Annotated in this window: 51 protein-coding genes (2 of these 51 cut by a window edge); 13 read left to right on the plus strand and 38 right to left on the minus strand. The window is 51.9% G+C overall.

The features are described from left to right. The 8 genes from IEY46_RS36355 to leuC form a co-directional block, all read right to left on the minus strand. Positions 1-2517 carry the 5' portion of a dynamin family protein gene (locus IEY46_RS36355; RefSeq protein WP_229750244.1) on the minus strand. 1323 nt of this gene lie to the left of the window's left edge, so 2517 of the gene's 3840 nt are visible here — the first part of the coding sequence; its start codon is at positions 2515-2517; its stop codon lies beyond the left edge, outside the window. Between the two features lie 56 nt (positions 2518-2573). Continuing rightward, positions 2574-2840 carry an NAD/NADP transhydrogenase alpha subunit gene (locus IEY46_RS11355; RefSeq protein ID WP_188992135.1) on the minus strand — a complete coding sequence of 89 codons (267 nt, stop codon included), beginning with the start codon at positions 2838-2840 and terminating at the stop codon, positions 2574-2576. Between the two features lie 26 nt (positions 2841-2866). After that, the gene (nth, locus tag IEY46_RS11360) at positions 2867-3520 is read right to left on the minus strand and encodes an endonuclease III (protein WP_188993730.1); all 654 of its coding nucleotides are present in this window, start codon (positions 3518-3520) and stop codon (positions 2867-2869) included. Positions 3521-3761: 241 nt separating this feature from the next. After that, a complete protein-coding gene (locus IEY46_RS11365) occupies positions 3762-6464 on the minus strand; it encodes an S-layer homology domain-containing protein (RefSeq protein ID WP_188992136.1) in 2703 nt (900 codons plus the stop codon). A 21-nt stretch (positions 6465-6485) separates the two neighbouring features. Beyond that, on the minus strand, positions 6486-7034 hold the full coding sequence (locus IEY46_RS11370) for a GerMN domain-containing protein (protein WP_188992137.1): 549 nt from the start codon (positions 7032-7034) through the stop codon (positions 6486-6488). Positions 7035-7044: 10 nt separating this feature from the next. Continuing rightward, positions 7045-8529, minus strand: a complete 1485-nt coding sequence (locus IEY46_RS11375; protein ID WP_188992138.1) for an N-acetylmuramoyl-L-alanine amidase — start codon at positions 8527-8529, stop codon at positions 7045-7047. Between the two features lie 245 nt (positions 8530-8774). After that, positions 8775-9368 (minus strand): 3-isopropylmalate dehydratase small subunit, encoded by a 594-nt coding sequence (gene leuD / locus IEY46_RS11380; protein ID WP_188992139.1) that lies wholly within the window; start codon positions 9366-9368, stop codon positions 8775-8777. A gap of 34 nt (positions 9369-9402) precedes the next feature. Further along, the gene (gene leuC, locus IEY46_RS11385) at positions 9403-10824 is read right to left on the minus strand and encodes a 3-isopropylmalate dehydratase large subunit (RefSeq protein WP_188992140.1); all 1422 of its coding nucleotides are present in this window, start codon (positions 10822-10824) and stop codon (positions 9403-9405) included. A 160-nt stretch (positions 10825-10984) separates the two neighbouring features. Between leuC and IEY46_RS11390 the strand changes: the two genes are divergently transcribed. After that, the gene (locus IEY46_RS11390) at positions 10985-11887 is read left to right on the plus strand and encodes a LysR family transcriptional regulator (protein ID WP_188992141.1); all 903 of its coding nucleotides are present in this window, start codon (positions 10985-10987) and stop codon (positions 11885-11887) included. 4 nt (positions 11888-11891) lie between these two features. Here IEY46_RS11390 and IEY46_RS11395 read toward each other — a convergent pair whose 3' ends face one another. Continuing rightward, complete coding sequence (locus IEY46_RS11395; protein ID WP_188993732.1) at positions 11892-12692, minus strand: carbon-nitrogen family hydrolase; 801 nt, start codon at positions 12690-12692, stop codon at positions 11892-11894. 129 nt (positions 12693-12821) lie between these two features. On the opposite strand from IEY46_RS11395, the gene IEY46_RS11400 reads away from it, so the two are divergent. The 9 genes from IEY46_RS11400 to IEY46_RS11440 all read left to right on the plus strand — a co-directional run bounded on the left by IEY46_RS11400 (position 12822) and on the right by IEY46_RS11440 (position 22398). Then, on the plus strand, positions 12822-13271 hold the full coding sequence (locus tag IEY46_RS11400; protein WP_188992142.1) for a hypothetical protein: 450 nt from the start codon (positions 12822-12824) through the stop codon (positions 13269-13271). A 129-nt stretch (positions 13272-13400) separates the two neighbouring features. Continuing rightward, positions 13401-14591 carry a pyridoxal phosphate-dependent aminotransferase gene (locus tag IEY46_RS11405; protein ID WP_188992143.1) on the plus strand — a complete coding sequence of 397 codons (1191 nt, stop codon included), beginning with the start codon at positions 13401-13403 and terminating at the stop codon, positions 14589-14591. Between the two features lie 430 nt (positions 14592-15021). After that, positions 15022-16137 carry a glutamate 5-kinase gene (gene proB, locus IEY46_RS11410; RefSeq protein WP_188992144.1) on the plus strand — a complete coding sequence of 372 codons (1116 nt, stop codon included), beginning with the start codon at positions 15022-15024 and terminating at the stop codon, positions 16135-16137. 297 nt (positions 16138-16434) lie between these two features. Next, positions 16435-17682 carry a glutamate-5-semialdehyde dehydrogenase gene (locus tag IEY46_RS11415; protein ID WP_188992145.1) on the plus strand — a complete coding sequence of 416 codons (1248 nt, stop codon included), beginning with the start codon at positions 16435-16437 and terminating at the stop codon, positions 17680-17682. An 18-nt stretch (positions 17683-17700) separates the two neighbouring features. Then, positions 17701-18582 (plus strand): pyrroline-5-carboxylate reductase, encoded by an 882-nt coding sequence (gene proC, locus IEY46_RS11420; RefSeq protein WP_188992146.1) that lies wholly within the window; start codon positions 17701-17703, stop codon positions 18580-18582. Then, on the plus strand, positions 18579-19811 hold the full coding sequence (locus tag IEY46_RS11425) for a 2,3-diketo-5-methylthiopentyl-1-phosphate enolase (protein ID WP_188992147.1): 1233 nt from the start codon (positions 18579-18581) through the stop codon (positions 19809-19811). Before proC ends, IEY46_RS11425 begins: the two co-directional genes overlap by 4 nt. Then, positions 19808-20500 carry a 2-hydroxy-3-keto-5-methylthiopentenyl-1-phosphate phosphatase gene (locus IEY46_RS11430; RefSeq protein ID WP_188992148.1) on the plus strand — a complete coding sequence of 231 codons (693 nt, stop codon included), beginning with the start codon at positions 19808-19810 and terminating at the stop codon, positions 20498-20500. Before IEY46_RS11425 ends, IEY46_RS11430 begins: the two co-directional genes overlap by 4 nt. A gap of 1 nt (position 20501) precedes the next feature. Next, the gene (gene mtnB / locus IEY46_RS11435; protein WP_188992149.1) at positions 20502-21158 is read left to right on the plus strand and encodes a methylthioribulose 1-phosphate dehydratase; all 657 of its coding nucleotides are present in this window, start codon (positions 20502-20504) and stop codon (positions 21156-21158) included. Positions 21159-21261: 103 nt separating this feature from the next. After that, complete coding sequence (locus IEY46_RS11440; RefSeq protein WP_188992150.1) at positions 21262-22398, plus strand: MerR family transcriptional regulator; 1137 nt, start codon at positions 21262-21264, stop codon at positions 22396-22398. 70 nt (positions 22399-22468) lie between these two features. Here the strand turns inward: IEY46_RS11440 and IEY46_RS11445 are convergent, their stop codons facing one another. Next, a complete protein-coding gene (locus IEY46_RS11445; RefSeq protein WP_229750245.1) occupies positions 22469-23794 on the minus strand; it encodes a DUF2515 family protein in 1326 nt (441 codons plus the stop codon). Between the two features lie 171 nt (positions 23795-23965). Here IEY46_RS11445 and IEY46_RS11450 point away from each other — a divergent pair, with 171 nt between their 5' ends. Next, positions 23966-24646 carry an SOS response-associated peptidase gene (locus IEY46_RS11450; RefSeq protein WP_188992152.1) on the plus strand — a complete coding sequence of 227 codons (681 nt, stop codon included), beginning with the start codon at positions 23966-23968 and terminating at the stop codon, positions 24644-24646. 180 nt (positions 24647-24826) lie between these two features. Here the strand turns inward: IEY46_RS11450 and IEY46_RS11455 are convergent, their stop codons facing one another. From IEY46_RS11455 to IEY46_RS11475, 5 genes are all read right to left on the minus strand, one after another. After that, positions 24827-25114, minus strand: coding sequence for a stage VI sporulation protein F (locus tag IEY46_RS11455; RefSeq protein ID WP_188992153.1), 288 nt, complete (start codon positions 25112-25114; stop codon positions 24827-24829). A 75-nt stretch (positions 25115-25189) separates the two neighbouring features. Then, entirely contained in the window at positions 25190-27238 is a 2049-nt protein-coding gene (gene recG / locus IEY46_RS11460) for an ATP-dependent DNA helicase RecG (RefSeq protein ID WP_188993734.1), read from the minus strand. 9 nt (positions 27239-27247) lie between these two features. Beyond that, positions 27248-28102 (minus strand): DegV family protein, encoded by an 855-nt coding sequence (gene fakB, locus IEY46_RS11465; RefSeq protein WP_188992154.1) that lies wholly within the window; start codon positions 28100-28102, stop codon positions 27248-27250. A gap of 13 nt (positions 28103-28115) precedes the next feature. Then, positions 28116-29924, minus strand: a complete 1809-nt coding sequence (gene fakA, locus IEY46_RS11470; RefSeq protein WP_229750246.1) for a DAK2 domain-containing protein — start codon at positions 29922-29924, stop codon at positions 28116-28118. Positions 29925-29939: 15 nt separating this feature from the next. Further along, positions 29940-30299, minus strand: coding sequence for an Asp23/Gls24 family envelope stress response protein (locus tag IEY46_RS11475; RefSeq protein ID WP_188992155.1), 360 nt, complete (start codon positions 30297-30299; stop codon positions 29940-29942). A 285-nt stretch (positions 30300-30584) separates the two neighbouring features. On the opposite strand from IEY46_RS11475, the gene rpmB reads away from it, so the two are divergent. Then, positions 30585-30773, plus strand: a complete 189-nt coding sequence (rpmB, locus tag IEY46_RS11480) for a 50S ribosomal protein L28 (protein WP_188992156.1) — start codon at positions 30585-30587, stop codon at positions 30771-30773. A 288-nt stretch (positions 30774-31061) separates the two neighbouring features. On the opposite strand, the gene spoVM is transcribed toward rpmB, so the two are convergent. From spoVM to IEY46_RS11570, 18 genes are all read right to left on the minus strand, one after another. Further along, entirely contained in the window at positions 31062-31142 is an 81-nt protein-coding gene (gene spoVM / locus IEY46_RS11485; RefSeq protein WP_010345573.1) for a stage V sporulation protein SpoVM, read from the minus strand. A gap of 362 nt (positions 31143-31504) precedes the next feature. Further along, entirely contained in the window at positions 31505-31771 is a 267-nt protein-coding gene (locus IEY46_RS11490; RefSeq protein ID WP_188992157.1) for a hypothetical protein, read from the minus strand. Positions 31772-31785: 14 nt separating this feature from the next. Then, positions 31786-32430, minus strand: a complete 645-nt coding sequence (rpe, locus tag IEY46_RS11495; RefSeq protein ID WP_188992158.1) for a ribulose-phosphate 3-epimerase — start codon at positions 32428-32430, stop codon at positions 31786-31788. Between the two features lie 2 nt (positions 32431-32432). Next, positions 32433-33392 (minus strand): ribosome small subunit-dependent GTPase A, encoded by a 960-nt coding sequence (gene rsgA / locus IEY46_RS11500; RefSeq protein ID WP_229750247.1) that lies wholly within the window; start codon positions 33390-33392, stop codon positions 32433-32435. Continuing rightward, positions 33349-35490 carry a Stk1 family PASTA domain-containing Ser/Thr kinase gene (gene pknB, locus IEY46_RS11505; RefSeq protein WP_188992160.1) on the minus strand — a complete coding sequence of 714 codons (2142 nt, stop codon included), beginning with the start codon at positions 35488-35490 and terminating at the stop codon, positions 33349-33351. The genes rsgA and pknB overlap by 44 nt, the downstream gene beginning before the upstream one ends. Positions 35491-35495: 5 nt before the next feature. After that, positions 35496-36251: a Stp1/IreP family PP2C-type Ser/Thr phosphatase gene (locus IEY46_RS11510; protein WP_188992161.1), complete on the minus strand. Its 756-nt coding sequence runs from the start codon at positions 36249-36251 to the stop codon at positions 35496-35498. A gap of 4 nt (positions 36252-36255) precedes the next feature. Further along, positions 36256-37302 (minus strand): dual-specificity RNA methyltransferase RlmN, encoded by a 1047-nt coding sequence (rlmN, locus tag IEY46_RS11515; RefSeq protein ID WP_188992162.1) that lies wholly within the window; start codon positions 37300-37302, stop codon positions 36256-36258. A 258-nt stretch (positions 37303-37560) separates the two neighbouring features. Next, positions 37561-39066, minus strand: coding sequence for a 16S rRNA (cytosine(967)-C(5))-methyltransferase RsmB (gene rsmB / locus IEY46_RS11520; RefSeq protein WP_188993737.1), 1506 nt, complete (start codon positions 39064-39066; stop codon positions 37561-37563). A gap of 50 nt (positions 39067-39116) precedes the next feature. Continuing rightward, positions 39117-40064: a methionyl-tRNA formyltransferase gene (gene fmt / locus IEY46_RS11525; protein WP_188992163.1), complete on the minus strand. Its 948-nt coding sequence runs from the start codon at positions 40062-40064 to the stop codon at positions 39117-39119. A 6-nt stretch (positions 40065-40070) separates the two neighbouring features. After that, the gene (def, locus tag IEY46_RS11530) at positions 40071-40556 is read right to left on the minus strand and encodes a peptide deformylase (RefSeq protein WP_188992164.1); all 486 of its coding nucleotides are present in this window, start codon (positions 40554-40556) and stop codon (positions 40071-40073) included. A 152-nt stretch (positions 40557-40708) separates the two neighbouring features. Beyond that, positions 40709-43285: a primosomal protein N' gene (gene priA, locus IEY46_RS11535; RefSeq protein ID WP_188992165.1), complete on the minus strand. Its 2577-nt coding sequence runs from the start codon at positions 43283-43285 to the stop codon at positions 40709-40711. Continuing rightward, a complete protein-coding gene (gene coaBC, locus IEY46_RS11540; RefSeq protein WP_188992166.1) occupies positions 43282-44493 on the minus strand; it encodes a bifunctional phosphopantothenoylcysteine decarboxylase/phosphopantothenate--cysteine ligase CoaBC in 1212 nt (403 codons plus the stop codon). The genes priA and coaBC overlap by 4 nt, the downstream gene beginning before the upstream one ends. 219 nt (positions 44494-44712) lie before the next feature. Continuing rightward, positions 44713-44919 carry a DNA-directed RNA polymerase subunit omega gene (rpoZ, locus tag IEY46_RS11545; RefSeq protein ID WP_188992167.1) on the minus strand — a complete coding sequence of 69 codons (207 nt, stop codon included), beginning with the start codon at positions 44917-44919 and terminating at the stop codon, positions 44713-44715. A gap of 19 nt (positions 44920-44938) precedes the next feature. Continuing rightward, positions 44939-45556, minus strand: coding sequence for a guanylate kinase (gene gmk / locus IEY46_RS11550; RefSeq protein ID WP_188992168.1), 618 nt, complete (start codon positions 45554-45556; stop codon positions 44939-44941). A gap of 14 nt (positions 45557-45570) precedes the next feature. Then, positions 45571-45831, minus strand: coding sequence for an extracellular matrix/biofilm regulator RemA (gene remA, locus IEY46_RS11555; RefSeq protein WP_020615370.1), 261 nt, complete (start codon positions 45829-45831; stop codon positions 45571-45573). 357 nt (positions 45832-46188) lie between these two features. Then, on the minus strand, positions 46189-48069 hold the full coding sequence (locus IEY46_RS11560; protein WP_188992169.1) for a bifunctional homocysteine S-methyltransferase/methylenetetrahydrofolate reductase: 1881 nt from the start codon (positions 48067-48069) through the stop codon (positions 46189-46191). Positions 48070-48094: 25 nt separating this feature from the next. Next, positions 48095-48925: a diaminopimelate epimerase gene (gene dapF, locus IEY46_RS11565; protein ID WP_188992170.1), complete on the minus strand. Its 831-nt coding sequence runs from the start codon at positions 48923-48925 to the stop codon at positions 48095-48097. Between the two features lie 701 nt (positions 48926-49626). Next, positions 49627-52416 (minus strand): calcium-translocating P-type ATPase, SERCA-type, encoded by a 2790-nt coding sequence (locus IEY46_RS11570; protein ID WP_188992171.1) that lies wholly within the window; start codon positions 52414-52416, stop codon positions 49627-49629. A gap of 156 nt (positions 52417-52572) precedes the next feature. Here IEY46_RS11570 and IEY46_RS11575 point away from each other — a divergent pair, with 156 nt between their 5' ends. Further along, positions 52573-54381, plus strand: coding sequence for an Rqc2 family fibronectin-binding protein (locus IEY46_RS11575; protein ID WP_188992172.1), 1809 nt, complete (start codon positions 52573-52575; stop codon positions 54379-54381). A gap of 68 nt (positions 54382-54449) precedes the next feature. On the opposite strand, the gene IEY46_RS11580 is transcribed toward IEY46_RS11575, so the two are convergent. The 5 genes from IEY46_RS11580 to IEY46_RS11600 all read right to left on the minus strand — a co-directional run. Further along, positions 54450-55304 carry a PHP domain-containing protein gene (locus IEY46_RS11580; RefSeq protein WP_188992173.1) on the minus strand — a complete coding sequence of 285 codons (855 nt, stop codon included), beginning with the start codon at positions 55302-55304 and terminating at the stop codon, positions 54450-54452. Next, positions 55295-56206: a selenium metabolism-associated LysR family transcriptional regulator gene (locus tag IEY46_RS11585; protein ID WP_188992174.1), complete on the minus strand. Its 912-nt coding sequence runs from the start codon at positions 56204-56206 to the stop codon at positions 55295-55297. The genes IEY46_RS11580 and IEY46_RS11585 overlap by 10 nt, the downstream gene beginning before the upstream one ends. Before the next feature lie 149 nt (positions 56207-56355). After that, positions 56356-56793, minus strand: a complete 438-nt coding sequence (locus tag IEY46_RS11590) for a hypothetical protein (RefSeq protein WP_188992175.1) — start codon at positions 56791-56793, stop codon at positions 56356-56358. 178 nt (positions 56794-56971) lie between these two features. After that, positions 56972-57235, minus strand: coding sequence for a YlbG family protein (locus IEY46_RS11595; protein ID WP_188992176.1), 264 nt, complete (start codon positions 57233-57235; stop codon positions 56972-56974). Between the two features lie 23 nt (positions 57236-57258). After that, a protein-coding gene (locus IEY46_RS11600; protein ID WP_308422791.1) for a YlbF/YmcA family competence regulator crosses the window boundary here: on the minus strand, positions 57259-57671 show its 3' portion. It continues 100 nt past the right edge of the window; 413 of the gene's 513 nt are visible here — the last part of the coding sequence; its start codon lies beyond the right edge, outside the window — the gene reads right to left on this strand; the stop codon is at positions 57259-57261.

Below are 57671 nucleotides of genomic sequence, written 5' to 3' on the forward strand. Positions count from 1 at the left end.
AAAGCAGGACTTCATTTCCTCCGCTACATAACGGCGGTACATTTCGCCATCCACATGAAGCTCGCCGCCTAGCAGAGCCTCATGCTCCTGCCACCCCTGCTGCGCAGCCTTCAGGAAGCTGTAATGAGGCCGGCCACCTGCATGAACGCCATCCGGTGTCAAACGGGCGATACTGTCCAACAGCTGAGCCGGATTCATCCGTTCAGCAGGCTCTCCAAGCAAGGACAGGGAATAACGAAGATCGTCCAGCATCGCTTCACGCGTTTTCAGCAGGACGCTGGCAGTGCCGTGAACCTTCTCTCCGGTTGGAGGCACGATACAGTTCACAGCAGCAGTTGTCGGATTCGGCGATACCGGCAGAACCGCATCGCCAAGCAAAGCATTCGCAAGAGAGGATTTCCCTGCGCTGAACGCCCCGAACAAAGCAATTGTGAAACGGCTCCCTTGCAAGCGGTCCGCCTTGTCACGCATAGCTTGCACCGCAGAAGCAAAATCCCCGTTCGCTTCCAGGAGATCAGCGGCCTTGTAGAGCCGCTCTGCCGCTTTGCGTTGCGGCGCTAATGCGCCCCCTCCAATATCGGAAGACGTCGCGGAATGCGGCATGTCTGAGGCTGCTCCTGTCATTTCTAATGCGTCCGAAGTCCGGGAGGTATGATGGCCTCGCTGTGAATGACCTGCTTCGCCTGTGCCGTCAAACGCATCATCAGGCCCGGTTGACTTGGCATCGGGCTCGGAACCATGAAGGGATCCGGGCGGATTCCCTGTCCGGGCTTGGTCTGGAGAAGCCCCGTTCCGAATAGCTCCCCCGCCAGTCCCGACGCTTGTAACCGCGCGAGGCGCTGGCTCAAACAGGCTCTCCTTCATTTCAGGCGGCTTCGCGGTCCGCGGCACTGGAAGTGCCGGACGCACCGGTGCAGGCGGCAGCATGGCAGCCAGACGCGCCTGGTGCGCTGCCGCGCGCTCTGCGATGGCCGATAGCTCTTCAAGAGCAGCGGCCTGAACGGCGAGCATGCCCAGACGTTCGCGTACAGGAGCAGAGGCTGCTTCGCCTGCCGCTTCTGCGTGCCGTGCAAGAATATCGATCCAGCCCATCGCCCGCTTGCGGTAGATGCCTTTCACATCTGCTGCAAGCTCACGGCAGTAGTTTATGGTGTATTCGCTGCCGAACACGGCGCCGGTATTCACATGGTTCAGAAGCCACTCGGCTTCGACAGGCCCGGTTATCGCTGCTATCAACTGCTGCTCCATTTCTTCTCCGCGCCAGCCGATACCGTCCGCTGCTTTGCGGAGCATATCCAGCAGATGCCATTCGATTCCCGCCTTTACCAGCGACTCGAAATCCGCTTTAAAGGCCTCCAGACGCTTCTCCTGCTCCGCGGCTGTCTTCCCGCCGGAGAAGAGCAGACCCATCTTGAAGCCCGGCTTGCGACTCTCCAGAAACGACTGCGCCAAATCGCGAGTTGGGGCAGGGGTTACATTCGCATTATCAAGCAGTCGCTGCATATCCAGACGCAGACGGGTGCGAAGTCCTTCCGCTTCCTGCTCGATCCCGTTCAACGTGCCCTTTAATGCCGATAATTCCTCCGCAACATGTTCCGCTCCATCTTCGCCGCCGGCAGCTGAAATTAATCGTTCCCGCTGCGGCTCAGCAAGCTCATCCAGAACTTTGCCGTGCGCCCGAATCAAATGACGCGCAGAGGCATCCACGCTGCAAAGAGCAAGCGGCCCGCGCAGCTGCGCCAAATTCGCCAGCAGTTCCTCAAGCTTAACCCACTCCGAATGGGGGTGACCAGGCTCGCGCAGCGACAAATAGACGACCCCGCTTGGCTCTAAATGCCAATTGGCGAACGCCTGGTCCACACTCCGGCGGTAAGCTTCAAAGCTCAGCTCGCTGTCCCGATGTTTATCGATTTGGTTCACGATCAGATATAACGGTTTGCCCCAATCCTTAAGCTGCTTGGCGAAGGAAAAGTTAATTTCCGATTGCACGTGATTGTAGTCCATAACGTAAAAAACGACGTCCGCCAGATGCAGCGCCGATTCGGTCGCCATCCGGTGCGCGTCATCAGTGGAGTCGATACCGGGCGTGTCCAGAAGCACCGTGTGATCGCCAAGCCGCGGAATCGGGTAAGTCAAGGCGATGGATTGTACCCCTTCCCCATCCTTGCAATAATCATCAAGCTGATCGAGAGGAACAGCCAGCGTTTCTTCACGGCCTCCCTTAGTGCGTGTAAGCGTTGCTTTAGGATCGCCGTTTTCAATCGTTACAACATTGGCACTGGTGGGAATTGGACTTGAGGGCAGCAGCTCCGCCCCGCAAAGTCTGTTAACCAGTGTTGACTTGCCTGCGGAGAAATGTCCGCAGAATGCGACTGCAAGCCGCCCGGCATTTAATTTGCCGCGCAGCTCCAGCAGCCGCTCCGCATTCCGTTTGTCGCCGGCTTCGTCCATAAGAGGCCCGATTTGCTTAAGCGCGGCTTCAAGCGGATGAACAGCAGTTGCAATAGATGGATTCATTTCTCTCTCTCCCATTTTCCATAACCATACCTGTATCGCTATGTCGGTGGTTTACTTTATGCGGATTGCTCGGATGGCAGGCAGATCTCGAACACTTCGCCATGCTGAAGTATCGTCACGCTGCGCTCTCTTTCTTTCATCACAACAACCTCAGGTTTAACCCGCATACGTTCAATATATTGATCCGGTACGTCTCCTGCTCCACTAACCGTAACGCCTTCAATAATAACTTCTTCATTTTCTTCCGGAGGGGCTTCCATAATTTGCTCATAAATATCGGAAAACAAAGCAAAATCTTTCGTGTACACGGAAATGCATTTCATGTTTGGATCATCCTCTTCTCTCAAAATTAATTAGCTTTCGCTTTCCGATCGGCATTCATCTTCATACGCTGCCTGCCTTCCTTGCACAGATCCAGCAGCGGGCAAACAGGGCATTGCGGATTTTGCGCTTTGCAATGGTATCTTCCGAAAAAAATTAGCCGATGATGCGTATCGGTCCATAGCTCCCGCGGCACAAGCTTCATCAACTTCTTCTCTACCTCGAGGACATTGTCGTCCACTTTGGCGATGCCGAGCCGTTTGGAAACCCGCTCCACATGCGTGTCCACTGCGATCGCCGGAACTCCAAATGCATTGGAGACGACCACATTTGCCGTCTTGCGTCCGACACCAGGCAGTTTGGTCAAATCCTCATGCCGATGGGGGATCTCGCCGCCGAATTCGTCCAGCAGCATCCGGCAAAGCTTCTGAATATGGGAAGCCTTGTTTCGATACAATCCGATTCGGCGGATATCCTGTTCAAGCTCATCAAGCGGAACTGACAGATAATCGGCAGGTGTCTCATATTTCTTGAATAGGTCGGCTGTTACTTTGTTAACCGTTTCATCCGTGCATTGCGCCGAAAGCAGAACGGCGATCGTCAATTCAAACGGATTACGGTGATTCAGCTCACAGTGAGCGTTCGGAAACATCTCGCCTATTACACGCAAGATATAGGCCATCTTATCCTTAGCTTTCAACTGTCTCTCTCCCCTATTTGGGCTTTCGAATCAAAGTGTAGCGAAAAATGTCACAATAAGCAACCGTAAACGGGCGCTTATAGCCTCTTTTTCATGAGATTTTCATAAAATTATTTTATTTTGCCGTAATTCTATGAGATGAAAAGGTGCTGACTTGGAAAATTTTTAAAGAAAGCAGAAAAAAAGCACCGGCATGAAAAACCCAGTGCTCTTCCCGTAGTAACTAACCTTTCCTTACAATCTCCAAAAGTTCACCCTGGTTGATGTAAAGGGTAATGCTGTCGCCTTCTTTTAAATCTGTCAAAGAAATTGCCGTATCGCCTTGCCATACTTTCGTCATGGACGTCACCTTGTAGGTGAAATTAGTGTCTGCAAGACTGGAACGTTTGACCGAAAGCAAGCTTGTGGCGCTGTCGAATTTCCAGAATGTTTTGGCTATGCCGCTGTTCACGGTTATCAGCGTCTGATCCGTGGCATCCTTGCGGACTTCAACCCTGTCTCCTGCCTGCAAGACGGCAGCTGAAGTACCCGAAACACCATTCTTTACTACCATTATGGCTGAGCCGAGCGGAATATCGATGGAGCCCCCTCCAGTATTGGCGACTGTGACTTTGTCAGCCGCAATAGCCGCAACTCGTCCTGTTGTAACCGCTACTTTCTTAAAGGATGTGGGCTGATTGCCAACAAAAGTGATATTGCCCACTTGTCCTGCCGCCAACGCGTTAATCGTGACAAGCTCTTCTTTTTCATTATAGATAGACCAGTCGCTTGCCGCCCAATCCGCAGTGGACTGATCGGAGTTTTTGAGCTGAATCTTCTTGCTGTTGACATCAACCGAAACCACTTCCACTTGTTTCGTGGTATGCAATTGAAGGTTTACCGCTTTGTCCTGGCTAGCATTCAACAAGACGGTAACCGTATCCCCCGGCTTCACGTCAGAGATCGTCATGGTTTTTCCCAGCGCATCAACAGCCAGCGAATCAAATCCGATTGTGAAGCTGGAACCGCCAGCCATCATCAGGTTCAACTGTCTGGAAGTCTGATTGATCGAAACGACAGATCCCGTGTATTTATAAACAAATTGCACGGAAACGGCTTTGTCGTCCGTATAACCGATGGTAATCTTACGGTCTTTAATCAGCAAGGGAGCTGCATTGAACAGATTAATAACTGCTCCGTTCATTTCGATTTTTGTATCGTCCGTCAAATATACCGGAATTAATTTGCTGCCATTCTTGACTACCAGCGCTTTAAGCTCCGGATCATAGCTGACAATCACTGCTCCATTGACGTATTCTACCTTGCGGTTCACCACTTTGATGGCGCTGACTTTGTCCTGGTCGTTCAAAGTGAGCTCAAGAACGTCACCTTTTACCAGATCGGTTAACGCGGTTGACGTTAGACCTTCAATCGTCACCTGTGTGGTATCAGCAACAAACTTGGCATCAAGCTGCGTGCCGCCATCACGAATATATTGAATCGTTTTGCCGTCTGAGCTGGCGGAATAGAATTCGCCTTTTATCGTCTTGGCGGAGGTTTGCTGAACAGTGATTCGGGTCACAACGCTGTCCTGAATTTCATATGACAGGGAATCGCCGGTGCGAATCTGTGTGATTCCTCCCTGGAGAATACTGCCCTGCCACAGTATAACCGCTTGCGGCGAGATGTTCAGATGCTCCTCGGCATTTGACGCGGAGTCGGTAACAGTAATGCTGGAAGTTGCGGTATCTACGTTTTTCACAGTCCCTGTTCCCGTTTTGTTGACAGGTGCGGACTGCACCGTGATCGATTGCACGCGTGGGGTTTCGCGGTATGTATCCCGGGTAATCTCCACCTTGCTGTCTTTCACCAGTGAAGTTACCGGAATTACCGATCCGGAACCGTCCTTGACCGTTACAGAGCTGTCATAGATGACTGAAACCGGATTATCCTTAACCCATACCCACAGTTTGTTTTCGGCTGGAACGATCCGATCAAAGGTTCCTGTCAACTTCTCCACCTGCTGGCTGTCATCAAGCTGCTCCACGTACAAAGCTTTGTCGCCGTCGGCGATTACCATCACGTTCGTATTCGGTGTCAGCTGTTCGGGGCTTAGCGGCTTATCCGAGTCAAACCGGTACACATTCGTATCCGGCGACAACGTCAGCTTCAGATCGCTTTTCCCCTGCCTGTATACTTCAAGCGCAACATTTGTTTTGGCGGACAGAATACCATTCTCCTGTCCGGAGAAAGAAACAGGGAACTGACTTTCTGCCCTGCTCAGCAGCGTTGCCATGGATGCCCGCGTAATTGCGCCTTTAGGCTCGAATTTGTCGGCCGTTACGCCATTGACGAGCTTCAGGGAAACAGCTGCATTGACGTATCCGGCATATCCTTGGCTGACGGTGCTGCGGTCGGAAAATGCCACTTGTGTAGAAGCCATCCCTGCTGCAACCGACTCTTTGCCAATTGCTTTAACGACCAGCTTGGTAATCCATTCTCTCGAGGCTTTCTTCGCACCCCAGTCGGCAGTCTGGTCCGCTTCAGCTTCTTTAAACTCATCACTGCGGTCAAGCAGTCCCTTCTGGAAAGCCAGGGCAATATAAGGCTTGAAATAATCGTTAACCTTGAATGAATTGGAAAACACGACAGCCTGATCAGGCTTCACTTCATCTTCCATACCCATGAATCGGATGACCATCGTGACCGCTTCCTGCCGGCTCACATTATCACTGGGTTTGAAGACTCCGTTATTGCCTTTGACGATGCCTTGAAGAGCCAGCTTTGTTATGTGCTTCTGAGCCCAGTGGGAAGCCGGTACGTCATTGAACTTGGTAGCAGCTGCCGAATCAGCAAAAACAGCTCCACCGGTTAAGGTGAAGCTTGAGATTACGGAGAATATGACAAGCGAAGAAATCCCTTTGTACCACTTATTGATGTTGTGCATGCTTGAAAACTCCCCCTAAAACTATTGATCTTTCGTAAATGGATGATCCAGTTCCACATGGCCCATCAAACTCTCTTCTTTCTCTCCATCGACGAGTATCTCAAGCGAAGTGACTTCGTCGAATTGAAACAGGGTCTTCTGGAGGGCATCAATTGCCATCTGCTCGCCAGGAGCTCCAAAACGCCCCAAATCGTTAAGATGAACATTAAGCGTTATTGCACTGTCTTCAAGCTTAACATCCAGCAGATCGATATGCTTCCATAAGGACATTTCTCCGTCTTTCCCATCTTTCTGAAGAGCTTTATAAGCATTTTTGACTTTATCGAGCTCGTCCTCATATTGTATTTCCGTCTGCTGCTCCAGCAGCTCTGTCAGTTGTTCATCCGCGTAATAAACCTTTATTGTCTCACTTTTCTTTTCCGTAAGCGGCACGGGTTCAGGTGCGGGCTGCTGCTGATTGACGCTGCCGCCCTGCGTATTATCTGTCCGGCTTCCGCAAGCGCTCACCGTTAATATAGCAGCGGTTGTGATCAAAACTAGCAGTAAGCGTGAAGCTGTTGATCGTTTCATCTGCTTCCCCCTAGGTTATATTCAAGTACTCTTTAATACCGGCGACAACCTCGGCAGCTATGGCATCTTGTCTGGCCGGATCAAAGAGAACAGCCGCATCGCCTTTATTGGAGAGATAGCCCGACTCCAGCAATACAGCGGGCATGGTTGTTTTCTTGATAACCACAAATCCGGCCTGACGCACCTTGCGGTCGGGTAACCCGGTGCCTGCAACCAAATGCTTATGTATCACATTGGCGAGGGCCAGGCTATCGGCACGGTTGTAATACGTTTCCGTTCCGGTCGCGCTCGGTGATGCGGAATTTCCATGAAATGAAATAAAAATATCCGCCTTGAGATCATTAGCAATCTTTGCCCGGTCATTCAGTTCTACGAACGTATCGTCGGAACGGGTCAATATTGCATTGATTTTCGGTTCTTTATCGAGTAAAGCTTTCACTTTAAGCGTGATAGCCAAATTGAATTCCTTCTCCGTTTTGCCGTTTACAGCAGAAGCCCCGGGATCTTTAGCTCCATGTCCGGCATCCAGCACAACTTTGTATACGCCCGGTATCGGCGGCTCGACTATTGCCGGCGGGGATGGCGTGACCACCTCCGTAGGCTCTTGCATATCGATACGGATCACTTTTCCTTCGCGCACAATATTAATCGGCGCAGATACCTTTAAGTCCAGTACGATACGGACTGTTGGAGGCTTGTCCTTATATAAAGAATAACGCACGTTAACGAGCGATGGGTGACCATCCATCGAGATTTGACCGGAATACCCGTTCGATAAACCTGATTTAAAAGTACTAGAAAAGGCCGTGGACGGAAAATCAATAGCAATTTTCTGTTGAATTTCTCCGGTACTTGCGATTGTTTCCTGAACCAGTTCGCCAATATCGCCATCATAATTTACATAAATACTGCCCAAACCATCATAGTCGATCGCGTTGATCGTAGCGGATGAATTTGCCGGCTCCGTACCGTCGGTTACCGTACCGCCAGATCCGGGCTCGGTTCCTTCTTCATTACCAGTATTGCCTTCCTCCTCTCCCGGCAGGACGACAGGCGGTTTTTCCTCCTGGACCGGGCTGGTGAGGTTCACTGTCTTTGTCTTGTCTTCCCAGGAGACTTCAAGGCCAAACTGCTCTCCAATAAATCGAAGGGGTACAAGAGTGGTGCTTTTGGAAATCATGGCAGGAGCATCGAGTGAAACCTTCTTCTCGTTGACCAGCGCGGTTTTACTCCCGATTGTCAGAACCATTGTTGTATCGCCATTGGAGATATAAACATTCGGGGAAGACCAATCCACACCAAACCCGAGTTCCTCCGATACGACACGGACGGGCACCATTGTGTATTGCTTGACAATCCGAGGCGCTGCAGACGGTTGTAATTGCTTGCCGTTCAAAATAAGCTTGGGTACAGGCTCAGCGGCAGCCCCTACCAAGACAGGGAACATAGAGACGAACAACGTCAATAACAAAACAGCGGTTACAAACTTCTTCATCTTTCACCTCGATGACTTAATTTTCGCCTTAGGAGCAGAGCGAACATGCCGATGCTAACAGACATTTATTAGACGCAGCTTGTCAGAAAAAGTTGCGTAATAAGGAAAATTGTTACTCTGTGACGCAGTATCCTTGGAAGTAAAAAACGTATTATCTCCAGGCCCGTCCGCGCCGGGTTTCATATAAAAAGCCCCCGGGTCCCCCGGAGGCTTGCAGTGCTGCAAAGATACTGCTGGATCGGTTATTAATACGCGACCCGGCTGGCTTCATAAGCTGAAATGGCCTCTTCGTGCTGGAGCGTAAGGCCGATATCATCCAGTCCCTGAAGAAGGAATTGGCGGCGGTGCTCATCCAGATCGAAAGAAATTTCCAGACCGGCGCCATCCGTAATTTTTTTGTTCTCCAGATCGACAGTCAGCTTGTAGCCTTCCGTGCCCGCTGTGCGCTGGAACAGATCCTCGACCTGTTCTTCGCTCAAACGAATCGGAAGTATACCGTTTTTGAAACAGTTGTTATAAAAAATATCCGCAAATGATGGAGCGATAACTACTTTAAAACCATAATCGAGAATCGCCCAAGGTGCATGTTCACGCGAGGAGCCGCAGCCAAAATTGGCGCGGGAAATCAATACAGAAGCTCCTTGATAACGATCCTGGTTCAGGCTGAAATCGGGAATGACATTCCCTTTCTCGTCCCAACGCCATTCAAAAAACAGAAATTGGCCGAAGCCGCTGCGCTCAATGCGTTTAAGAAATTGTTTTGGAATAATGGCATCCGTATCGACATTGACGCGGTCCACAGGGGCAACCAGTCCTGTCAGCTTTTTAAATTCTTCCATCTATGAAATCCCCTTTCATATTCAATCGGCTAAACTAGCTCAATACTTCGGATTTGATTTCCCAATCGCGGACATCGGTGAATTTACCCATTATGGCAGCTGCTGCAGCCATAGCCGGGGATACAAGATGCGTACGTCCGCCGCGTCCTTGACGGCCTTCAAAGTTCCGGTTGGACGTCGACGCACAGCGTTGTCCAGGCTCCAGAACATCGGGATTCATTGCCAGGCACATGGAGCAGCCTGCATCGCGCCATTCAAAACCGGCTTCCGTGAAGATCCGATCCAGACCCTCTTTCTCGGCTTGAATTTTAACGCGGCCCGATCCCGGTACCACAATCGCCGTTACTCGCTCGTTGACTTTATAACCTTTGGCAATTTCGGCTGCGGCGCGAAGATCTTCAATCCGTCCATTCGTACAAGAGCCGATGAATACGTAATCGATAGGAATTTCCTTCATTGGCGTCCCAGGCGTCAGCCCCATGTATTCCAATGCTTTTTCGGCTGCTTTGCGCTCATTCTCTGTCGGAAGCTCAGCCGGTACGGGCACGTTCGAAGTAATATCCGTTCCCATGCCGGGGCTTGTTCCCCAGGTTACTTGAGGAATGAGAGAGTCCACGTCAAATTCCAGCACTTTATCGTATGAAGCGCCATCGTCAGTAGCCAGCTCCGACCAGATCCGGACGGCACGGTCAAAGGCTTCTCCCTGCGGCGCATATTCGCGGCCACGCAGATAGTTGAAGGTTGTTTCGTCAGGAGCGATCAGGCCTGCGCGGGCACCAGCTTCAATAGACATGTTGCAGACGGTCATCCGCTCTTCCATTGTCAGGGAAGAAATCGCTTCTCCTGTGAATTCCATAACATAACCCGTTCCAAAGTCAGTTCCGTACTTGGCAATTACGCCCAGAATCATATCCTTGGCGGTTACACCCGGCTTACGGCTGCCGTTGAAACGGATTTCCATTGTTTTGGGCTTGGATTGCTGCAGGCATTGCGTGGCCAGAACATGCTCCACCTCGGATGTGCCGATCCCGAATGCCAATGCGCCGAATGCGCCGTGGGTCGAAGTATGGCTGTCGCCGCAAACAATCGTTTTCCCGGGGTGAGTCAGTCCAAGCTCGGGGCCCATAACGTGAACAACACCTTGATCAATGCTGTCAAGATCAAACAGCTTGACTCCAAAATCCGCACAGTTCTGCGTCAGCGTATCGATTTGCTGCTTGGAAATCGGATCTTTAATGTTGAAACGGTCTTTCGTCGGTACGTTGTGGTCCATTGTTGCAAAAGTCAGGTCCGGTCGGCGCACCTTGCGTCCTGTCAGGCGGAGCCCTTCAAAAGCTTGCGGTGACGTAACTTCGTGCACCAATTGCAAATCGATGTACAATACGCTCGGTTTGCCTTCTTCGGCATGAATAACATGATTGTCCCAAATCTTCTCTACCATTGTCCTTTTTGCCATTGTTTTCACCTCATAAGTTCAATAATTCGTTCTTGTTGATCGATGCGAATATCATAACATTTCTTTCTTCATTGATCCAAGATATAATATCTATAACATCAATAGGTATGGCCTATGGTAAATCGTGCCGGATAAATATCCGCAAGGGAGCTAACGTATCTTGGAATTCCGCCAACTGCAATATGTCATTCAAATTGCTAAAGAAAAAAACTTTTCGCGTGCCGCAGAAAAGCTTCATATCGCCCAGCCCTCTTTAAGCCAGCAGCTGTCGAAGCTGGAGAAAGAGATTGGCGTCCTGCTGTTCCGCCGGACAACGAATTCTGTAGAAATGACCCATGCCGGATCGGTCTTTGTGCAGAAGGCGCAAACCATCCTCGACAGCATCGAGCAGTTGAAACAGGAATTGGATGATCTTGCCCATATGCGCAAAGGCAAGCTTGTTGTAGGCAGCTTGCCCATTACCGGCTCGCATGTCCTGCCTTTGGTGCTGCCCGTATTCGGCAGACTTTATCCCGAAATCGAAATCGCTCTGGTCGAAGACAGCTCGTTCAAACTGGAGCAGCTGACAGCCAGCGGACAGACGGACCTCAGCTTGCTGTCGCTGCCGCTGCATGAGCCTTCACTTGCATGGGAACCGTTAATTGAAGAGGAAATTTGTCTGGCCGTGCCTCCCGAGCACCCCCTTGCGCTTGCCAATAAGGCAGTGGAGATCAACGACCTTCTTCACGAACCTTTTGTATTGCTTAAGAAAGGTCAAGGCTTCAGACAAATTGCCGTCGAGCTATGCGAGAAAGCGGGATTCCAGCCACGGGTTGTTTTTGAAAGCGGCAATATCGAGACCGTTCAGTCGCTTGTCGCCGCGGGCATGGGAATAGCTTTCGTACCCAAGATGGTAGCAAGAGCCAAGTGGTACGAATTCGCCCCCACCTATTTGCCAATAGCCGAACCGGCGCCTTCCCGCACTTTGGTGATCGCCAGCCGCAAAGGAAGATACCTCTCCAAAGCAGCCGAGGCTTTTATCGATACGATGAAATCAACCATCGAAAGTCATTTCCATTCTTGACCTTTTAATACAATGCTGGTCGGCGGTCCTCAAATACTGGAATTCTGCTGCGTACCTCGTCGACCAGATCAAGATCGATTTCCGCGTGGAGGATGGTCTCCATCTCTCCGGCTTCTGCTACGACTTCTCCCCAAGGATCAATAATAAGCGAATGTCCGAAAAATGAGCTTGTGCCGCTCGTACCGCATCGGTTGCAGGCGATTACAAACATCTGGTTCTCGATTGCCCGCGCCATCAGCAGCGTGCGCCAATGGTGCAGCCGCGGGTTGGGCCATTGCGCAGGGACAAACAACAGTTTGGCTCCCTCCAGCGCCAGCTTACGCGCCAGTTCCGGAAAACGGATATCGTAACAGATCATCATTCCGGAGTCCACTTCCGATACTTTCAGACGGCCCGTTACATTCCCTGCCAGCAAATGCTTCTCTTCATTCATTAAACGGAACAAATGAATTTTTGAATAGTCCGCTTCAACCTCGCCCTGCCCGTTAAAAAAGTAAGAAGTATTATAGACGCCATCCTCACGACTTTCTGCTATCGAGCCGCAATGCACCTGCACCCCATGTTCGCGGGCGAAGGCCGAAAGCATTTTTTTCGTCCGCTCCCCGTTACGGTCAGCAAGGGTGCGAATCTCCTCGAGCGCGTATCCGGTATTCCACATTTCAGGCAGCATAATCAGCTGAGGCTTGACCTCCCCGCTCACCGCTTCCTGAAGCAAAGTTTCCAACTTCCGGAAATTCGCCTCCGGATGTCCGGCCTCCACATGCATTTGAATTAATGCGATTCTGAGCCTGTTCTGTGCTGTCATCGCTTCTTCGCCACCTTCCTGTTCCTTCACCGATGTTCTTTTCCCTAATGATACCGTCTCATGGTTCGCTGTCAAGTTGGGCATCTTAACAAGGCAAGCATCTTACCTGTCTGGAAAGGAGAAATAAAAATGAAGGCAAACGTAACATTCAAATGGCTCCCCTTCCTGCTTCTGGCCTTTTGTTTCCTGATTCCTGCTGTGGCCAGCGCCGCACCGCCGCAAGACGGGTCCGTTTCGCAAAGACCTGTACAGGCTTTTGACATCGGAGCGGGAAAAGTCGTCAAATCCGTGCCGAACAACAAAGAGTTCCAGGCTTATGCCATTAACTGGCTGGGTTCGGTAACCGGTCTTGCACCACAGGCCAAACCGGAGGACAAGTGCGGATACGTATTCCGGATTCCATTGAAGGAACCGGCTATGGTGAAAGCTGGTACAGCCAGCGTCCGCACGTCGGATGTATTTCTGTTTTACTGCCCGGACAAGCCTCAGGTTCTGCTTATTTTTGACGAAAACCGCAAACCGTTTCTGCTGACTTTTAAAGCCGACACAAAACCTTTCCTGAAGCAGATGGGTCTATAAATTTGTTTTTGCATTTCAAATGGTTTCCAACTAACGTGCCATTCCGCTTTGCTCGACACCTCTTCCTATAATATGCTAAATTAGGCTTAGGTTTTTTTGAACGCAGCAAAATAGTGGAGTGATTACGAAATGAAGGATACCCAATCGTTTAAAATAAGTCCGGCAGACCGGATGTCCGGCTTGCCGGCGCAATTTTTTGCCGCGCTTGTGGGCAAAGCAGGCGCGCAAGCGGCCAAAGGGCGCGACGTGATCAATCTCGGTCAGGGAAATCCGGACCAGCCTACCCCCGCCCATATTGTCGCGGCTTTGCAGGAAGCGGCCCCGAATCCTCTTTACCACCGCTATCCCCCTTTTAAAGGTTTTCCATTTCTGAAAGAAGCGGTGGCCCAGCGTTATAAAGAAGATTATGACGTCGTACTGGACCCTGAGAAGGAAGTCGCCATTCTGTTCGGCGGCAAAACCGGTCTTATTGAAATCAGTCAATGCCTACTCAATCCCGGTGATATCTGTCTGGTTCCAGATCCCGGCTATCCTGATTATTGGTCAGGTGTGGCGCTGGCAGGCGGACGGATGGAATATATGCCGCTCACTGCGGACAACCATTTTCTTCCTGATTATGACATGATACATACAACCATTGCAGATCAGGCCAAGCTGATGTTTATCAATTATCCGAACAACCCTACCGGCGCAGTGGCAAGTCCCGCGTTTTATTCCCAAACGGTAGAATTTGCTGCACGTCACGGCATTGTCGTCGCCAGCGACTTTGCTTATGGAGCGATCGGTTTTGACGGAAATCAGCCGGTCAGTTTTTTGCAGACACCCGGGGCCAAAGAAGTCGGCGTCGAATTTTATACGTTGTCCAAAACCTATAATATGGCTGGCTGGCGGGTCGGTTTTGCACTGGGCAATCCGGAAATTATTTCGCTTATCAACCTGATCCAGGACCATTATTATTGCAGTCTGTTTGGCGGCATTCAAGCCGCATCCGCCGTTGCGCTTACTGGGCCGCAGGATTGCGTGAGCGAGCTTCGGGCGACCTATGAAAAACGCCGCAACGCGCTTTATAACGCTATGGGCAAAATCGGCTGGGAAGCGCCAAAACCCGGAGGTTCCTTCTTCTGCTGGCTTCCCGTGCCAATAGGCCATACCTCAGCGTCTTTTGCCGATCTGGTTTTGGAACAAGCGGATGTCGTGGTCGCTCCCGGTATCGGTTTTGGAACCTGTGGCGAAAATTATGTCCGGCTGGGGCTGCTGGCTCCGGAAGAGCGTCTGGAAGAAGCCATTGAGCGGATCGGCAGGCTTAGACTCTTCGGTTAACAACGCCCTGTTTGCAGGCTTGCCTTTTAGTATTGATGAGTGCGCCGTGATATTCGTTTCTCCGCGAGCGCGGCAACCATCCGCCTTTACAGGGTGCTGCAGATCATGATATGCTTTATTTAATTAAACAGTAACGTTGTGATGGGGAACAGTAAGCAAGGCTGGCGTCGCGCACAGAGAGTAAATTCATTGGCTGTGAGAATTTACCCGACCACTCGCAGAAATCCCGCCCCTGAACGGCCGGCGATGAGCCGGACAGCACCTGCTGTTATCAGGTTTATGAAGCGAATGCGGCTTGTTTTTTGCGTGGGTAAACAACAGCCGTTTAATTAAGGTGGTACCGCGGAGGGTAATATACTTTCGTCCTTTCTATGTAATTAGAGAGGCGGAAGTTTTTTTATTTTGTTCAAGGGGAAAGGATTATGCGCTGATGACAGAACGAATTGTGGTCAAAATCGGCAGCAGCTCATTAACATCGGACGAAGGCGGGTTAAACCGTGAAAGAATTGCTTTCTTCGCCCATGAGCTGGCCTCGCTGTATGATGCCGGACACCAGGTCCTGCTTGTTACCTCCGGCGCAGTGGCGGCAGGGTTCCGCAAGATCGGATACCAGTCGCGCCCCAGGCTTGTTCATGAGAAGCAGGCGGCGGCAGCCGTTGGTCAGGCCTTGTTGATGCAAGCTTATCAGGAAGCTTTCTCGGCCCATGGCACGAGCGGCGGTATCGGAGTCGCCCAAATTCTGCTCACCCGTGCCGATTTCTCCAACCGCAAGCGGATCCAGAATGCTTTGGGAACGATTGACGAGCTGCTGAGACATCGTACTTTGCCCGTCGTAAACGAGAATGATACGGTAGCTACTGATGAGCTCAAATTTGGAGATAACGACACCTTGTCCGCTTTGGTGGCTAATCTGGTCAAGGCGAAGCGGCTGCTCATCTTAACCGATACGGACGGTTTATACACCGAAGATCCGAGAATTAACCCCCAAGCCAAGCGGATAGACCGCGTTCAGGTCATATCGGATGATCTTCTCAAACTTGCGGGAGGCTCGGGCTCTTCCGTCGGAACCGGAGGCATGCGGTCCAAAATCGAGGCTGCCCGAATTGCCATGCGCGGGGGCATTCCCGCTTTCATCGGCCGAGTTTTGGAGCCCGGAGATTTACGGCTTGCAGTAGAAGGCGGCGGCAAAGGTACTTATTTCGATACCAGTCTCCAGAACCTGCCGATGAAAAAGCAGTGGGTGGGCTTCCACTCGCTCACGCAAGGGCGGATTACTGTGGATGAAGGCGCTGAGAAGGCCCTGCTCCATGGGGGCAAAAGCCTGCTTCCCGCCGGAATCCGTGAGATCGAAGGCGAATTTCATCCCGGCGACGTTGTAGAAGTCGCCAATCTGCGGCAGCAGACCATTGGCCGCGGCGTTGTCAATTACGCCGCCTGGCAAATTCAAGCGGTCGCAGGACTTAGCACAGAGGAAGTGCGCCGGAGAGTCGAGGTCAACCGGATCGAAGTCATCCATCGCGATGAATGGGTGTCGTTCACCGGTTAGTACAAGAAAACTTAAGCTTATGCTTCCGACGGTTTTCTTGCTGCAGAGTAGTGTAATCAAGGAAGTACAAGAAAACTTAAGCTGATGCTTCCGATGCGAGTTTTCTTGCTGCAGAGTAGTGTATTCGAGGAAGTACAAGAAAACTTAAGCCGATGCTTCCGATGCGAGTTTTCTTGCTGCAGAGGAGCGTAATCGAGGAAGGACAAGAAAACTCAGCTTATGCTTCCGATGTGAGTTTTCTTGCTGCAGTGGTGCGTAATCAAAGAAGGACAAGAAAACTCTTAGGAGGAATCATTCATGAGTGAAGTACGCGAGAAGGCGGCCCTGGCCAAGAAGGCAGCCGCCATAATGAACAGGATGACGACAGATCAGAAAAATTCTGCGCTGCTTGCCATGGCCGACGCGCTTGTAAACGAGCATGCATCCATCGCTGCTGCCAATGAACTTGATATCACACGCGGGCGCGAAAACGGAACAAGCGAATCGCTGCTGGACCGTCTTAAACTGAATGAGCAGCGGATCGGTGCTATTGCGGATGGACTGCGCCAGGTTGCTGAGCTGCCAGATCCCGTCGGTCAGGTGCTGGATTCTGGCGAACGCCTGAATGGCCTGCACATTACCAAGATTTCCGTACCGTTAGGTGTTATCGGCATGATCTATGAAGCGCGCCCGAATGTTACTGTGGATGCCGCTGGTCTCTGCCTGAAGACCGGAAATTCGGTTGTCCTGCGGGGCGGATCTGCGGCTATTGAATCGAACCGGAAAGTTGTTGAGGTGCTGCGCAGTGCCTTGGCGCAAACGGACCTGCCGGCAGATGCGATCCAACTGATTGAGGATCCGAATCGCTCGTCTGTCGATGAAATGCTGAAGCTGAACGGATTGCTTGACGTCGTTATACCGCGCGGCGGAGCCTCACTTATCCGCAATGTGGTCGAGAATGCAACGGTGCCCGTCATCGAAACAGGCGCCGGGATCTGTCATACGTATATAGATCAAAGCGGCGATCCCGAGATGGCTTCTGATATCGCGTTTAACGCCAAGGTACAGCGTCCTTCCGTATGCAATTCAATGGAAACACTGCTTGTTCACGAAGCATTTGCCGCCGGGCACCTGCGCTCTATCGCGGATCGTTTATTGGCTGCCCATGTGGAAATCCGCGGATGCCAGCGGACATGCGCTCTCATTCCCGAAGCCAAGAACGCTACGGATGCCGATTATGCGACTGAATATAATGATTATATTTTGAATATCCGTATTGTTGACGATCTGAATGAAGCTCTTGCCCATATCGGACAATTTGGAACGATGCATTCGGAATGCATTGTTACGGAAAACGCCGGGCAAGCCGCCCGCTTCCTGCAGGCGGTGGATGCCGCTGCCGTTTATCATAACGCGTCCACACGCTTTACAGATGGATTTGAATTCGGTTATGGCGCCGAAATCGGCATCAGCACGCAGAAGCTGCATGCCAGAGGTCCCATGGGTCTGCCGGCCCTGACTTCAACGAAGTTCCTGATTTCCGGCAACGGGCAAATCAGAGGTTAACATAAGGAGGTTAGCGCAATGTCACAATTATATTCCACAAGCATCACACCGGAAATCAGTTCGCTGCGTCTATGCTTCTATGGCGCCGGCTCCATGGCGGAAGCCATCGTCCGCGGCCTGATCGATCAGGGGCTGACCGCTCCAAAGCAGATTGGAATGATTAACCGCCAGAACGCGGCCAGGCTGGATGAGCTATCCGCCCGCTACGGTGTTCTGGCTGCATTTGATAATGAATCCAAGTCGGTTATGCTGGGCGAAGCCGATATCGTCTTTCTGGCGATTAAACCCAAGGATGCCGCGGAAGCTTTAAAACAGCTCCGCCACGTGCTTCGCCGCGATCAGTTGATTGTTTCTATCATAGCCGGCCTGTCGATTCATACGATGGAATCACTGTTGGGACAATCTATGAATATCGTTCGTACGATGCCCAACACCTCAAGCACGATTGGTCTGGGCGCCACGGGCATCAGCTTCTCCTCTTCCGTACCGGAAGGGCAGCGTTCGCTCGCTGAAGCTATGTTCAAATCCGTCGGAATGACAGCCGTTGTGGAAGAACATCTGCTGGATGTGGTCACCGGCGTCTCCGGCAGCGGTCCCGCTTATATCTATTACATGATGGAAGCAATGATAGAAGCCGGCAGGGGTCGCGGGCTAAGTGACGAAGCTGCCCGGGAATTAACGATCCAGACCGTTCTGGGAGCCGCCCACATGGTCAAGTCTACGAATGAGCATCCGGCGGATTTGAGAAACAAAGTCACATCACCCAACGGAACGACACAGGCAGCTATTGAAACGCTTGACGCGCACGGATTCTCACAGGCGATTATCCATGCTGTAGGGCGAGCCGCAGACCGTGCCGCCGAAATGGGAAAAGACATCGAGAGGAGTGCAACCTCATGAGCGAGAACTTCTGTATCGCCACTTATCGCTGTTATGACGATAAAGCGGATTTCGCCAAAAAAGCCCAGAGCATCGCTGTCGGATTAACCGTCGGCAGTTGGACCGACCTGCCCGAGGCCCGCAAAACGGAGATGGAAAAGCATCTGGGGCGCGTTGTATCGGTGACGGTCCATGAGCCCGAAGGCGCAGCGCCAGGTGAGCGCTATGCCGATCTTGCAATTGCTTACCCCGACCTGAATTTCAGTCGTGATCTTCCTGCTCTGCTTGTCACTGTATTCGGCAAGCTTTCGATGGACGGCAAAATCAAGCTGCTGGATCTTCAATTTTCCGTTGACTTTGTATCCGCGTTCCCCGGCCCGAAATTCGGCATTGCCGGAGTCAGAAATCTGCTCGGCGTTCATGACAGACCCCTCCTGATGAGCATTTTCAAATCGGTTATCGGCCACGACCTGCCCAACCTGCGGGAGCAATTTTATCAGCAGGCGCTTGGCGGGGTCGATCTGATCAAGGATGATGAAATTCTCTTTGAAAACCCCTTGACCCCACTCGAGAAACGGGTTGAGGCTTGTATGAATGCAGCCCGCCAGGCTGAAAGCGAAACCGGCCAGAAGCTGCTTTATGCGGTTAACCTGACCGGTCCCACCTCACAGCTGGCGGCTAACGCCAAACGGGCCATAAATGCCGGAGCTAACGCGCTCCTGTTTAATGTACTGGCTTACGGTTACGATGCCTTGCATGAATTAAGCAGCGACCGGGAGATCAATGTGCCGATCGCAGCTCATCCCGCTATGGCTGGAGCCTTATATCCGTCGCCGCATTACGGCATCGCTGCCCCTCTTCTGCTCGGCAAGCTGATGCGTCTTGCCGGAGCGGATCTTGTTCTGTTCCCTTCTCCATATGGCTCCGTCGTTATGCCGAGAGAAGAAAATCTGGCCGTTCAGGCTGCGTTGGTGGACACTTCCCCGCCTGTCGTTACCAGCTTTCCCGTACCATCAGCGGGTATCCATCCCGGGCTGGTTCCGCTTATTTTGCGTGACTTCGGCCACGATGTAGTCGTTAATGCCGGCGGAGGGATTCATGGCCACTCCATGGGTACTGCGGCGGGCGGACAAGCTTTCCGTCAGGCCATCAGCGCCACGCTGGCAGGACAATCGCTGCCGGAAGCGGCAGCGGAAGCCGGGAATGATGCATTGAAAGCGGCTATTGAAAGCTGGGGGTACAAGGAATGAGCACATCATTGCCGAAAACGGATCACAACAAAAAACGCGTTATATTTTGCGACTTTGACGGTACCATTACCGAGAACGATAATATCATCGCGATTGTCCGCCAATTCAACCCCCCTGGCTGGGAAGCCATCGTTAACGACATCGTTGGTCAGCGCAAGTCCATCAGCGAGGGCGTTGGACAGCTATTCCACCTGCTTCCGGCAGCAGGCAGGAAAGAAGTTGTCGACTTTGCGATCAGCAATGCGCGCATTCGCGCCGGATTCAGCGAGCTGCTGGCATACAGCCGATCGCATGATATTGAATTTTTTGTAACCAGCGGAGGCATTGATTTTTTCGTTTACCCCCTGTTGGCTCCATTTGGCATAGCCGAAGACCATATATACTGCAATGGGAGCGATTTTTCCGGTGAACGGATCGAAATCACCTGGCCCCATCCTTGTGACGAACATTGCAGCAACAGCTGTGGCATGTGCAAACCAACCATTATCAGAAGATTTCCTGCAGAAGCTTACACCCGGATTCTTATCGGTGACAGCGTGACTGATTTCGAGGGTGCGAAATTGGCCGATGTTGTATTTGCCCGCTCCCATCTGATTACCAAATGCACCGAACTAGGTCTGCCTTATTACGAATTTGAGACGTTTCATGATGTGATTGCCCAGCTGAAACGTGAGGAGGGTTTGCATTAAAATGTCATTTGCAGCGATCGCCTTAGAAGAAAAACAACGGGTTCTGGCCGAGCTTGGTGAAGTAAAGCGGCTCCTGTCTTCCCGCGGCCTGTTTGCCGGTACAAGCGGCAACTTGTCCATCCGGGTGGGTGATTTCGTCCCCGAGTCGTTCGATTTTGCCATTACGGCAAGCGGTAAGGATAAATCGCTTTCCACGCCGGAGGATTTTCTGTTCGTCGATCAGGACGGGAAGCCCAGCGAAGCTACCGCGCTGAAGCCATCGGCTGAAACATTGATTCATTGCGAGATTTATAAGCTTACCGGATGCGGAGCCATCTTCCATGTTCACACGGTAATGAACAATGTCATTTCGGAGCTGTTCTGGGATCGCAAATCCATTCCGGTTGATGGCGTGGAACTGATCAAGGCTTTTCAAATCTGGGAGGAAGAAGCCCATATCGAAATTCCGATCGTCTCCAATTTTGCCCATATTCCCAGCATTGTTCCCGAAGTGACGGATCGGCTGGATCCCCGAATTCCAGGCATTGTGCTGCGCAAGCATGGCATTTACGCTTGGGGCGCAAATGCTTTTGAAGCCAAACGCCATCTGGAGGCCTTCGAATTTCTGTTTGAGTATGCATACCGCTGGGAGATGCTTCAACAGAACCGCAGGTCTTAGTCGTTTGCCTCGTATGACCTCCCCCCCTTATTTACGCCTGATTTAAGCTTGACCTTCACGCAGGGTCAACGTTTATCATCGATCATGAGGGAGCTGGTACGATATGACGCTACATATTCACGAAGCAGCAAAATGGCTCGGGACAACGCCCCGGGCCATTCGTTTTTATGAGGAAAAAGGCTTGCTGACGCCGGAGAAATCTCCCGTGAATGGCTACCGCATATACAACAATCAGGATCTGGAACGCCTTCGCTGGATTATTGCACTGCGAGAATTGGGCTTATCCGTATCGGCGATTTCGGCGATGGTTCCCGAAATTATTCCATTGTTCGGACAGGAAGAGATGTCCGGATCCGCTGACAGCACAGCCCATCATCCGGACTTACCTAACCGTGCTGCCCCCACGATGCTCGGCAATCTTGATGAAGCAAGGAGAGCGCTCTATGAGGAATGGAACAGCCTCTCTCAAGCCCTGAAAGCCATGGATTCCATGCTGGCGGCAGGGTTCGGCAGGCAGAATTTGAACCTGAGTGAGCTGGAAGCGGCTGCTTCCAAAGTCAGGCAATCATCGGCTGTCAGAAATTCCTGGCAGGATCAATGGAATTATGATGGTCTGGCTGCAAGCCATGGCAGGCTCGCCGTCCTTCAGGCACTCCGCCCGCTTGTCAATGAGCGGCTTTATAACCTTGCGCATGATGCGATCGTACAATGGATCGATCCGCTCTCCGGCGAGCATGGCCTTGATTTGGCTGCTGGAACCGGAGGTCTTACCTCCCGTTTGAGCCGTTCCGGTGCTGCTCTAGCTGCAGTAGAGCAATCAGCGGAAATGCTTGCAGTCTTAAGGGGTAATCTGACGGACTGTGATGCTCGCCAAGGCAATCTGCTTGCCCTGCCATTTCAGGGAGCCAGCTTTGATTTTGCCACCTGCGCATTCGCCATGCATAATCTGGACAAGAACCAGCAGAAGGCTGCGCTCACCGAGATGGATCGCGTACTCGCACCTGACGGGAGGATCTGTCTGGCTGGCGTTGTCAACGTTCCCGGACTTGCGGAGCAGGAAGCCTCTGAACATCTCAACGAGTCTCTGCCGCTATTTTTCGCAACCGAACCGGAACAACTGTGCGCTCTCCTTGGACAGCTTGGTTATGAAACCGTGCGGCCCAAGCTTAACCCCTCGTTGTGGATAATTTTTGCCCATAAACGCAAGTTGAAACATTCCGGAAACCATGGCATGTCCTAGTCGCCGACTTGTCCATTCGCTTACAACCGAACCAGTCCATTGCGTACAATGCATCAAACAACGAAGATTTTCATTCAAGGTTTTTGTCGGTTTTGAGGCGCTCTGCAGCCAATACCGCCAACTCCATTTTATTGATCCCCAGGCAATGCTCATTCGTAATTTCAAATATCGGCGGCAGAGGCAAGTCCTCAAAGTAAGGTCCGATCTCTTCCGCCCATTCCATCCAATCCTCCCCTTCCACAGGCAAGAAAGGCTCGTCCGGCCAGGCATCTTCAAGCCTCGGGCTATACAGCGGCTTGGCTCCAGGGAGCAGTCTGCATCCGCTTATTCGCTCTGTATAGTGTTTGGGCTGCCGGCCGCCGGTTCTCTTGAAAGCAAACAGATGGGACGCATAATCCGCCCTGGAGCCCGTGTGCGGAACCGCCCTGACAAAAGCCAGCACGCCATGAAATACCTCCGGTATGCCAAATAAAATGGCGTAGAGCCGCTTGCCGAATTCAATCCGCTCCTCAAGTCTGCTGAAATCCTCGAGCACCAGTCCCGCCAGCTTCATCTGGCCAGCTCCCGGTGCGCCATAGGGCATAAATATTGCATTTGTCTGAAGCGGCGATTGCAGCTGAAACATAATGTGGCTCAGAACATGCTCCTTATAAAACGGCTGCTCAACAACACGTTTCTCAATGAAATGTTGTTCATTGACGATCAAGGCGGTCGTCAGCAGCGCGCTTTCTCTCCTCCGCCAGAATTGAGTCCACACGCCGACCATAAAGCTGGACACTCCGAATGCATGCAGCAAGTGGGTATAATTCGTCCGGCTTCTTTTTCCCGCTTCATATAGCAGCAACTGAGGAAAAGCATCGGAGAAAATGAGCGAATTTATCCGCTCCAGCAGTATATAGTCCGTTTGCCGCTGTTTCTCAGGGATTATTCTTGAAAGCAGTTCCCCCCGCAGATCAGTCATGCTCCAGCCGCCATTGCGTGAAACCATATGGGCCAACAACGCCCAGTGCAGCTCCGGGCAGCGGAAATATATGGCTCGATAAGCTTCAGTCCGAGTAACATTATTGCGGTTGGCCCGCTCGGTTTCCAACTGGATCCGATAGATTAAGGACCGTTCGGCTTTATTGGTTTCGCCATGCGCTGCCGTGAAGCGTTTACCCGATTCGGCAGCCCCGGCCTTTAGCAGCTCCGACCATGCATCCCGCAATTCCTTTACGGACTCTTCATGAAGCCGGGGCAGTTTTGCCGTTTGGGCTAAACGTTGAGACAGTTGTCTGGCGTATATTTTCTCTTCAGCCAGCCGCATAGCTTTTGCTGGAAGCTTCAGCAATGCCATTATATTTTGGTATACTCGTTTTAGGAAAGAATGCCGCTCCGCCGAATTCTCTTTCTCCATCTTGCCGCCCCTTTACCCTGCTAATAAGTATCAGTATAGGCAACTGAAGGCGTCGTTAGCCATTTCGGGCGGATAGCTCCAAGAAGTAGACGAAAATGAGGCGCAGACTATAAACAAAAAACAAGGATCTATCCTCTAACATGCTCAAATCCTAAGGAGGCTTTTTGGCTAATGTGCGGACGTTATACGATAACTGTTTCCATTGAGGAACTGATGCTTCGTTACTGGAGTCTGGACACCGAAATACCCTTTCACCAACCTAAATACAATGTAGCTCCGGGACAAATGGTATTGGCGATCGTTCACGACGGCCAGAAAAACAGGCTTGGCGAGTTAAAATGGGGGCTCATCCCCTCGTGGTCGGACGATCCGAAAATGGGTAGCAAATTGCTGAATGCACGGTCCGAGACAGTCTGGGAAAAGCCGGCATTCAATAGGCTCATTCAGCGGAAACGTTGTATTCTGCCTGCCGACGGTTTTTATGAATGGCGTAAGGATGCTTCGGGTAAACAACCCATGCGGATCGTACTGCAAGATCCGGGTATATTCAGTCTGGCCGCTCTTTACGATACGTGGATTTCAGCGGAGGGCAAGAAGCTCAGCACCTGTACGGTACTGACAACGGACGCGAACGAGCTGATGCAGCCGATCCATCACCGGATGCCGGTTATCCTGAGGAAGAAGGATGAAAGAGATTGGCTGGACCGTACGATCCAGGACCGCACGCGGCTCAACCGGATGATGGCTCCTTACCCGCCTGAAGAATTGCATGCTTACCCGGTTACAACAGCTGTGGGCAGCACGTCATACAATCAACCCGACTGCATTGAACCGCTGACTGGGAACGGATAGCTCAGGTCCACCGGCAAAGCAGCCGGGTCTTGCAGCGTGGTCTGACAACATCGATTGTACCCAAAAAAAGAGCCGCTGCCGCATGTGACGGCAATGGCTTTCAAGCTGTTTCACAGCCCTTCGTGTATTCCGGCCCAACCTTATGGTCTTGACTGTTTTAGTGCATTCGAGACTCAGGGATTAGCGGAACATCGCCCATAATTTAATCAGATGGAGCGTGTTGTTGGGATCAATGCGCTGTCCCATTACAAATGAAATAAGCTGGTCCTCCAGGCCCTGTGTCAGCGGCTCCTGCAAAATTCCTGCTGTCGTTCGGACGAGTCTGCGAACCTTTGTCCGGTCCTGCAAATCGTATTTACTGAGCCCGTTCAGCTCCTGTTTAACGCGGTCCTTCACAGCTGGGTTTTTCATTTTCAGCTTGACGCGTTCGACCAATTCCGGCCGAATTCCGTATTTCGTGTAGCTCATCTGCGCACTTAGCACCTCCGTCCGGCTTTGGAAAGCCAATCGTAGTACTATATGCCGCAGCTGAGCCGAAAAAAACTAGTCCAGCAAATCGCCCTGAAAAAGTTGATCCTGTTTCAGCACCATACGCAGTCTCTCGTAAGCCCGCGATGTCCAGAAATCCTCTTGTGCCGTCAATTCCGCGGCGTCGTCGCGGGCCTGTTCGAGCACCTCGAAATCAGCTGCCATATCAGCCAGTTTAAAATCGGGAATACCGCTCTGCTTGGTGCCGAAGAAATCGCCAGGCCCCCGCAATTCCAGATCGCGCCGGGCTACTTCAAAACCGTCGTCGGTCTCGGTCATCACCTTCATCCGTTCGCGGCCCGTCTCGGATTTGGGATCGGCAATCAGCACGCAATACGATTGATGCCCGCCCCGTCCCACGCGGCCTCGCAGCTGATGAAGCTGGGATAATCCAAAACGCTCGGCATCCATAATAATCATCAGCGTCGCATTCGGCACATCCACGCCAACCTCAACAACGGTTGTCGCGACAAGCACATCAATATGATCGTCGCCGAAAGAGCGCATCACTTCATCCTTCTCCGCAGCAGGCAGTCTGCCATGAAGCAGTCCGATCGCAAGATCCGGAAAAGCCTGCTGCAGTTGAACATGCAAATCGATCGCATTCTGTACGTCAAGCTTCTCGGATTCCTCGATCAGAGGACATATGAAATAAGCTTGCCGCCCGCCATCGACCTCGCGCCTGATAAATCCAAATACCCGCTCCAGCATCCCATGCTTCACCCAATAGGTCTGGATCGATTTGCGTCCCTGCGGCCTTTCGCGGAGAGTAGAGACATCCAAATCGCCAAAGGCAGTGATGGCCAGTGTCCTTGGGATAGGCGTAGCCGTCATGGTTAATACGTCGGGATTTAGCCCTTTTCGACGGAGGATGCTGCGCTGATTGACCCCGAATCGATGCTGTTCATCCGTCACGACAAGGCCGAGGCTGCGGAAATTGACACCTTCCTGGATAATCGCATGGGTACCGACCACAATATCGGTCAATCCCATTTGCAAGCTGGCTACAGCGTCCTTCTTCTTGCGGTCGCTCAGGCTCCCGGTTAGTAGACCGACTTCCATCCCAACAGGCTCAAACAAACGCTGCAGCGAGCGCAGATGCTGCTCCGCCAGTATTTCGGTCGGAACCATAAGCGCGCCCTGATGACCGGCTTTGACGGCCGCAAATAAAGCGATAGCGGCAACAACGGTTTTGCCGGATCCGACGTCGCCTTGCAGCAGACGGTTCATACAAGAGGTCTGGCGCATATCGGTCAGAATCTCATTGACCACCTTCTTCTGCGAATCCGTCAATTCAAAAGGCAGCGTCTGGGCAAACTGCCTGATGGACTCGGCATCGACAACATGGGCCACCCCGTCCATCCGTTTCCGGTTTAATGAACGATAAGCTTGCAGCTTCAATTGAAACAGGAATAACTCCTCATAAACAAGACGCCGTCTCGCCGCTTGTCCCTCCACCGTATCGTCCGGCTGATGGATGCGCTCCACCGCTTCCCGGCGCGGCATTAATCGGTGTTTGTCCACCAGCTGATGCGGGAGCATCTCCTCAATCATGGTGCCGTACTGCAGTAACGCCTGCTTGATGGTTTTCCTAATCCAAGGCTGAGTAATGCTGCCCCCGATGGAGTATACGGGCTGAAGCGTCCCTGAGCGTGCCGTTCCTTTATCCGGGAACTCCGAATCGGTGATCGTGAGCTGCAATCTGCGCTGCTCCCACTTTCCCGTCAGGATGATCTCACGGCCCGGTACCAGCTGCTCCTGGAGAAACGGACGATTGAACCAAACCGCGGTAACCAGCAGACCGTCCACTAGCACCTTGCAGGTCAAACGCGATTTTGAACGCCCATAACGTTGCAGACTCGGAACGCTCATAATTTTCCCCTGGACGGTTCCTTTTTCCCCATCCTTGGTTTCTGTAAGTCCTTTGATCCGGTAATCCTCATAGCGGAATGGAAAATAATCCAACAGATCCGCTATCGTATGGACGCCAAAGGCGTGAAGCTCCTGTTCCTTTTGAGCGCTCACGCCTTTGGCCTGCCGAACCGCTATCTGATCAAGCTTCATCATACGATCTCACACCCGGTTTATGAATAATGCGGCGGTTCCAGGACCCACATGCGTCCCGATGACCGCGCCGATCTCGGTTTGATTTATATGGCGAACATTCAACTGCGACTGGGCAAGCGCTGCAAGCTCAAGCACATTCTCGCTTTTATAAGCCCAGGCAGCCATAACATCGATAGGATCATTGCCATAATCCTTTATCAACAGATCAATGATCCGCTGCATCGCTTTCTTATGCCCCCGGACTTTATCGATTGCGGTTACTTCCCCGCCCTCATCCAGAGACAGAATCGGTTTCACATTGAGTATGGAACCGAATAAAGCTGCAGCTTTGCCAATCCGGCCGCCTCGTTTCAAATATTCCAGCGAATCCACCAGAAAGTACAATCTGCGGCCTTTTCCCATACGTTCAATTTCAGCCAGAATGTCCTCTTTGCTGCTTCCGGCAGCTGCCATTTCAGCCGCTTTTACGACGAGCATGCCAAAACCGTAGGATGCTGATTTGGAGTCGATTACGGTCACATCCCCTTCATCTTCCAACAGGGATACGCCAAGGACGGCAGATTGATACGTTCCGCTGACGGCAGAAGAGAGGTGTATGGAAATAATCGATACGCCGGGATGCTGTTCGTTCAAACGGCTGTAGACTTCCATAAACTCCATGGGGGAAGGCTGGGAGGTCGTAGGCAGAGCTTGCGACACAATCAATTTTTCATAAAACTCAATGGATTCGATCGTAACTGCATCCAAATATGTTTGCTCCCCGAACATGACCTTGAGCGAGACCATCTCAATACCAAGCTGTTCACGGAGTTGTTTCGGAATATCCGACGTGCTGTCTGTCACAATTTTGACCGTGCCCATATGGGAGCCACTCCTATTCGACTGCAAATAGATAAGGATACAGCGGTTGCCCGCCTTCATGCACTTCAAGCTCAGCATCCGGATAGGTTTGCCTTACCCATTCTTCCAGCTCGGCTGTCTCCGTACGGTCAGCCTGTTCTCCGGTTAACACCGTGACGAGCTCCCCGCCATTCTCCAGCATCAACGTCAGCAGATCCCGGCAGGTCTGTTGAATATGCGGGGTGGCACTAACAATCGCTTTCTCGAAAATCCCCAAATAGTCGCCCTCGCGGATTTCGATTCCATCCATACTCGTATCCCGGATGGAGAGCGTAACTTGTCCGGAGCGTACCTGCTGCGCGGCTTCCGCCATAGATTCACCGTTCGCCGAGGCGCTCTGCTCATCCCGGAAGGCCAGCATAGCCGCCAATCCCTGCAGGATCGTTCGCGTAGGCACAACCGTGACATTTCGACCCGATAATTCAGCCGCCTGCTCAGCTGCGAGGATCACATTCCCATTGTTGGGGAGAAGATAAATCTGGTCAGCCGACAGCGATTCAATCGCATTAACAAAATCTTCTGTAGAAGGATTCATGGTTTGTCCGCCCGACAGCACGATATCCACATTGTTTTCGAGAAAAATCGAACGGATTCCCTCGCCCATGGCAACGGCAATGATTCCATACGGAGCCCATTCATGCGCATGCTCAACCGCAACGGAGTCCGCTGGCGCGCCAGTCAGAACCTGGGGAACGGCAAGACCAAGTGCGGCATCCTCAACACTCAGTGAAACAAGTTCCTCCTCTGGAGACAATGCGCCGCCATGAATCTCTGCCGTATGTTCGGCATTCATCAAATCACGGTGCTGCTGGCGCATATTGAGTATGTGAATATCTGTAAGTTCCCCGTAGGATAAAGCATGATTCAGCACATCCCCGGGTTTGCGTGTATGGACATGGACTTTGATAATCTCATCCTCGGAAATGACCAAAATGGAGTCTCCGTCGCGGGCAAGCAGCCGTTTGAACAACGTTTCATCAAAACGTCTGACTCCCGGCCCCGAAAGCTTGCGATTAATGAAAAATTCCATATCATAGAAAAATTCGATGGCTTCTGTCGCTAAACGCGACTGGGCGCTCACAGGCGGCTGCTTTTGCAGATTTCCGGATATTGGGATAAAGTTTGCTTGAGCAGGTTGTTTTGCGCCAACGATGCCACCTTGCGGTTGTCCGGTTATGGCTTGCAAAAAACCTTCATAAATATAAACAAGTCCTTGTCCGCCCGAATCCACGACCCCCACTTGTTTCAGAACAGGCAGCTGGTCAGGCGTTCGGGATAACGCTTCATCAGCTTTGGTATGCACCTCACGGATAAGGCCAATCATATCGGTCGAGCGTCTGGCGTAAGCGACTGCATGTTTGGCTGCTTCTTTAGCAACGGTCAGGATCGTGCCTTCGACCGGCTTGGCGACCGCTTTGTACGCCATATCGACACCGCTTTGCAGCGCTTGCGCAAATTGTACAGTATTTATTTCTTCCTGAGAAGCAATGCTCTTGGCAAAACCTCGGAACAGCTGTGATAAAATGACGCCGGAATTTCCCCGGGCGCCCATAAGAAGTCCCTTGGAAAGCGCTTCCGCAACTTTTCCTACAGCGGATGATGGCTTGTTCTGAAGCTCGTTCTTACCTGCGGACATTGTCAGGTTCATATTCGTCCCGGTATCTCCATCGGGTACCGGGAACACATTTAAGGCGTTTACATGTTCTGCGTTCCGCTCCAGACATGCTGCTCCGGCGAGCACCATGACCGAAAGGTCTGATCCGTTAATCATGCTTCTATTCAAGTGCCCTGCCCCTTCCTACCGAGATACCCGCACGCCTTGTACAAAAATATGTACGAAGTCCACTTGCAAGCCAATCACTTCGTTAAGTACATATTTCACTTTCGACTGGATATTATGGGCGACTTCCGATATTTTTGTTCCATAGCTTACGATGATGTATAAGTCGATGTGTATTTGTTCGTTCTCCCGGCGGACTTCGACACCACGTGACAGATTATCCCTGCCGAGCAGTTCAGTAATGCCATCTTTAAGCTGTTTACGCGAAGCCATGCCAACCAGTCCATAACACTCCAACGCCGCCGAGCCGGCAAGCACGGAGATGACATGATCGGTGATGAACACTTTTCCTATTTCCGAATTAAGCTCTAGTGGCATGGAAATCACTCCTTCTCCATCTATTATGGACTAAATAACATTGTACTATAAATTACGACGTTTTAGAAGTGTAGTCCCTATTTTACGTCTATTTTCTGCTTTTTGCTCCATCTGGCGAAACATTTGTCCCTAGATAAATGCTTGAAGGTTGACAGATCATATGCTATTATAATCAAGTGTGTTTATTTTCAAGGGGCTGCTTTTTCTCTTGTGAAAAATGCTTGAGCATTTTCTATGAACCGGAATTCAAGCAGGATCTATATAATCCTGAGGAGGTGTATTTTCATGTCACGCAAATGTTTTATTACGGGCAAAAGCCCAGGGGCGGGTAACCACGTTTCTCACGCCAATAATAAAAACCGTCGCACTTGGGGCGTCAACGTTCAGAAGGTTCGTATTCTGGTCAATGGCAAGCCAAAACGCGTTTATGTCAGCACTCGCGCTCTGAAAGCTGGTAAAGTAACCCGCGTTTAATGACCGAATTCCAACGGAGAACCGGCTGCGCCGTTCTATAGCGGCGTAAAGGTTCGTTCCTCTGAAATTTCAGAAATCAACCTGATATTGCATGAACAAAAAGCACCCGAATCCGTTCCGGTGCTTTTTTATGCTGCTGGTAAGCGGAGCAAATATCCGTCATGCTCTGAAAGTAACAGACCCGGCACAGAAAACAGCCGTCCGCGAAAACGGCCGGCCTCCTGCTCCCTCACGCGCTCCTCGCGCACGCAAGCCCTCGCAGCGCGCAACTGCATATGACCAGCGGGGTTAATTTTTCTGGAACGTATTTAAAATCGCTTTGACGAATCCACCTAAAAATTTCGGCAGCTTGATTGTATAAAATTTCATGCTCCACCCCTCCTCCAAAGCTTGCAACAACGATTGCCTGTTCCTGAAACAGGGAAAGCCAAGATCCCCATCCATCCGTTCTTGCCAGAAAGCCGCAGTCGTTGATCCGCGAAAAACAGCTCTCTTCGCCTCCCCTTGTGATGACATGCACAGGGTACCAGAAGAAACAGTTAACGCCATCCTTTGCGAAGACGTAAGTTTCTTCCCTTAGAATTATAGTGAAAGAATGACGAAAATTTATACTTTCCTATAATTAAAAAAAGAGGCTACAAGAACGTTCGTTCATGTAACCATCCTATGCAATTCCAGATTGTCCTATTCCAACTTGAGGAGAGGTGCCTTGTTAGTCCTTCTCCAACAATTTATGGCTGAATAGGATTAGTTTTTGCGTAGTTTATCACTGCGATAATGATGACAAACAATAAAAAAAAGAAAACCGACAGCACAATGAAGATAATCCGGGAACCGATTTTCGGGAATTTACGAAAAAATAATATGCCGATCCCCAGTGCCAGCAAAGAGAATACAATATTAAATCCCGAATTGAAGGTGGAAAATAAACTAAGCATCAATCCTGCGCCCAAACTGTAGATTAGGATTAACAATCCACTTTTTACCCGCTCACCCATGGCTTTCTTCCTCCCTAGCGCAGAGCGGCTATAGCAGCCGTCCGATCCTTTTGGGTAAACACGCTGCTTCCCGCTACCAAAACGTTTGCACCCGCTTCGCGCACCATTGCCGAGGTCTGTGTGTTGATACCGCCGTCAACCTGGACATGAATGTCTGTCCTGCCGCTTGATTGCAGCAGGGTTCGGAGGGCTCTGAGCTTCGCAATCGATTGGGGAATAAACGCCTGTCCGCCAAATCCGGGGTTTACGGTCATGATCAGCACAAGATCCAGATCATCCAGTACATTCTCCAGCACATTTACGGGTGTAGCGGGATTAAGCGCAACACCGGCTGGCAAACCTGCTTCTCTAATCATATGTACGACCCTGTGCAAATGAACGCAAGCTTCCGCGTGAACTGTGATCCGATCGGCGCCCGCCTGAGCAAATGCGGTGATGTAGCGCTCCGGCTGCTCGATCATCAGGTGCACATCGAAAGTAAGTTTCGTGTAGGGTCGTATCGCATTAACTACCACAGGGCCGAAGGTAAGATTCGGAACGAAATGGCCATCCATTACATCGATATGGATCCAATCCGCCCCCGCTTGTTCCACTTCTTTAATGTCTTCGCCTAATGTCGCAAAATTCGCTGACAGAATCGATGGTGCAATGAGCGTCATGATCAGTACCTCCGTTTTTTCTCTTTCATTTCCATCATGAAAAGCTCATAATTTTTGTGCCTGGAGGGGGCGATTTCCCCTGCCTCCAATGCTTCGAGAACAGCGCAGCCCGGTTCATGAAGATGTGTACAACCACGGAATTTGCAGGAAGGCGCACGCTCCCTCATTTCAGGAAAGCAATTTCCAAGCTCCTCAACTCCCAGCTCCGTAAAGTCAAGCTGGCTGAATCCCGGCGTGTCCGCCACATAGCCTCCCCCTGTATGGATAAGTTCCACCTGGCGGGTCGTATGCTTGCCTCTGCCCAGTCGGGCGCTGATCGCGTTGGTTTCCAGCGCTAAACCGGGTACAAGCGCATTTAACAGGGAAGATTTGCCGACGCCGGATTGACCGGCGAATACGGCGAGATGACCCCGGAGCCGTTCCATCATTTCCGATGTGCCTTCACCGAGCCTGGAGCTCGTGGAAATGACATCATAACCGATGGGCTTGTAAATGCGGAGAACCTCTTCCATCGACTGGCGGGCCTGCTCGGTTTCTTCGCCTTCCTTTGTCAAATCCTGCTTGCTCAGACAGAGCATAGCTTCAATTCCGGCATGCTCAATGTGAACGAGAAATTTATCAAGCAGCTGCAAGTTCAGCGCCGGCTCCGTTACGGAAAAAACCAGCACGGCCAAATCCACATTCGCCACCGGAGGACGGACAAGCTCCGAGCTCCGGGGCAGGATGCGATCGACCGTGCCTTCGCCATTTTCCGTTCGTTCATAGAGAACCATGTCGCCGACAAGAGGTGATTCGCCGCGCTTCTTGAAGATGCCGCGAGCCCGGCATTGAACCGGTGTTGATCCCACGGCAGCTTCTTCGGGAAGCACGTAATAATAGCCGCTAAGCGCTTTGACAATCCGACCGACATGTTCTTCCCTATTGTTGGGTTTGGTCTGTTGTGTTCGTGCTTGACTCGCCATTGTCGTCAGTCTCCTCAGTTTGGGCCGGTTCATTTTCCGGCGGCGGTTCGGTTCCAGGAATGGTTTCCTGAATGGAATCCGGTCCCGCTTTCACTTCTTCATACGTACGTGCAAAGGTATCGACAAACTGCGAATCCCGGAAAACGGAGACCATAGCTTCCGTATTGGGATCCAATACGACTTTGACGGAAAACGTCTGGGTATTTTTAATGGTTTTTTTGCCCCATTCTATATTTTGCCCGCGTGCATCCGTGTACGTAATGCGTACCTCGCTGGATTGTCCCGCCACTGCCGGTGATACCGTAACATCAAACTTGAATTCAAGTGCGTCTTCCGGATATCCGGAGCTGATTGTCAACGTGATTTCATCACCCTTGGAAACCGTCGTTTTCGGCTCAAACGGATATTGCGAGAGAACGGTGCCCTGCTCTTTGTAGCTGCCCTCACGGACGATATCCTTGGCTTTGACGACAAGACCTTTGGCTTCAAGCTCTGCGATAGCGTCTTTCTCTTTTTTGCCTATAACATCCGGCATCGGGAAGGTTTCCTTGCCTTTACTGACAATGAAGGTGAAGACGGCTTTATTCGGATCAAACTGCTCGCCGGCCGCCGGCTTCTGTTCGATAACCGTCCCAGGCGCCTGCTCGCTGAACACCTCGTTGGGATCTTTGATGATCCGTTGCTCCGAAACGCCAAGGGCGGTAAGCGACTCGACCACTTCGCTGTACGGTTTGCCTGTATAATCCAGCACGCCTTCAAGCTTAGGTCCTTTACTCACATAAAGTTTAATGAAAGAGCCTACCTTGACGCGCTGATTGGCCTTGGATTGCTCATAAACCGTACCTTCGGCAATATCCGCTTTTTCCGTATAAACAGTGGGCTCCTCGACCTTCAGTCCAGCCTGTTCCAGGCTGATCCTCGCTTCTTCTTCGGTTTTGTTGATGACGTAAGGCACGTCCACTTCCTTGATGTCGAACCAGCCCAGAACCGTCCTTGCACCCCAATATACAAGCGCAATAACCAGCAGGGTGACCAGGACCGTAATCAACGGCTTCACCCATTTGCGCTTGTTTTTGGCCTCAACAAGGCCCGTGGAATTCCAGCGGTTTTCCTCTGTATCTGATGATACCGCCTTGTCGCTAGCCACCGTCCTGTCCGCTCGGGAGCCGGTTCCGGAAGCTGCAAGCGTTTCGGTAATGCTGCCGCGAATGGCGGGCATTACCCGCGTTTCATCGAAATCCGAACCCCCGACAAACGTGATTTTGGACTCCTTCAAACGCTCGGGCTGCAGACAGGTTTCAAGATCGCGCAGCATCTCGTCCGCTGAATGATAACGCTCATTCGGATTTTTGCGCATTGCCCGCAGGATGACATTCTCTACACTTTGCGGAATATAAGGATTAACTATCCTTGGCTCCTCAAACGTTTCCTGCAGATGCTTCAGGGCCACACTGATCGGGCTTTCGCCAAGAAACGGCAGCTTGCCGGTCAGCATTTGATAAAGCACGATGCCCAGGGAATACAAATCCGATTTCTCTCCCGTGCTGATGCCCTTGGCATGCTCCGGAGAGAAATAATGAACCGAGCCCATTACCGAACCTGTTTGTGTGATGGTAGAAGATGTCACCGCCCGGGCAATTCCGAAATCCGTCACTTTCACTCGACCGTTCTTGCCAATCAGAATGTTATGAGGCTTGATGTCGCGATGAATGATCTGGTTATGATGGGCATGCTCCAGCGCATCGCAAATCTGAATGGCGATACGGACGGCTTCCTCAACTTGCAGCGGCGCCCGCTGCTGGATAATTTCATTAAGATTATGGCCTTCCACATATTCCATCACAATATAATGGGTATCATCTTCCTGGCCCACATCATAGATGCTCACCACATTGGGATGCGACAAAGCCCCTGCAGATTGTGCCTCCCGCCGGAACCGCCGGATAAACTCTTCATCATGCACAAACTGCTGCCTTAAAATTTTAACCGCAACTTTGCGGTTAAGTAAAATATCATGCGCTTTATATACAAGAGCCATTCCGCCCCCGCCAATGCGGGTAATGATTTCATATCGTCCGGCTAATTCATGTCCAATCATGTCGGTCACTCCTCTTGCTCTGTGTCTTCGGCATGATGCAGCAGGACGACTGTAATATTATCGTCCCCACCGGCTAGCAGCGCCAGCTCGACGAGCTTGTCTGCTTTTCCATCCAAGTCGAGCTCCTCCTGGAGAATCGTCTCGGTCATTTCCTCTTCGCTCACCATGTTGGTGAGGCCGTCGCTGCAGAGCAACAGGAGATCGCCGGGCTGCCATGACAAGCCCTTTACATCCACCTCTACATGCACGTCGGTACCCAGCGCCCTTGTCAGTACGTTGCGCCTTGGATGCCGGGCAGCCTCCTCGACGCTGATTTGTCCGGATTTGACAAGCTCATTGACAAGCGTATGGTCAACGGTCAGCTGCGTTAATGTCCCGTCTCTCCATTTGTACGCTCGACTGTCCCCGATATGACCAATCACCCCGTTATCCGGCTGCAGCAGCGCGGCAACCACCGTGGTCCCCATATTATGGTAATGCTCATTTCGGGATGCCATATCAAAAACAACCTCATTGGCCTGTAAAATCGCCTGACGGATCAACATCTTTCTCTCGTCTACTGAGAGCTCAGGAGATGTTCCCTGCATGGCTTCGCGGAAAGTATCGACCGCCAGTTGGCTTGCCACATCCCCAGCCTGGTGACCGCCCATGCCGTCGGCCACAATAGCCACGGCAATGCCAGTATCCGTTAATTCCGCAAAACCGCGATCCTCGTTAACAAGTCTTATCCGTCCAATATCACTGCGAAAAGCTATCTTCATACATTCACCCCACCGCTCCGTCCATATGTTTGGCACGTAATTGCCCGCAAGCTGCCGCAATATCATGCCCCTGTTCTCTGCGGATCGTCACATTAATATTGTTGCGTTCCAGTATACGGTGAAACTCAAAAATTTGTTCACGCGGTGTTCTCACGTAATTCCGCTCGGGCACATGATTAACCGGTATGAGATTGACATGACAGAGCATGCCTTTAAGCACTTCAGCCAGCTCCTGGGCATGCTCATTCTGATCGTTAACACCACCGATGAGCGCATATTCGAACGTAATCCGCCTTCCGGTCTTGGCGATGTAGTTGCGGCAGGCTTCGATCACATCCTCGAAGGGAAAGCGGCGGTTGACCGGCATCAACTTGGACCGCAGCTTGTCATTGGGGGCATGGATGGATATGGCCAGATTGATTTGGGTATTTTCCTCGGCGAATTTATACATGCTCGGCACAATACCGCTTGTCGAGACCGTAATATGGCGCTGCCCGATATGAAGTCCCTTCTCATGGATCATGACACGCAGGAAAGCCATGGTTGCGTCATAATTCTCGAAAGGTTCTCCGGAGCCCATAATAACGATGCTCGATACCCGCTCGTTAGACGCGTCAAGCATCTGCTGTGCCTTTACAACCTGGGCAGTAATTTCACCAGCAGTCAAATTCCGCTTCAGCCCGCCAAGCGTCGAGGCGCAGAACGTACAGCCGATCCGGCAGCCTACCTGTGTCGTCACGCATATGCTGTTGCCGTAGCTGTGGCGCATAATAACCGTTTCGATTCCATGGTTGTCATGCAGACCAAACAGAAATTTGACGGTTCCGTCCTTGGATTCAAACCGCGTGATTTCGGAAAGCGTCACAAATTGAAACTGATCATCAAGCTTCTGACGCAGTTCCTTGGAAAGATTCGTCATTTCCTCGAAACTCATGACCCTTTTAACATACAGCCACTCAAAAAGCTGGGTTCCGCGGAAAGTGGGCTCCCCGTTTTCTTTCATCCAATCTTGCAATTGATCAATCGTATAGTCGTAGATGAATGGTTTCATCGTTTTACACCTGTTTTCTCATAAAGTGGGTTGAGCAGCCTGCCTGCTATATCAGAAATGCGTTCTCAATCTATTCTGATACTGGGCTGTGAAGAATTCAGCTTGGCCTACAGAGACGGCGGAAGCATACTCTTCGTGCCTGCCACCGCTTATTTTACCACAAACGCCCACGACAGACCACAGAGGCTGTCATGGGCGTATTTTTCGAGCAATTATGACTATTTTCGGCGTTCTCCTCCGCTTCTGCAAAGCTTCTTGTCAATCTCTCCGCTTAAACCGGGCGATAAAAAATCCGTCACTGCCGAAATGCTGCGGCAGCAGCTGTAGCGCACCCTGAAAATCCTTGCCGATCAAACCGGCTTCAAGCAAGGGCGCCAGAACCGGTTCCGGCCAGGCGGCGTCGAGCAGATAGGCTGGATGCTTTTGCAGAAACCGGTTAATCTGGCCTTCATTCTCTTCCTGTTCTATGGTGCAAGTGCTGTATACCAGCGTTCCACCAGGCTTTACGAGCCTCGATGCCTCATCCAGAAGCCGCTCCTGAAGCGCGGCAATGGCATCTATATCCTCCGGTGACTTGGTCCATTTGATTTCCGGCTTCCGCCGGAGCACGCCGAATCCCGAGCAAGGCGCGTCCAGCAGAACCACATCAAAGGCTTCAGCGGGAAATTGGCCGGATAGCTCGGATGCATCGCCGCTGACCGCTTCGATGATCGTAAGGCCAAGCCGCTGAGCCTGCTCCTGTATGAGCTGTTTTTTATGGGGATGAAGATCGTTGGCCACAAGACGGCCCATGTCGTTCATAAGTTCCGCCATGTGGGTAGTCTTGCCCCCTGGTGCGGCGCAGCAGTCAAGCACGGTCATGCCAGGCTTTGGCGCGCATACCTGGGCGACAAGCATCGAGCTTTCGTCCTGAAGTGTCCAGAGGCCTTCGCCATAACCTTCCAGCTGCGTTAAATTGCCCGCGTTGCTTTCTATGACAATTCCCCCAGCCGTAAGCTTTGACTCCGTTGCATCGATTTCCGCTTCGGCCAGGAGGGCGATCCCCTTCTCCACAGACAGGCGATTTGAGTTTATCCGCAAGCTGGCATGGGGAGATTCATTGCCCGCCGCACAGATCGCCTCAGCGCCCGCCTCGCCATAAACGCTCAGCCATCTGCCAACCAGCCAGTCCGGGTACGAATAAGTCAGTCCGATCCTCTTGACGGGGTCTTCGGAGGATACCGGCTGCTGCATTTCCGGAAGACGTCGCAGCATATTGCGCAGAACACCGTTGACCATGCCGGATATGCCGGCGTGGCCTCGGTGTTTGGCAATTTGGACGGCCTCGTTTACGGCGGCATGCGGCGGGATACGGTTCAGATAAAGCAGCTGATACGCACTCATTCTCAGCAGCTGGTGCACCCAGACGGCCAGCTTGTCCAATCCTTTGGTCACCAGCATCTCCAGACGGTAATCAAGCGTACGCTGATGCGATATGGTACCATATACCAGCTCAGTAGCCAATGCTGCGTCCTGACGGGACAGCTGGGCATCCTGCAGCGCGCGATTCAGCTGCAGATTGCTGTATGCCCCGGCCTCCGCCACTTTCACAAGCGTCTGTAGCGCAACCTCCCTGGCTGTGCGAAGCCTGGAGCTTTGTGCTGGCTTCCCTTTTTTCGGATGCGTATTATTCTTCCCGGAACCTGTACTTCCTGAAGCGATAGCTCCACTGGTTGCTGCAGCGGAGCTGCGGGCAGCGTTTTTTTGCTCTGTCGTTTTATGCATTTTACTTATCCGCGTCTGCTTCTGTCCGGTTCCCCCCGGCTTATAATTATTCACGGATGGTCGCCTCCAAAGACGGTGCCTTCTTCCAAACGTGCGCCCTTGAGCCATTCGGATGCCGGCATGGCTTTCTTGCCCGCCGGTTGAATCGCCGTCAGTAGGAGGAGACCCTCACCCGCCTGCACTTCAATACCGCTGCCGTCAGCCCGCATAACCGTTCCCGGCTGAGATGCGCTGCGGACTGTGGAAGGAAGCGGCTTGCAGCCCCAGACTTTGAAGGTTTCTCCATTCAGAAGGGTGAAGGCACCAGCCATCGGCGACAAACCGCGTACCTGATCGTACAGGCAGCGGGCAGGTCGGTTCCAATCGATCCGCTCATCCTCGCGAGTAAGATTGGGCGCGTAAGTGGCTTCCTCATGATTTTGCGGGACCACCGAGGCTGAGCCGTCCGCCAGGGAAGGCAGGGTGCGCATCAGAAGCGACGCACCCGCTATGCTGAGCTCCTCAAACAACTCACCGGAGGTAGCTTCGTTCGTAATCGGGACTTCAACGCGGCTGATCATGTCTCCGGTATCCAGTCCTTCCGCCATATACATGATGGTGACCCCGGTCATTCCTTCCCCGTTCATGACCGCACGCTGAATCGGCGCGCCGCCGCGATATTTGGGAAGCAAAGAGCCATGCACGTTAATACAGCCCAGAAGGGGCGCATCAAGCACAGCTTTGGGTAGGATTTGGCCATAAGCCGCCGTTACGATCAGGTCCGGCTTCAATTCGGAAATGCGGGCAACTGTATCGGAACTGCGCAGCCGCTCGGGCTGCTCGACAGGAAGACCGTGAAGAAGCGCCGCATCCTTGACCGGAGGCGGCGTCAATGTTTTTTTACGTCCTTTGTGACGGTCCGGCTGCGTAACAACCAACACAATTTCGTGTCCGGCGCCGATTAGCGCCTCAAGCGAAGGAACGGCAAACTCCGGCGTTCCCATAAATACAATACGCATTAAGCGTCACTCCTCGCGTGGTCGCGGACGGGTCGTCGCGTCATAAACCTCTTCGGCGATGTCCGTAAACAGCACACCATTCAGATGATCGATCTCATGCAGAAACGCCCTCGCCAGAAAATCCGCGGCTTCAAGCTCGAACGGTTCGCCATTTCGGTCATAGCCTTTCACCCGGATTCGTTGAGCGCGGCGTACGTCGCCATTGAGATTCGGGATGCTCAAACAGCCTTCCGGCCCAAACTGCTCCCCTTCCGACTCTATAACTTCCGGATTAACCATTTCAATAAGGCCGCGTTCATCTCCGATATCCACCACAATGACGCGTTTGGATATGCCGACTTGCGGAGCAGCCAGCCCCACCCCATCCGCGTCATACATCGTTTCTGCCATATCCCTCAGCAGTTTATGCAAATTAGCATTAAATTTTGTAACCACCATAGCCTTTTCCCGCAAAACAGAATCTGGATCCTTCACAATAAGCCGTATGGCCACAACCGTTCCTCCTAAAAGTTATTGCGTGGTTATACCCGAGGTTGCCGGTTTATGGCAACCTCAAGCAATAACTCACTTCGTAAGCGATACTGCTTAAGTGCGGTGGCGTCAATTGAACGGCACCCCACATTGTGACGCTATGTCGCCAATCGCTATAAAATCATTTGGGGATCGACATCCACGCTTATAAGTACGGGCGGTTGACCCAGCTTGCCTGCAAGCAAATGCATTGCTTGCTTCAGCATGCCGACTGCGTCAACGTTTCCACGATATTTTATCATACATTGAAAACGATAGCGATCCTTCATTCTTGGAATCGGGGATGCTACAGGGCCCAGTATATCAATAAAAGCACGGCTGCCGTTGCCCGAATCAGAGACACCCGCAGCTGCGGTCATTTCCCTTAATTGTGCCGCAAGCTTCTCGCCTACTGAAATAAGAAGGGGCAGTTGCTCGTGTGACAGCGTAACAAGAACAAGCCGGCAAAAGGGCGGATAGGCCATAAAACGGCGATGCTCCAGTTCATGGCTGATAAAATCCGAATAATCATGCTGCTGCGCTGCTACGATCGCATAATGCTCGGGATTGTAAGTCTGCACGATTACTTCGCCCGGCAGCTCATGTCTTCCCGCTCTGCCCGCCACCTGCGTGAGCAGTTGGAATGTTTTCTCGGCGGCGCGAAAATCCGGAAGATGCAATGACGTATCCGCGGCAATAACGCCCACTAGAGTAACATATGGAAAATCAAGCCCTTTGGCGACCATTTGCGTGCCTAATAGCACATCAGCCTTGCGCTCGCCGAATAAGGTCAGCCATTTCTCATGGGAGCCTTTCTCGGTCGTAGTATCCACATCCATCCGAATCACACGAATCCCGGGAAACAACTTTGAAAGCTCTTCTTCAACCCGCTGCGTTCCCGTCCCGAAAAACCGGATATGCTCGCTTTCACAAGAAGGACATTTTGCTGGAGCCGACTCGGCATGTCCGCAATAATGGCAGCGCAGCGCCCGGGATTTTTGATGATAGGTCAAAGAGATGTCGCAATGCGGACAAAGCGCCGTATATCCGCAGGACCGGCACATCACAAAGGTTGAATAACCCCGGCGGTTGAGAAGCAGCACAGATTGTTCCCCCCGGTCAAGACGCTGCTGAAGCTGTTCATGCAGCAAACGGCTGAACATGGAGCGGTTGCCCTCGCGAAGCTCCTCCCTCATATCCACCAGCCGGACAGGCGGCATCGGTCTGCCGCCCACACGATCAGGCATGGGCAGCAGGCCCGAAATCCGGCCGCTCTCACGTTTATCCGCGGAAGACAAGGCGTTTTCGGCTCCTAAGCCTTCCTGCTCCTGCAAGTCAGCTGCGCGCGCATCCGTCCCCGTACCCGTTCGGGTAGCTGCAGCAAAGCTCTCCAGCGACGGTGTGGCTGATCCAAGGACAACGGTCGCATGATGCTGTCTGGCTCTTCGCACCGCCACATCACGCGCATGATATTTTGGGCTCTCTTCCTGTTTATAGGAGGATTCATGCTCCTCATCAATAATAATGAGTCCAATCCGCTCAAACGGAGCAAAAACCGCGGAACGGGCGCCAACCGCGACCTGTGCCCGCCGTTCGCGGATTTTTCTCCACTCGTCATAACGCTCCCCGTTGGATAGGCGGCTATGAAGCACGGCTACGGCATTGCCAAACCGTCCTTTGAAGCGCTCCACCATTTGCGGGGTCAGAGAGATTTCCGGTACCAGCACGATGGCCTGTCGTCCAAGCTGCAGACAGTGCTGGATGGCCTGCAGATATACCTCCGTCTTGCCGCTGCCTGTTACCCCATGAAGCAGAAAGACGCGGGGATCGGCGGCATCAAGCGACCCTTCGATCTTATTGTAAACGGATTGCTGGCCTTCGGTCAGCGGCAACGGCGATGTCCTTGTAAAATCCCGTCCCGCATACGGATCCCTGTCATGCTCAACCTCACCTATCGTGATAAAACCCTTTGCCGCCAGCGAACGAACCGTACTTGCCGTTGCCGGGACTTCCTCAACTACAAGCTGCATGGGAGCAGGCTCCTCCCGCCCCAACATATACTTCAGCACATCACGCTGTTTAGCCGCACGAGCCGGAATTTGAGTCAGCCCTTCCTGAGCGGCTTCCCGGTCCACAGGCGGAAAAACAGTAAGCACTTTTCTTACTGCCATCCTATCGCGGATCGATACCCGTGCAAGCAGCTGGCCGTCCCGAATCGCCGCCTTGATCGCTCCTGCATCCCCTGGAAACCGCTCCTGAAGATGGGTCATGCGCACGGTTCCACCGTTCCTGCGAATATAATCGATCCATTCCCCTTCAATGCCGAACAAGCCATGCTGCTCTTCTGTCTCGTCCTCGACCAGCGTAACCGTCGTTTCCGCTTTTCCTTTCAGCGCAGCCGGAATCATCGCCTGAAGCGCAATCGTCAGCGGACAGCAATATTTATCACTGATCCACTGGGCCAGTTCAATGAGATCCGGCGACAGCGGAGGCGTATGATCCAGCAGCTCGGCAATCGGCTTTAGCTTGGAGCGGTCAACATCCGCCCATTCCGCAAGCGAAATGACAAAGCCCTGGACGACTCTCCCTCCAAAAGGAACGCCGACCCGGCTGCCAATCTCGATCCATCCCGCCCACTCCTGCGGCACTTCGTAATCAAAAGGCCGGTCGGTTTGTCTGCTGGGGACATCAACGATCACTTTCGCGATCATTCTCCAGCCTCCCTGGCCTGCATCCGCTGGATGATGATTTCAAGAAGGCGATCCGCCACTTGTCTTTTTTGCATTAAGGGCAGCGACTCGACGAGACCTTCCACGCCGTATACCGAAACAATATTGGTGTCAAAATTGAAGCCAGCTCCAGCTTCCGCCACATTGTTGGCTATAATCAGATCGCAGTGCTTGCGGTGCAGCTTGTCCATCGCATAATGTTCCACCTGGTCGGTTTCCGCAGCAAAGCCGACCAGAAACTGGCCACGTTTGCGCTGACCGATCGTTTGCAAAATATCCGTCGTGCGCACTAGCTCAAGAACCAGCCGTTCATCTGACTTTTTGATCTTCTTGTCAGCTGCGGCAACCGGACGATAATCGGCGACCGCCGCTGCCTTCACGACAAGATCGGCATCGTCATAATGTTCCAGCACCGCCTGCAGCATCTGCTCCGCCGATTCAACCTTGACCAGCTTCACGCCTCCGATGGCTTCCGCTGTCGTCCTGGCGGCGATCAGGGTAACATTTGCCCCGCGGCTTGCAGCCGCCTCTGCGATGGCATAACCCATTTTGCCCGAGGAATCATTGGTTAAATAACGGACCGGATCAAGTCGTTCTACGGTGCCGCCAGCCGTGACGACGACCTTCTTCCCTTTAAGCGATTGACCCTGCTCAAACCACTGACCGGCCGCATGGACAATATCTTCAGGCTCAGCGAGCCTGCCTTTCCCCACATAACCGCAAGCAAGCTGACCGGTACCGGGCTCGACAAAAAGAACCCCCCGCTCAGCAAGCAGCCTCATGTTGCGCTCAACGGCAGGATGAGCGTACATGTGGACATTCATCGCCGGAGCAACAAGAACTTGAGCGGTCGTGGCCAGCAGCGTCGTGCTGAGCATATCATCCGCCAGCCCACCTGCCATCTTACCCAGAATATTCGCCGTGGCCGGAGCGATGATAAATAAATCGGCGCTGTCGGCGAGATCGATATGGGATACAACTGCGGGGTCGTATTCGTGAAAAGTATCAAGATGAACAGGATGGCGCGACAAGGTTTGCAAGGTCAACGGCGTAATAAATTTGGTCGCGGATTCTGTCATCACGACCCTGACATTGGCTCCCGACTGAACAAGCTTGCTGCATAACGCAGCCGCTTTATAGGCGGCAATTCCACCTGAAATACCAAGTACAATTGCTTTTCCTTTCAGCATGCTTCTCCTCCTCCCTTTCCTATCGGTTCTGCTGCCGGCTTGAAAGCGGGATAATCTGAACTATTATAGGGCTAGCCGCTTTGAACATTTATTAATTCTCAACAGAAATAGCACAGGGCGCATTTGAAATAATCGCCTTTGAGAAATAATTACTTGTTCGATTGGATTAAAAAAATAACAACCGCAAGGGTTGTTATTTCGGACATGAAATCATGTTTCTTAATCCTGCCGGTTCGTACTTTCTACAACCAATATATCCTGGTAAATCTCTTCCAGCGCAACACCCACAAATTTATGTGATCTTGGGTTGCGTAATTCGGATTTGCTGCCGTCCCTGATCATCCGGGCGCGACGTGACGCAGCGACAACTAGTGAATATTTGCTGTCGACCTTCTTCATCATCTCATCGATTGATGGATATAGCATGTTACTTCACCTCGCTCGCTTAAGCTTTCTCGGAAGCTTCCTGCATTGATGCAAGCTCGGCAATAAACCGGTCCTTGCGGCAATGTTCAGCCGTGATGATACTTTGTATTCGATGGCAGGCCGCGTCTATTTGGTCGTTCACGACTGCATAATCGTAATAGCTGATCAAGCTCATTTCTTCCACGGCAACTGTCATCCGATGGTCGATCACATCCGCATTCTCTGTGCCGCGGCACGTAATGCGATGCTTCAGCTCATCCAGAGATGGAGGTACCAGGAAAATAAACACGCCTTCAGCAAACTTTTCTTTCACTTTCAGGGCGCCCTGAACTTCGATTTCCAGAATGATATCTTTGCCCGTTTCGAGCGTTCGCTCCACAAAGTCGCGAGGAGTGCCGTAATAGTTACCGACATACTCGGCATGCTCCAGCAGCGCATCGCGGGCGATCATATCCTGAAATTGCTCTCTTGTCTTGAAAAAATAATTAATGCCGTCAATTTCGCCATGTCTGGGCAGCCGCGTCGTCGCCGATACGGAATAGACCAGATCGCTCTGCCTCTGCCGCAGCTGAGAGCACACGGTTCCTTTGCCAACGCCCGATGGGCCGGATAAGACGATTAATAATCCTCTGCTCATAATACTCCCCGTCACTATTCGTCGTGATCGTCATCCTTGGTTGATAGTCGATGAGCGACCGTTTCCGGTTGCACCGCCGACAAAATGACGTGATCGCTGTCGGTTATAATGACAGCGCGAGTTCTCCGGCCATAGGTCGCATCGATCAGCATATGCCGATCGCGCGCTTCTTGGATGATTCGCTTAATAGGTGCTGATTCCGGACTTACAATGGAAATAATCCGATTGGCGGATACGATATTCCCGAATCCAATATTAATTAATTTGATAGCCACCCAGGTTCCCCCTCCGGTCTCTCTTCTGTATGCAATAGCCATATACATGATTATAGATAAGCGCAAGAACGATAATGTATAATATATCTGCCAATTGAAGGAACCAGCAGAGCCATTGCACTATTCTTGACGAAAAAAGCCCGGAGCATACTTTTGCCTTACCCCGATGAATTTCACAACAGACGCTCAATCTGCTTGTCTGCAATTAAGTGAACGCAATCAAAAGGGCATGGCAAGTGCATCCATTGCTCTATTCTAATTCATTTTGCTGCAACGAACAAGTGTCTAAGCGACCTCTTTTATGAAAATAAACGCCGCCTGCCCAAAACCGGGCCAGCAGGGACGTGGGATTCTGAATTACCGCATCGAATTTGTTTTTTCCCAAACATAATGCGTCAATTGAACCGTCATCTCATAGAACAGGAATGGTGTGATCAGATAAATACCTTTGAAATGGGGCAGAGCCGCGTCAAGCAGCTCCTCGGCAATCCGGACCCCTTCCGCCCTTCCCGCCTCGCCTTCCAGACCCGACATCCGTTTGCGAACCTCGTCCGACAATTGGATGCCTGGCACTTCATTATGCAAATATTCGGCATTGCGCCCGCTTGCAAGGGGCATAACCCCGAGAAAAATAGGTATGGAAAGATGCTTGGTCGCTTCGGCAATTTGTACGATCAGCTCTTTGTTGTATACAGGCTGGGTCATAATATAGTCAGCGCCGTATTGAATTTTGCGTTCAAGCCGCTGCACCGCTTTTTCCAAATATTTCACATTCGGGTTGAATGCGGCGCCAATCTTGAAATCCGCTTTTTGCTTCAACGTCTTGCCGGAGAAAGAGACGCCTTCATTCAATTGCTTGACCATGCGGATCATCTCAAATGAGGTTAAATCGTAAACCGAGCTTGAATCCGGTAAATCGCCAAACCGGGCCGGATCGCCCGTAACGGCAAGCACATGGTCAATCCCCAGTGCATCAAGCCCCATCATATGGGATTGCGTGCCGATCAGATTGCGGTCACGGCAGGCAATATGCACAAGCGGCCGCAGTCCTACCTGCTCCTGCACAATGGATGCAAGTGCCAGATTGCTCATTCGGGTAACAGCCAGGGAATTGTCTGCCATCGTTACGGCATCGGCGCCTGCTTCTTTCAATGCAGCCGCACCGCTCATGAATTTACGGATATCCAGGTCGCGTGGCGGGTCCAGTTCAACGATAACGGTGTGACGGTCGTTTACCAAATCGATAATTGACGGCTCCGCAGCTTTTGCCCCGACGAGCTTTTCTGCCTTGACTTCAGTCTTGGGCGCCGCTGGTGCCGGACTTGAGACCGAAATGATAGATTCCCTCATATCAGCACTTACCGGCTGAGGGATATAGCCTTCCAGCGAAGCTGCAATCGCCGCGATATGCTCGGGAGTCGTCCCGCAGCAGCCGCCAATGATCCGTGCGCCCCGGTCAGCGAACTTCCGCGCAGATTCCGCGAAATATTCGGGAGTAGCTGTGTAGAGATATTTGCCGTCTACATAATCGGGAATCCCAGCATTGGGATAAATAGATAAGGGAAGCGTGACCTCCGATTCAATTGCATCAATAGCCCGGAGTATCCCGTTGGGGCCGCTGCGGCAGTTGAAGCCGACAACATCCGCCCCCTCCTCCTTAAGTCTGGCAAAAGCAAAGTCCAGCGGGTGACCATCCTGGGTCACTGCTTCCTTTTCTATGGCAAACTGGCAGATTACCGGAACGTCAGACTGTTCACGTACCAGCTTGAGCACAAGCAGCGCTTCCTCCAGATCATAGAACGTTTCCAGCAGCAGCCCGTCCACCTCTTCGCTGAGAAGCCCGTCAATCTGCTGCCGGAATGACTGTTTGAGCTGGGCCGAGCGAATGTTTTTGCGCTTGCCAGCGCGAATGGAGCCGATAGCCCCCACTACATAAGCATCGCTGCCGACCGCAGACCTCGCTATTTGCACACCGGCCCGGTTAATCTTTGCAACCTCTTCGTCCAGGCCATATCGGACCAGGCTCTCCCGGTTGGCAGAGAACGTATTGGTTTCAATTATCCGCGCTCCTGCTTCATAATATCGGCGATGAACATCCGCTATCACATGCGGTTTAAGAATATTAAACTCCTCATAAGAAACGCCTACCGGGAATCCCATTTGGTATAAATAAGTTCCCATCGCGCCGTCGCCGGTTAGAATACGCGATCCCAACGCTTCCCGTAAATCCGGTTTCATAGTCAAAACTCCTTCTGCTGTTTCGTTACAGTGTTCCGCTGAACACTTCTGCGGCCGGTCCTGACATATACACATGATTATCCGCTTCATTCCATTCAATCAACAGGTCCCCGCCTTTAAGCGAGACAGTTGCCTTGCGATCGGTATAGCCGTTTAATACAGAAGCGACAATGGTTGCGCACGCACCTGTACCGCATGCCAGCGTAGGTCCTGCACCCCGTTCCCATACACGCATGTCCGTGAAGTCCCTGGCTCGAACAGTAACAAACTCAACATTGATTTTCCGCGGAAATAGCGGATGGGTCTCCAATTTTGGACCCCAGAGGGCCAGATCGAAATTCACGGCATCGTCCACATAAATGACGCAATGCGGGTTGCCCATGGAAACAGCCGTGAAATGAAAGCTGCGGCCATCCACTTCTATCGGGTGATTGATAACGGGATTGGCATCAATCGTTGTCGGCACCTGGAGGCCGTTCAATACAGGCGCTCCCATATCGACGCGAACCGTTTGCACTTTTCCATCTTCCACACTCAATTGCACACGCTGCGCGCCAGCTCCCAGCGTCTCAACCGTAATCTCCTGCTTATCGGTTAAACCTTTGTCATATACATATTTGGCCACGCAGCGGATCGCATTGCCGCATTGCTCGGCTTCCGAGCCGTCCGAATTGATGATGCGCATCCGGAAATCCGCAATCTCCGATGGTAATATATAAACCAGTCCATCAGCACCTATGCCAAAAAACCGGTTGCACCATGCCTCCGCAAGCTCTGCCGCATTATGCGGAAGGGCCGTTTCCCCTTCTATAATAATAAAATCATTGCCTAATCCATGCATTTTTGTGAAATTCATCCGCTTGCACTCCTTCTCCCGGGTGAAAAAAAGTCGATATTCATTCCTATTAGCATAACGCAAAGCGTGACTGAAGGCTATTGATAATTTTGATAAATGTTTGTACTTCATCCCCCTAAGTCCCCCTTGGAAAGGGGGATTCCGAGGGCTCCGCCCTCTGGACACCCGGATGGGATAACGTGAATGTTTGAGAGATGCTCCCTGGTGTTTTTTGCGCTTGCAGCGTTTTTCGTCCCATACGGGACACACTTCCATATGTGGCACCTGGGGTACCGGATGGCCCTGTGGGCCTGGAATAACGTGAGAGTTTGAGAGACGCTCCTTGGTGACATTTGTGCTTGCAGCGTTTTTCGTCGCTTACGGGACACACTTCCATATGTGGCACCTGGGATACCGGATGGCCCTGTGGGCCTGGAATAACGTGAGTGTTTGAGAGATGCTCCCTGGTGACTTTTGCGCTTGCAGCGTTTTTCGTCCCTGTCGGGACACACTTCCATACGTGGCACCTGGGGTACCGGATCGCCCTGCGGGCCTGGGGTACCGGGAGAGTTTGAGAGATGCTTGCTGGTGACATTTGCGCTTGCAGCGTTTTTCGTCCCTTACGGGACACTCTTCCTTGCGTGGTACCCGGGTACCGGATGGCCTTACGGGCCTTGAACTAAAGAAATACCGCACCCTGGGCGGGTACGGTATAGTTGAAATTATCTTGTGATGGTGCGGGAGCCTTTAAGCGGCCAGTTGCTATTGTTTTTCTTGTCCTTGGTTCCCAATACGCTGCCGATACCCATGAAGAAGGTCGGGATACCAGCGGCCACAAGCACCAGACACCAATCGCGGAAGCCAAGCGGAACGGTTTTGAATATCGGCTGCAGAGCTTCGATATATAGCACACACAGCATGAGCAATACGGACGACAGTACGGCCAGCAGCAAATATTTATTTTGAAACATATTGCGGTGGAAGATGGATCGTGAACTGCGGCAATCAAATACATGAATCAACTGAGCCATGACCAAGGTGGCAAAAGCGACAGTCTGGGCTTCAACCAGATTCGAGGCACTGCCCGGAGCTTTGCTTAAGGTGATCCAGAAGGCAGCCAATGTGCAAATACCGATCAGAACTCCCCTGCTGATGATCTTCCAGCCCATTCTTCTGGCAAATATATTCTCTTTCGCCGAACGCGGCTTGTGCTGCATGAGATCCTTCTCCGCCTGATCCACGCCCAGCGCCATCGCCGGAAGTCCGTCCGTCACGAGGTTCACCCACAGGATCTGGATCGGGACAAGCGGCAGAGGAAGCCCGGCCATCATCGCCAGGAACATAGTCAGAATCTCGCCGACATTAGAGGCAAGCAGATAGCGGATGAATTTGCGAATGTTCTCGTAGATGCCTCTGCCTTCTTCGATTGCCGCCACAATCGTGGAGAAATTGTCGTCGCTGAGCACCAGGGATGCCGCTTCCTTGGATACATCCGTTCCCGTACCCATGGCGATCCCTATATCCGCCGCTTTGATCGCGGGAGCGTCGTTTACCCCGTCGCCCGTCATGGCCACAACATGGCCTTTGCGTTGCAGCGCTTTGACAATCCGCAGTTTATGCTCGGGCGACACCCGGGCATAAACATAAATGTTATCGACTAGCCGATCCACCTGCTCGTCGCTCATCGCCGCAAGCTGCTGGCCGCTGACAGACAATCCGCCGCGCGGCATTATGCCGAGCTGTCCGGCAATCGCTTCCGCCGTAAGCTGGTGGTCGCCCGTGATCATAACGGTTTTGATACCGGCCCGTCTGCAAGTGGCAATGGCTTCGCGAACCTCCCGGCGCGGCGGGTCAATCATACCGCTCAGCCCGACAAAGACCAGCTGGCATTCCACATCGCCTTCCACCTCTGTGGCATCATGCGGCCGCAGATCCCGGTAAGCAAAACCCAGTACACGTAAAGCGGACTGCGCCATCGCTTCCCCGGCGTCGGTTACTTTCTGCTTAAGCGTGGACGTGAACGGCACCACTTTGCCATCCCACAGCACGTATGCGCATCGCTCCATCAGCATATCCGGCGCGCCTTTCGTACAGATCAGCCGTCCTCCCTGATGGGACACCAACACGGACATGCGCTTGCGTTCGGAGTCGAATGGATATTCCTTCACCCGGTTGTAAAGGCCATCCATCGATTTCGCAGTGACTCCAAGTTTCGCCGCCAGTACGGTTAAGGCACCTTCCGTAGGATCGCCTTTAAGCACCCATTCCTCACTCTCGACTATTTCTTTGCTTTTCTTGCGCTTCGCTTCACTTTCCACCTCGACCTGTACTAGGGAGGCATTATTGCAAAGGGCCGCGACCTGAAGCAGACGGCGCAGCGGCAAATCATGTTTCGTATCGAGCGCATTTCCATTCTCGGTAACAGAACCAACCGGATCGTAGCCTTCGCCGGTGACCTGCATTTGGCGTCCGCCGATCCAAAGGTTGGTCACGGTCATTTTGTTCTGCGTCAAGGTTCCCGTCTTGTCCGAGCAAATAACAGAAGCGCAGCCCAAAGTTTCGACAGACGGCAGCTTGCGGACAATGGCCCGTCTTTTGATCATACGCTGCACGCCAAGCGCAAGTGCAATCGTGACGATGGCCGGGAGACCTTCCGGTATGGCGGCAACCGCCAGGCTAACGCCGGCAAGAAACATCTCATAGGCAGGCTGTCCATGCAAAATACCTGCCAGCACAACAAGAATGGTTAACCCCAGCGCCACGATGATCAAAATCTTGCCCAGCTGCTCCAGCCGGTGCTGCAACGGGGTTTCCATGGAATCCGTCTGCTGGATCAGATCGGCGATTTTGCCCATTTCCGTGTCCATCCCCGTGCGGATAACAAGCCCTTTGGCTGTGCCTCGCGTAACCATTGTGCCCATGAAGCCGATATTCCGCTGGTCCCCCAGCGGCAGCTCCGCTTCGGCAATCGGCTGATTATGTTTTCCAACTGGAACGGATTCGCCAGTTAATGCCGATTCTTCGGCGTAGCAGCTGTTGGTTTCGATAAAACGGACATCCGCCGGAATCCGGTCCCCGCTTTCCACCAGGACGATATCGCCCGGAACCACCTCGCTTGCGGGCAGAACGACAATGGTTGATCCCCGCATGACCTTCGCTGCCGGAGCCGATAATGCTTTAAGCGCGCGCAGCGACTTCTCCGCCCTGTATTCCTGAACGAATCCAAGCACTGCGTTAATAATAATAATCGCCACAATCGTGATCGCATCCAAATATTCGCCAAGCAAGCCCGATATGAGCGTCGCTCCAATCAGCACAAGAACCATAAAATCTTTAAATTGCCCAAAAAACAGTTTCCATGGTGATACCTTCTTCCCTTCTGACAGCTCATTGCGTCCAAGACGGCCAAGGCGGTCTGCCGCCTCTTCCGGTGTCAGACCGGTATCCAAGGATCCTTGAAACGATTGCGCCAGTTCTTCTGTCCCCATCTGATGCCAATTCCCTTGTTCCATGCCCTGTCTCCCTCCCGTTACTTGCCGCCCGGCGGACAGCCTTTACGTCTAAATGTATTCGGACAACCTGCAAAATATCCCACCAAAGGACTTAAGTTTTTCTGTCATCTATGGCATGATAGGAAGATGAACCAAACAAAGGAGATTTGAATACGCATGGCTTTAGACGGCATTGTAACGCGCGCGATCGTACACGACTTGCAATCTTGCATCGGATCGCGAATTCATAAAATACATCAGCCCACCGATCATGATCTGGTCTTTCAAATTAAAGGACGGGGAATGAACAGCAAGCTGCTGCTTTCCGCCAATCCCACCTACCCGCGTGTCCAGTGGACGGAGCAATCGTTCCTGAATCCTATTCAAGCCCCCATGTTCTGCATGCTGCTTCGAAAGCATTGTGAAAGCGGATTGATCGAGGATATCCGCCAAGTTGACAATGAACGGATCATTCATATGGATATCCGCCAGAGGGATGAATTGGGCGATATTTCACTTAAAACAATCGTTATCGAAATCATGGGCAGGCACAGCAACATTATTCTCATGGATGCCGCTACCCGCATCATTCATGACGGAATTCACCATGTAACTCCCGCGATCAGCAGTTTCCGAATCGTCATGCCGGGGGCTGTCTATGCGGCTCCGCCGGAACAGGGCAAGCAGGATCCCCTTACGGTAATGAGCGAAAGCGATTTTTCTGCTGTGATTGAAGCTATGGCTGTTCAGGCACAACTGCCTGCAGACGATGACATGACGGGCAAAAAACCGGCCGCCGCCCCTTCAACTATGCCGCTGGACAAGTGGCTGGTGGCTGCCTTTAGCGGAATCAGCCCCCTGCTGGCCAAAGAGATTGTTCACCGCAGCGGAATAGACGCTAAGTTAAGCGATGAGCCTAGCGTATTGTGGCCTGCGTTTGACAGGATGATGAATACGTTCAGGGATCATCAATATGAACCCCAAATCGTAACGAGTGAGGAAACGGGGAAATCCGCTTTCTCCGTAACGGCGTTGACCCATTTAAGCGGCAATGCGCAAAGCTATGGTACGGTCAGCCTATGCCTGGAAGCTTTTTACGGGGACAAAGCCGTCCGGGATACCGTCAAGCAGCGCGTATCGGATCTCATCCGTTTCCTGCAAAATGAATACAACAAAAACGAAAAGAAAATCGAGAAACTCCAGGAGACGCTAAACGAAGCGCAGGAAGCCGATAAATTCCGGATTCAGGGCGAGCTTATCACAACCTATATGCATCAAATCCAGCGGGGCGATGAATATATAGAGGCCGTCGATTATTACGATGAAGACCAGAGGACCGTGCGTATACCGCTAGACAAACAGTTGACGCCTTCGCAGAATGCCCAGCGTTATTTCAAGAAATACACCAAACATAAGAACAGCCTTACGGTAGTCGGGGAGCAGATGAAACAGGCGGGAGAAGAAATGCGTTACGTCGCTTCCTTGCTGCAGCAGCTCGAAAGCGCCACTTTATCGGATATTGAGGAAATCCGTGAAGAATTGGTGGAGCAGGGGTATTTGCGGGACCGCAGCAAACGCGGAGCGAAGAAACGCAAGCCTGCGCGTCCTGCTCTGCTTTGTTACACGTCATCGGAAGGCATTCCAATTTATGTTGGAAAAAATAATACACAGAACGAATTCTTGACCAATAAGACGGCTGCGGCTAACGAAACCTGGCTGCATACCAAAGACATCCCCGGCTCCCATGTGGTTATCCGCGCTTCCGAATTTAATGAGCGGACCCTTGAGGAAGCGGCTATGCTTGCCGCCCATTACAGCCAGGCCCGTTCATCAAGCCAGATTCCCGTGGATTATACGCTGATCCGGCATGTCAAGAAGCCGAGTGGGGCAAAACCGGGATTTGTGATCTACGATCACCAAAAAACGTTGTTCATCACACCCGATGAACAACGTTTGAAGGCCTTGCCTTCACAGATCAAGGTCTGAATCTCTCCAGCACGGGCCGCGGCTCCCTCGATGGGACTGCGGCTCGTTTTTTTGTCGATCAGCCAAGCTTAGCGATTTCTTCTTCTGGCCGGGTCCAGCTGCTCCAGGACATTCATATGCACCGTTCGGTTTCCGATCGGCCCGTGGAAAAACTCCCCTTCACGCTGGCCGTGGAAGTCGGAGCCGCCCGTTACAATTAGACGGTATTTCTCTGCTAATCGGTTATATCGCATCTCTTCCTCCGAGCCATGATCGGAATGATAAACCTCAATCCCCTGAGCTCCGTAACGGATGATTTCCTCAACCAGCGCATCGTCCCCATACAGGCCCGGATGGGCAATAACACTTGTGCCGCCTGCCTCGCGGATCCAATCGACAGCCTCGAAGGGATGCAGCCGCGGCGGATTGGCATATGCCGCTCCGTCCGATCCCAGATAAAGATCGAATGCCTCCTGCATGGAATGTACCACTCCTTTGGCCACCAATACTGAAGCCATATGGGGTCTTCCGATGGAGCCGCCTTCCTTGCCTTGTTTCCTTGCTTCTTCCACGACCTCGTCCAGATTAATGGAAATGCCCAGGCCCTGGAGCTTTTCTATGATCATCAGATTGCGGCGGTCCCGCGTTTGAAGCAGGCTGCCCAGCTTGATTTGCCAGGCTTCGCTCTGCCAATCCGTATAATAACCCAAAATATGAATATCGCTGCCGTTAGCGGCTGTACTGATTTCAACGCCGGGAATGACAATCACACCCAGCTCTTCGCCTGCTTCGACAGCTTCCCTGATACCATCCACCGTATCGTGATCCGTGATGGCAATCCCGGCGAGTCCGGCTTCTTTGGCCATACGCACATTGTCCCGAGGCTGCTGCAGCCCGTCGGACGCGGTCGTGTGGCTGTGGAGATCTACCTGGCCTATAACCATTGCTGGAGATCCTTTTCACGCAAAAAAGTAAGAAAGGTTACCGCGGAAATCGGCAGCAGCGCGGATTTGAGATAAATGGAATAGAATTGGCGTTTGAAATTGACTCCGTTAATCGGAATCGTATGAATGAGGCCAAGCGCCACCTCATGTTTGACCGACGAGCCGGATACAAACGAAATACCCAGTCCTGCTTCGACGGCCGATTTAACGGCTCCCGTGCTTCCCAGTTCCATCACGATCTTCAGATTGGCAGGATCGAAACCTTTGTTCTTCAACTGCTCCTCCATCACAAGCCGTGTTCCTGAGCCCTGCTCGCGCAGCACGAACGGATATTCCAGCACCTCAGCCAAATCCAGCTGTCTGCTGGAAGCCAGCGGGTGTGTTTTGCCGACTATAAGCCACAGCTCGTCGCTCATCACAGCTTCCATATGCATGTCCGGATGATTAACTGGTGCCTCAATCAATCCGAAATTAAGCTGATGATTTAAGATTTCCTCCATGATTTGAGCGGTGTTCATCACTTTCATGCTAATGGCGATATGCGGGAATTCCTGGCCGAACGGCCCAAGTAGCCGGGGCAAAATATATTCGCCGATGGTCAGGCTTGCACCCAGCTGCAATCTTCCCTTCAACTGCTTGGTGAACTTGGACATAGACGTATCAGTATCCCGAATTAAATCGATACTGCGCTGGGCAAAAGGCATTAGAGCTCTTCCCGCTTCCGTTAATTCGATTCTTTTGGTGGAGCGCTGAAGCAATTTGGTGCCAAAATAATCTTCCAGTGACTGGACCTGCATCGTAACAGCTGGCTGCGTCATATGAAGCGCTTGAGCCGCAGCCGAGAAGCTCCCTCTCTCCGCCACTGTAAAAAAAATATGGAGCTGGTGAAAATTGAGCGCCATTGATATTCATCCATCCTCTCGTTACCCTCATTATACAACAAAGTGTGCTAAGAGTATCCACTGCCGAAACCGGAAAATATGGCGATTTCACAGAAAAAAGCACACGCTATGGAAGCGCATGCTTATTAATTAAACAGAATCAGCCAATATTATTTCCGTTTTCTACTATTCTTTATTAAAGTCATTCTCCGTGAATGCCTTAACCAGGAATAATAGGATTTGAGATCACGTAGTTCAATGGTCTCGGACATACGGCCAAGGAAAGTCACAACGATCATCTTGTGCAGGGGATTGCCAGCCAGATCGGTTTCTTTATCCAGTGTAGCGAACTCCGCGACAAATACGAGATCGTCATCAATCAAATAAACATCCTGCTCGTTGCGGTAATAAGGCTCGATACGTCCCTGCTTCAGACACTGCCACATGAAGTCGGCAATATCCTCAAATCCGGTTTTTTCACTTTCGACGCGATCCGCCCAGCGAATTTTGGCATGGTTCGTGATGACGATATCCGCAACTTTCTTGTCCCCTAATACGACATGAAATGATTCATAAGTGCTCCATCTTTCCGTCGTCTTGTCTTTCATCGCACGATCCACCCCTCCCCAGGAAGTAGGCCTTATTAACTATGTTTATAAGTATATCCATTGTAGCATGCCTGTACCAGAATACAAAATAAAAAAAACGATGAAATAATACATAAATTGGAAATGGCCAGTAAAAAAATAGCTTCCGCCCGTTGACCGGAATCGGAAGCTTGTGGATTCACAAACTATAGAACCGTGTTTTGTCAGGGACATTACGCTCGTATTCCGTCTTGATTTCATTCCGGTAAGAGCGTTCAATCTTCTTGACGAATGGAAGACGTTGAATGTTGCGGACAACTTCATCCGCCCGGTCACTGTTCATATACATGACCACGTAATGCATCTTCCTGGAAATATAATGAATGCTGCCGTATTTCTCCAGAGAACGGGCCGACTTCACATCGTTGACCCATATGATATATCCGGTTCGTTCAGAAAACATAGCTCGCAATCGTCCTCCCTTCCTTATCCGCAGCCGCCGCCGGTGCTGCACCCGCAGGAACCGCCGCCGCCGCATCCGCCGCCGGATGATTCGTTGCCCGGCACTTTGATCGTTTCGGATACGGAGCCGGCAATCTGCTTGGCAATATCATGCAGAAGTTCATCTACCGCAAGCTCGGCTGTTTTGTAGCGGCTGACGCATTCGATAGCCGCAAGCTCCTTCTCGATGGCTTTCACTTTATCTTTGGCTGAATGAAAATCCGGATGGAATCGTCCAAAACGTTGACATTCCTCGAACAATTCCTTGGCTTTCTCGAATTTCCTGACCAGTTCCTTGACTTCCTGGCTCTGATCGACAGCCTTTTTCCAGTATGCATATTCGGCAACTTCAGCCGATTGGTTAATCATGTCGCCTATTTCATAAGCGTTCAGCAGCA

The organism is Paenibacillus nasutitermitis (genome assembly GCF_014641075.1).
In the GTDB taxonomy this organism is placed as follows: Bacteria; Bacillota; Bacilli; order Paenibacillales; family Paenibacillaceae; genus Paenibacillus_Z; species Paenibacillus_Z nasutitermitis.

Excerpts from the sequence above, each read along its gene's own strand:
- IEY46_RS11355 (WP_188992135.1), bottom strand. The coding sequence starts at position 2,840 with ATGAAATGCATTTCCGTGTACACGAAAGATTTTGCTTTGTTTTCCGAT.
- nth (WP_188993730.1), bottom strand. The coding sequence starts at position 3,520 with ATGGCCTATATCTTGCGTGTAATAGGCGAGATGTTTCCGAACGCTCAC.
- IEY46_RS11365 (WP_188992136.1), bottom strand. The coding sequence starts at position 6,464 with ATGCACAACATCAATAAGTGGTACAAAGGGATTTCTTCGCTTGTCATA.
- IEY46_RS11370 (WP_188992137.1), bottom strand. The coding sequence starts at position 7,034 with ATGAAACGATCAACAGCTTCACGCTTACTGCTAGTTTTGATCACAACC.
- IEY46_RS11375 (WP_188992138.1), bottom strand. The coding sequence starts at position 8,529 with ATGAAGAAGTTTGTAACCGCTGTTTTGTTATTGACGTTGTTCGTCTCT.
- leuD (WP_188992139.1), bottom strand. The coding sequence starts at position 9,368 with ATGGAAGAATTTAAAAAGCTGACAGGACTGGTTGCCCCTGTGGACCGC.
- leuC (WP_188992140.1), bottom strand. The coding sequence starts at position 10,824 with ATGGCAAAAAGGACAATGGTAGAGAAGATTTGGGACAATCATGTTATT.
- IEY46_RS11395 (WP_188993732.1), bottom strand. The coding sequence starts at position 12,692 with ATGACAGCACAGAACAGGCTCAGAATCGCATTAATTCAAATGCATGTG.
- IEY46_RS11400 (WP_188992142.1), top strand. The coding sequence starts at position 12,822 with ATGAAGGCAAACGTAACATTCAAATGGCTCCCCTTCCTGCTTCTGGCC.
- IEY46_RS11405 (WP_188992143.1), top strand. The coding sequence starts at position 13,401 with ATGAAGGATACCCAATCGTTTAAAATAAGTCCGGCAGACCGGATGTCC.
- proB (WP_188992144.1), top strand. The coding sequence starts at position 15,022 with ATGACAGAACGAATTGTGGTCAAAATCGGCAGCAGCTCATTAACATCG.
- IEY46_RS11415 (WP_188992145.1), top strand. The coding sequence starts at position 16,435 with ATGAGTGAAGTACGCGAGAAGGCGGCCCTGGCCAAGAAGGCAGCCGCC.
- proC (WP_188992146.1), top strand. The coding sequence starts at position 17,701 with ATGTCACAATTATATTCCACAAGCATCACACCGGAAATCAGTTCGCTG.
- IEY46_RS11425 (WP_188992147.1), top strand. The coding sequence starts at position 18,579 with ATGAGCGAGAACTTCTGTATCGCCACTTATCGCTGTTATGACGATAAA.
- IEY46_RS11430 (WP_188992148.1), top strand. The coding sequence starts at position 19,808 with ATGAGCACATCATTGCCGAAAACGGATCACAACAAAAAACGCGTTATA.
- mtnB (WP_188992149.1), top strand. The coding sequence starts at position 20,502 with ATGTCATTTGCAGCGATCGCCTTAGAAGAAAAACAACGGGTTCTGGCC.
- IEY46_RS11440 (WP_188992150.1), top strand. The coding sequence starts at position 21,262 with ATGACGCTACATATTCACGAAGCAGCAAAATGGCTCGGGACAACGCCC.
- IEY46_RS11445 (WP_229750245.1), bottom strand. The coding sequence starts at position 23,794 with ATGGAGAAAGAGAATTCGGCGGAGCGGCATTCTTTCCTAAAACGAGTA.
- IEY46_RS11450 (WP_188992152.1), top strand. The coding sequence starts at position 23,966 with ATGTGCGGACGTTATACGATAACTGTTTCCATTGAGGAACTGATGCTT.
- IEY46_RS11455 (WP_188992153.1), bottom strand. The coding sequence starts at position 25,114 with ATGAGCTACACGAAATACGGAATTCGGCCGGAATTGGTCGAACGCGTC.
- recG (WP_188993734.1), bottom strand. The coding sequence starts at position 27,238 with ATGAAGCTTGATCAGATAGCGGTTCGGCAGGCCAAAGGCGTGAGCGCT.
- fakB (WP_188992154.1), bottom strand. The coding sequence starts at position 28,102 with ATGGGCACGGTCAAAATTGTGACAGACAGCACGTCGGATATTCCGAAA.
- IEY46_RS11475 (WP_188992155.1), bottom strand. The coding sequence starts at position 30,299 with ATGCCACTAGAGCTTAATTCGGAAATAGGAAAAGTGTTCATCACCGAT.
- rpmB (WP_188992156.1), top strand. The coding sequence starts at position 30,585 with ATGTCACGCAAATGTTTTATTACGGGCAAAAGCCCAGGGGCGGGTAAC.
- spoVM (WP_010345573.1), bottom strand. The coding sequence starts at position 31,142 with ATGAAATTTTATACAATCAAGCTGCCGAAATTTTTAGGTGGATTCGTC.
- IEY46_RS11490 (WP_188992157.1), bottom strand. The coding sequence starts at position 31,771 with ATGGGTGAGCGGGTAAAAAGTGGATTGTTAATCCTAATCTACAGTTTG.
- rpe (WP_188992158.1), bottom strand. The coding sequence starts at position 32,430 with ATGACGCTCATTGCACCATCGATTCTGTCAGCGAATTTTGCGACATTA.
- rsgA (WP_229750247.1), bottom strand. The coding sequence starts at position 33,392 with ATGGCGAGTCAAGCACGAACACAACAGACCAAACCCAACAATAGGGAA.
- pknB (WP_188992160.1), bottom strand. The coding sequence starts at position 35,490 with ATGATTGGACATGAATTAGCCGGACGATATGAAATCATTACCCGCATT.
- IEY46_RS11510 (WP_188992161.1), bottom strand. The coding sequence starts at position 36,251 with ATGAAGATAGCTTTTCGCAGTGATATTGGACGGATAAGACTTGTTAAC.
- rlmN (WP_188992162.1), bottom strand. The coding sequence starts at position 37,302 with ATGAAACCATTCATCTACGACTATACGATTGATCAATTGCAAGATTGG.
- rsmB (WP_188993737.1), bottom strand. The coding sequence starts at position 39,066 with ATGCATAAAACGACAGAGCAAAAAAACGCTGCCCGCAGCTCCGCTGCA.
- fmt (WP_188992163.1), bottom strand. The coding sequence starts at position 40,064 with ATGCGTATTGTATTTATGGGAACGCCGGAGTTTGCCGTTCCTTCGCTT.
- priA (WP_188992165.1), bottom strand. The coding sequence starts at position 43,285 with ATGATCGCGAAAGTGATCGTTGATGTCCCCAGCAGACAAACCGACCGG.
- coaBC (WP_188992166.1), bottom strand. The coding sequence starts at position 44,493 with ATGCTGAAAGGAAAAGCAATTGTACTTGGTATTTCAGGTGGAATTGCC.
- rpoZ (WP_188992167.1), bottom strand. The coding sequence starts at position 44,919 with ATGCTATATCCATCAATCGATGAGATGATGAAGAAGGTCGACAGCAAA.
- gmk (WP_188992168.1), bottom strand. The coding sequence starts at position 45,556 with ATGAGCAGAGGATTATTAATCGTCTTATCCGGCCCATCGGGCGTTGGC.
- IEY46_RS11560 (WP_188992169.1), bottom strand. The coding sequence starts at position 48,069 with ATGAAACCGGATTTACGGGAAGCGTTGGGATCGCGTATTCTAACCGGC.
- dapF (WP_188992170.1), bottom strand. The coding sequence starts at position 48,925 with ATGAATTTCACAAAAATGCATGGATTAGGCAATGATTTTATTATTATA.
- IEY46_RS11570 (WP_188992171.1), bottom strand. The coding sequence starts at position 52,416 with ATGGAACAAGGGAATTGGCATCAGATGGGGACAGAAGAACTGGCGCAA.
- IEY46_RS11575 (WP_188992172.1), top strand. The coding sequence starts at position 52,573 with ATGGCTTTAGACGGCATTGTAACGCGCGCGATCGTACACGACTTGCAA.
- IEY46_RS11580 (WP_188992173.1), bottom strand. The coding sequence starts at position 55,304 with ATGGTTATAGGCCAGGTAGATCTCCACAGCCACACGACCGCGTCCGAC.
- IEY46_RS11585 (WP_188992174.1), bottom strand. The coding sequence starts at position 56,206 with ATGGCGCTCAATTTTCACCAGCTCCATATTTTTTTTACAGTGGCGGAG.
- IEY46_RS11590 (WP_188992175.1), bottom strand. The coding sequence starts at position 56,793 with ATGAAAGACAAGACGACGGAAAGATGGAGCACTTATGAATCATTTCAT.
- IEY46_RS11595 (WP_188992176.1), bottom strand. The coding sequence starts at position 57,235 with ATGTTTTCTGAACGAACCGGATATATCATATGGGTCAACGATGTGAAG.